The following is a 57,671-nucleotide window of genomic DNA, read 5'->3' on the forward strand; positions in this document are numbered from 1 at the left end:
TTTTTGGCATTTGATGCTGCGGTGAATTAATGGTTATGTATTTCTCTTGTGGTGAAAAAATGAGTCAGGGATGCGGATAGGCTGTGAATAGTAACCTCCCAACACCAGATAACACATACTGTCCTCTTTATAGGACTTCCTCCGCGATATACTTTAACCATGGAACCACCCACCTGGGGTAAAAGAACTATCGACATAAGGAGGAACGCCATGACATCCTACACATACATAGACAACATAGCCACCCAGAACATCACCTTCGCCATCGCCGGCAGCAGCATCAGCTCCAACAAGAAGATCCCGGGCAACCTCTCCGACTACACAGTCATCATCGTGTCAAAAGAGCTAACAGACCAAAGCCACATCAGCGAAGCCGCCGACACCATCCTTACAAGAGGCTGCAAGAACATCGCCTTCTGCGGAGAATCCAGCCAAGAGTGGCGCCCCATCTTTGATGCCAAAGACGCAAGCCTCAACGGCTTCAACGACATCACCGGCTACGACGACTTCGCCGTCATGTGGGGCATCGAATCCATTGACGACCTTCCTCACGAAGTATCCACCAGCTGGAACCAGGCCCTGATCCTTTGCGACAACATGTCAACAGTCAAGGCCTGCCAGGAAGTCCTCAAGGAAGAGCAACCCATATTTGGGTAAAAGAACTATCAACTCCCCACCAGAAAGAGAGGTAGCAACTATGTTTTTTGGAAAAAGAGATAAAGATGTCAGATTAACGGATAAACAGTACAAAGAGCTAACAAGTAACATGTCACGAAAGGAGCGCCGTGACTTCGATCGCAAGCAAGATGAACTTAAGCGAGAACGAGAAGAAGACAGACTCCTCGGCTGGCTTGAGTTTGAAGATGAGCTGGATGATATGTAAGTAGTAAAATGATACATGTTGCGGATGACTAAAAAACGTAAACTGTAGCAATAAATCACGTGATTATTTAATGCGAAAATAAGCTTAAAAAATACAGGTGGTATTTTTAGGACACACACGGGAAAGTGTAGTATTTATCTGGTGTGGTACAATGTACCACACATAAAAATATTAAAAAGCTCTGTTGACAATTTCAACATATATATCTATAATGAAATTACGAACATTGATAAGTGAATATTTTTCTAGTGTCGCCTTTTTCAAGCGTTGAAAAGGCGGTGATTGTATGAAAAGAAGACTATATGAATACTTATCAAAGAGGAGAGAGCATCGCTTTGGTTGGTGGCTCCGTGTATGTATTACATATATAGCCATCAAGAAAGCATCTAAGAACTTCTATGAGGCCATAAGTAAGAAGAAAACTTGGATTCTATTCATGGAACTACTTAAGCTTATTGGAGCATCAGTGTTAAGCTATCTCATAGCCAAAGGCTTAGACATCTTCTTGAGCATCTGGTAATTATTCAAGGTATTCCAGTATTCCCTTTTTAGGGAATACTGTGAGATTGCCTTAAATAGTATGATTCGTAAAATCACCGGGAGGCGAAGAACGCCTGCGTTGCCGAACACAAGATGGCTGGGGGATACAGTCATTAGCTCAAATCATTAAATTATTTGTGTATCAACTTAACGCAGCAAGATGATTTGCTCAGGGCAATCATCAAAGAGCCTCGGTAACTGTTGATGGATTCAAATGCTATCAATTCAAGCATTGGAAAGGTGGTGAAGATGTCTAACCTAGAGATGGCCTCAGACGATGGGTCATCAGTAACACTACGAATAGATGATCAGTTTTCACTGTACCGCACTTATTGGTGGGAGAGTATTAACTGAGGCGGCACTTGGAAAATGCGGTAACATATTAAGGAAAATATGGGAAGAAAACCAAAAAATTATGAAGATATTGCAGGATGCAGTATTTACAAACTTATGCGAATAGCACGAAACATTAGCGCTAAGGATCTAGCGGAAAAACTCGATGTTACTACTGCCTATATCTATGCTATAGAAGCTGGAGAACGACAACCCTCTGACGAGGTAAAAGAAAAATGTCTTAAAGCTCTAGATGTAGATGAAGAGGTAGTAGATTTGTTCGCGAAGCGCTCAAAGAAATGTAATAGCTTTGAAGAACTACTATTATGTATTCTCAAGATAATAGTAAAGTCTGCTCCAGAGCCTTGACCTAGCCAAGGTTGTATTGAGCCCTTATAGATGACAATCGGATATTCTGTCTGATTGTTAACTATAAGGGCTCAATTTATTGATTAAACATCTTTAGTTTCGAAAAGATCTCTGGTAATACTATTTCTCTATGAATTATATTTAACTAACAATAATTATGAAAAGGATCCAGGTGAAACAATAATTAAGGATTCTTTAAATCATGCTACTTATGATTCTTTTGAAGTGTATTGGACAGCACATAGATGGTGATTTGCATATAATACATAAGGTATGGAGGGAAGGCGGATTTTCCGCCTCCTTCTTTTTTGTAGTATACTTATTATAGTCGTTAATTTCGTTGTGGACTGGAGCAATCATATGGTAAATACAGAAATTGCAAAAGAAAACCTCTACGTCATAACTAATCGTAAATTTCCTAGTGACAATTATGGAAATGCTGATTATCTAAGCAATTGGCCTATGCTATATATTCTAGAAAATGGCAATAAGGTCTATATTGGTGAGTCCACCAATGTTACTGAAAGAATGAAGCAGCATTACAACAATCAGGAAAAGCGTGAATTCAATCAGGTTCACTTCATTTATTCTGAAAGATTCAATCAATCTGTAACTTTTGATTATGAGTCCAAACTCATCCAGTTTGTTTCTGCAGATGGTAAGTTCACAATAACAAATAAGAACGACGGAATTGCTAACAAGAATTACTATAAGAAAGTAGATTATGACGATACTTTCGAAGAACTATGGAATGAGTTAAGAGCCTATAAGCTCGCAGATCATACACTTGAATATATTAAGAACAGTGAGTTCTATAAATACTCCCCGTTTAAAGAATTGAATAAAGACCAAAAGAAACTTGCTGATGACATTATTTATGAAATAAGAGTTGGCAAGAAACTTCCTATAGTTGTCGAAGGCAGGCCTGGTACAGGAAAGACTATAGTAGCAGTCTATCTTATGAAATATCTTAGAGACTATGAGGATGAGAAGACACACGAATTCCCATTCCGTAGCAAAAAGATGGGACTTATTGTTCCACAGACATCTTTAAGATCCACGTTAAAGAGCCTGTTTAAGAAAATTGAAGGGCTAGCTGCGAAAGATGTCCTGGGTGCATCAGAAGCTGTTAAGGAAGGAACATGGGATATCCTCTTTGTGGATGAAGCTCAGAAACTACAAGTAAGACGTAGCATAGTAGGCTATCAATCTTACGACAATAATAATAAAAAACTTGGTCTTCCTAGCGATGCTACAGAACTGGACTGGATACTTAAGATTGCCAACACTCCTGTGTTCTTCTTTGATCCTGATCAGCTGTCAGGCCCTTCAGGAACAACTATAGAGATTTTTGATGATAAGATAAAATTTGAGCTTGAGAGAAGAAATCGTATTGGTGCTTATGCGGCACATTTCCTCAAGATGCAGATGAGAGTAAAGGGTGGAGAAGAGTATATCAATTACGTGAATGATATTCTTCATGATGTTAATGTTCCAAAGAAAACTTTTGCAGATTATGATTTTAAAATCTTCGATAGCTTTGAATCCTTTAACAGAGAGCTCTATGCCAAAGAAAGAGATATGGAATTGTGTCGTATGCTTGCCGGATATGCTTGGGAATGGAAAACCAAGAATGACAAGAATGCATATGACATAGTGATTGAAGGCGTAAGTAAAAGATGGAATCACTGCCTGAGCAACTGGATAAACAGTGATGGAGCCATAGATGAAGTTGGATGTATACACACAAGTGCTGGATATGATCTGAACTATGCCTTTGTAATCTTAGGAAATGATATTAAGTACGATGAGAATACACATAAGATTATCGTAGACAAATCAAATTATTATGATAAGAGAGGAAAACAATCTGCAACAGATGCAGAGCTTGATCTGTATATAAGAAATATTTATTACGTGCTTATGACCAGGGGAATTCGTGGAACATATTTGTATGTCTGCGATGATGGTCTTAGGAATTATTTGAAGAAATATGTAGAAAGGTTTTGATGGGGATGGATTTTAAAGAGGTGAAAAAAGAGGTTGTAAAGTTTACGGCTGACAGGAACTGGGATCAGTTTCACACGCCAGAAAATCTGGCTAAAAGTATATCTATTGAGGCAGCAGAACTTCTGGAGTGTTTTCAATGGAGCCCAGAGTATGACAAACAAGCTGCGAAGGAAGAGCTTGCTGATATTATGAATTATTGCATTCTGATGGCAGATAAGATGGGGATTGATGTTGAGGAAGCAATAATGGAAAAAATCAGGAAAAATGCTGAGAAATATCCTGTAGATAAAAGCTATGGAAATAGCAAAAAGTACACAGAACTATAATTTGGAGAACATCTTTAATGAGTATTGATAAGATATCTGAATTGAAGCATGGCTTTGAATCTGCATTTATTGATTCACGAGTTCAATCCAATTTGGCATACAAGCCACAATTTTTGTATAACGATCGTCACGAAGGAAAGAAGGTATTGGTTTCTATCGAGGACGAGTTATTGTCGTGCGATTCATTTAGTATAAGCGTAGCTTTTATTACTATGAGTGGCATAACTCCACTTTTACAGACTTTAAAAGAGCTAGAAAGAAAAGGTATTCGTGGAAAAATCCTTACAACAAACTATTTGAATTTCAGTGAGCCCAAGGCTCTTGAGAAATTAGCGGGATTATCAAATATTACTCTCAAGATGTACGATGTTGAAAGGGCGGAAGAAGGCTTTCACACTAAAGGATATATTTTTAAGCAGAGTGAGATATATAGAATTATTATTGGAAGCTCTAATATCACAAGTTCAGCGCTTACTAGTAATCATGAGTGGAATACTAGAATTGTATCTACAGACCAAGGCGAAGTGGCAGAAGAGATACTTAAACAGTTCAGAATTTTGTGGGGATCCCGATTCTCTTTAGATTATGAGGAATTTATTGAGGATTATAAAACAAGATATGACATAGTAAGAAAACAGCGCCAGATCGCTTCGCGAGAAGAAATAGTATCTGTTGAGAAATATAAACTTCAGCCTAATTCAATGCAGGTTGGTTTTATAAATAATCTTAAAAAGATTGTGACTGAAGGAGAAGATAGAGCACTTCTTATATCTGCTACAGGAACTGGAAAGACATATGCATCTGCATTTGCTATGAGAGAATTGGGATACAAGAAGGTCTTATTTGTTGTGCATAGAGGACAGTTGGCTAGACAGACTAAGAAGTCATATGAAAAAGTGTTTAGCAAAAGTGTTTCTATGGGCTTGTTGGGGGCAGGATATGATGATGGAAAATGTGATTATGTATTTGCAACGATCCAGACTCTGAATCGCGATGATCATCTTCATGAATATAGCCCCACAGAATTTGATTGTATTATTCTTGATGAAGCACATCATTCGGCTGCCAATACATATCAGAAAATCATGAACTATTTCAAGCCTAGACTATGGCTTGGTATGACAGCTACTCCTGATAAGAGGGATGATAATATTGAAGGTCGAAACATTTATGAAATCTTCAACTATCAGATAGCTTATGAGATTCGATTGCAGCAGGCAATGGAAGAAAATATGCTATGTCCATTTCATTATTTTGGAATCAATGACATATCTCTAGAGTACGAAAATGAGATAAAGAGTAAAGATATAGGAAAAAGGGATTTTCGCCTTCTCACAAGCGATGAAAGAGTTAAGCATATCGTTGAACAGGTTACATACTATGGCCATAGTGGAGATAGGGTAAAAGGGTTAGTATTCTGCAGCAGAATAGATGAATCAAAAGAGTTGTCTGATAAGTTTAATAATACGATAAATCCTGCAACGGGGAGAATGTTTAGAACAGTGTCGCTTAATGGAGATGCTCCTGAAGATTATAGGCAGGAAGTTTTCGAAAGACTTGCTATAGACGATGATGATCCGAAGGTTTTGAATGGAGAAGTTAGCCCATTGGATTACATTTTTTCAGTGGAAATACTTAACGAAGGTGTTGATATTGTAGAAGTAAACCAAGTAATTATGCTTCGCCCGACTCAATCTCCGATTGTTTTCATTCAGCAATTGGGAAGAGGATTGAGAAAGGCGGATAACAAAGAATATGTAGTTATTCTTGATTTTATTGGTAATTATGAGAATAACTTTATGATACCAATAGCGCTTTCAGGGGATCGTTCATACAATAAAGACAATGTTAGAAGATACCTGATGGAAGGCGATAGAGTTATTCCTGGGGCTTCGACTGTTCATTTTGACGAGGTAAGTAAAAAGAAAATATTCTCGGCTATCGATAACGCCAATTTCAGTGATATTAAGCTTATCAAAGAAAACTATACTAATCTAAAAAACAAACTTGGAAGAATACCGAACCTCAAAGATTTTGATGATCACGGAGAAATGGATGTTGTCAGAATTTTTGATAATAATAGTTTGGGCTCATACTATAAGTTTCTTGTGAAGTATGAGAAAGAATATACTATTAGGCTTTCGGAAGATGAAGAAAAGGTAATTGAATTTGTTTCTAAAAAGCTGGCATCTGGTAAGAGGGTTCAAGAACTTCAATTATTTAGAAGAATCTTGGCTTATTCAAGAGGCTTTTCACAAATGGGACTGATGGAGCAGCTCTCGCAGGATTTGAAAAACGATTATGGAAAGTCACTTAGCCTTTTGCAAAAGGAAAATGTAGCAAATGTAATGACAAATGAGTTTCCATCTGGATCAGGCAAAGGTACGTATCAGCAGTGTGTTTTCATTGAGAAGGAAAGTAACGATTATAAGATAAAAACCTCATTCATGGAGATGCTTAGAAATCAGGATTTCTACAATATATTGTGCGAGCTGATTGATTTTGGAATAAGTAGATATGAAAGAGATTTTAGCAACACTTATGATAATACAGATTTAGTGCTTTATCAGAAATACACCTATGAAGATGTATGCAGATTGCTTAACTGGGAAAACAATGAGGTTCCATTAAATATTGGTGGATATAAGTTTGATAAGAAAACGAAAACTTTTCCTGTATTCATCAACTACGAAAAAAGTGAAGATATAAGCGATACTACAAAGTACGAAGATCATTTTACAAGTAATAAGTCGCTTATAGCTATTTCAAAGTCTGGGCGAAGCGTTGATTCTGATGATGTACAAAATTTCTTACATGCAAAAGAAAGAGGAATAAGCGTTGAGTTGTTTGTAAGAAAGAATAAAGACGATAAGGTATCTAAAGAGTTTTATTATCTGGGACATATGTATGCAACAGGAGCTTACAAAGAATTTGTGATGGCTAATACTGACAAAACAGCTGTGGAAATAGAATGGAATCTTGACGTTCCTGTTAGAGAAGATATTTATGAGTACATAGTTAATGCTTAAGAGGGGAGTAACGTATGAAAACAGTAAGAGTTGTGGCAGCAATAATAAAGACTATTAACAAAGACGGGGACAACATCATCTTTGCTACTCAGCGTGGATATGGAGACTTCAAAGATGGATGGGAATTTCCAGGTGGAAAGATTGAGGAAGGTGAAACTCCTCAGGATGCACTGAAGCGTGAGATAAAGGAAGAGCTTGATACAGAAATAGAAGTTGGCCAGCTTGTAGATACTATAGAGTATGATTATCCCACATTTCATTTATCTATGGATTGCTTTATGTGCGGAATAATAAAAGGCGATTTAGTATTAAAAGAACATGAGTCTGCAAGATGGCTTAAGAAGTCTGAACTGGCAGATGTGGATTGGTTACCAGCGGATGTGACTATAGTGGATAAAATAGCAGCACTGATCTAAAGGAAAATGGACGAAACGTTGTTTTCACAAAAAGTAGGATTTGAATTACATATTGATGACAAGTACCATAACGCATTGGATATTGAAGGGTTTTCACTAATGATGAAAGATCCTTCCTACTGCTATAAGTTCTATTGGCTTGAGGCAATAGTTAAGCTGATATCAGAAGGGGTAAGAGAAACCACTTTTGATGAAGTAATAAATGAGATGATATCCAACGCTTGGTATTCTGTGCGCGAATTTTATATCCACTTAAGTGGCATTCAATTAGATGGCCAAGTTAGAGATGGCCTGGAAAGAGCAGTTAACAAACTGTCGGATCTTAGTGGATTGCCATCGAATGTTTCTAAAGTTGAGATAAAAAATGCAATTAAGGAACATGATAAGGCGCTTAAAGAAGTCAAAGAACAGCTTACGAACATGGTGCCATATCGTGCGCTGGCAGGATTCTTTTCAAGATCAGATGAAGCAGCAGATTGGGGAAGCATTAAAAGGTTGACTGCGTACATAGAAAGAATAAGTCATGACGTAGTTCTTCTTCCATATACACTTGGCCCTTCAAGTAAGCTGAAGAAAGAAATATATTTTGAACCAGCGTGGATCACGATGATTCAAGATAACGCCGTTGCAATACTCGGATGGATTCAATATGAGAAAGTAAAGTGGCTTCAGAATAATAACCCAGAGGTACCAGGGCTTGTGTATAAGCTTGCTCCTATGGATGAGAAAATGCGAAAGCTTAACAATGTGCATAAACTGTGGGATGGAATTCTGGAATTGAATGAAGTTCGAGATGTGTTTACTGGCGATCCGATTTGTTCCAAGAAATATGATGTAGATCACTTTATTCCATGGTCATTTGTTATGAATGATGAGCTGTGGAATTTGATGCCAATGGATTCTTCCCTGAATTCTTCCAAGAATAATAAGCTCCCTAAATGGGATCCGTTCTTTAGCAAGTTTGCTCAGAACCAGTACCTCTTATACACAGTGATTTTTGAGAATGATGTAATTCACAAGTTGTATGAAGCATGTATACGAGATAACTTGCATTCCATTTGGGCTGGACAAGAGCTGTATCGAAAAGGAAATACAAAAGAAGAGTTCTATGGAATTCTAGAGAAAAACATGCATCCAGTATATGATTCTGCAAAGCGCCAAGGATACGAGATTTGGAATAGATAGAGGAATTATATGAAGAAGGTACGAATCACAGTTAAGAGGATAACTCGCTATGAAGATCTAATGGCAGAGTATGAGAATCCAATTGAACACGCTTGCGCTATGGAACTTGGGCAGACGTTTATCTGTAATGGATGGGAGAGACCTGAAGGGTTCTGTGAAAGTGCATGGGAGACGGTATCTTCTTTTGTAATGACATTGGCTCATGGCGGCGAGAACTTTTATGATGGCTGGATGAAGAATCCAAAGTCAGCCATGATATCTTGTAATGATGGCTTTAGGCCGGTGAGCTTTTTAATTGAGACGATGGATGAGGATAGTGAATAAGAGTATGTACGATGTTATAGACGAGATCAGAAAATTAGAAGAGAAATACGGAGAAGATTTTAACTGGGGAACAGATTTTAAAAATGAATTCTTTGAGAGTGAGTTAAGGAAAGAGTTGGCTCTGGAACCTAGTTTCAATGTTAAGGCAATAGCTAGAAGCTATTCTAATGATGATGTTCTTTTTGAGTATGATGACAAGGTTTTCCGCATATATCATCTTACATATTCTGGTGGCGAGCCTAGATATCAGGAGTTTACTGATGGCAGAGCTGTGGTGGATTATATTGAGAGGCAGTTTGTTGAGGAGTATTGCGAAGAGGGGTAACGTGAGGTAGTGATGAAAGTAGTATACAAGGGACAATCCTTAAGATATGTTGAAGACTTCCATGGAGAAGAAGTGTTGTGGATTACATCACCGGATCAGATAAACATGGAGCACATGGAGTTTGTAGGGGGATATCCAAACGAGTATTGTATCTATCTAAAGGATTTGCCTGCAGAAGAAATCGAAGATATTAGGAGACAGATCTTTTAACAGAATAAATAATGGGGATTGAAGATGGGGAAGGTAGAAGCTGAGGAGAGCCATATTAAGAAACATATTCAGTATTGGATTGACTATGACGGTAAGGGAGAACGCTATAGGCGAGAGAATGATCTGGACTGTATTCTGACGGGTGGAAATTTGTTTGCGGATGCGCTTATTTCTTTATGGAGTCCGCTAAAATATGTGCTGGAATATGAGAATAACAGATGTTGGCAGGAATTTGATCCAAAGGACAGGAGTAAGAATAATAACAAGTTTCTGGAAAAGATAAAGGACAATGTGGAAAACTTCATCCCGGATGAGGATCTGCGTGGAAAACTGGAGAGATTATTTGAGCTTGGAAGGACTAGAGCTAATGTAATCATATTGCCATATAGGAAGTGGAACACGCTAAGGGGAGGGAATCCATACTACGACTACATGCCGTATTTTTTGTATGATATCTTAAATGTTAATGCCGATGAGGAGTTTGCCGAGTTTGGAGAGGCAGTTCAGAATTGGATCCGCAGGGAGCATTTGGAGATGTTCTTTGACGGAAATGTGATTAAGCGTGAGAACATTAAGGATTTGTGCGGTATTGGGACTGTTACTCCTAGATGGATGAATAAGAAGGAAAGCTTTGATATAAGATTGCTATTGGAGAATTACATAGAGATTTTGGAAGAGAGAAGTGAATTCTATCCATGAGATGATGGGATGACTAGAAAGGAACAAGCAGGCCATAAATGTAATGGCCTGCTTGTTTATATGTCATCGTAGAATTATTGATAGATACTCTCCTTCGAAATAGTCTCCCCATCCGTGCCTTTGATCAAAGGATGAAAAACGAATTTGATCAATTGGTGGTAAGTCTATGTGTTCCTTAGCAAGAATCGCTGTCATCTTTTCAACAATATTTAGACATTCATCACCATTGCCTGGAATGTTGGTGTATGCATAAATGTCCTGGATTTGATGTAAGCACAAAAGCATATAGTTTACAGGATCGGATATATCTTCTGTAGAGCCGTCGGTGATTCCATTGTAGAGAGATACAAATTGATGATATTCATCTTCGGAAATAAACTCAAATCCAGCCTCTTGATAGTTGTTAAATTCAAATAGATATTTTGGAATGACTTCCATAAAACGCTCGTCCCATTCATCCCAAGGCATATTTGTTGCTGCCCACATTTTTTTTGCTAATAGCGACCAGTCGCGATCTGAATACTTTGATAATAGATAATTCTCAATACACATAATGCTATATGCCATTCTACCGTTCATGGAAATATTAGATAATTGTTCTTTGATCATTTATGTTTCTCCTTTTTGTGCCAACCAGTATTATTGTGTTTAATCTTCTTTTTAAATGCATATGTACAGTTTTCACATGCTTCTTTTGGATTACCCATGCTCTTGGATTCAGTATGTATAGTCGTGATATGTAAATCTTTAAGCTTTGCACCATCATTTAATGCTTTATTGATAGCATGTACTTCTGCACAATTTCCTACGGAATAGTTGTTCAAAGACTTTTCTGGCAATATGCCTTTTGTATGATCATCCCCGAAAAGAATGGGGTTTTTATTAGCATTATCTAGTTGAATTCCTCTATTCATTCCATAATAATACTTTTGAGTTGATTCGTCATATACTACAGCTGCAGTATTAAACTTGTCTCGTTGCCTTTTGGATTTTTTTTCGAGCTCAGATGCCTTATCTTTCGCCCAATTATTTACTTTGGAATGCATTGTTCTAGCATGAGGACCTGTTCCCGCTTTGGCTCCAGTCGTTCCTGAATACCTTTTTCCTTTACCGCTTCCCATCTTTGCACCTCCTTGATACATAGTCTTGGTACTGAATGAAGCGAGTGTCCTTTAAAAACTCACCAAATACGGAGTCTGGCATTGGCCCATATACCAGAACAACTTGTGGTTCTAACTCTTTAAGCATCGAATATAGCCCATTCTTGAAATGCATTTTGTTGTCTGGTCCTTGAATACACCCATAGGTTGAAACCATTACTATGCTATGTTTTGGTGCACCTAGAAAAGCTGCCTTTTCTGAAAATATCGACTTTGTATAAGTTCTTTCATCTCCCCATCGAATTTGCGGAATTACATATATTCCCTTGGACTGGAAGAAATAACCAATCGCCCTATTTCTATAGATATTCATTAATTGGGTGGATAAGGGCTGGTCCCTATACATAGATGGATCAGGGCTTATTACTATAGGGAATTTTGCTATAGTATCAAGATGATCTTCAGGATGCCTTATGACATCTGCAAAGACAATATCCATATCGTTAAAGCACAATGCAGTATTATTAGTTACTTCTCCTTTAGCATGGCTAAAAGGAACAATGGAATCTGGTATTACAATATGAGCAGGCTTTTCAATTACAGGAATTTCTAAAAACCCATCAAATCTGGCTCCTTGAACTATTTCGGGTCTAAACCCATCGTCCATTTCAAAACGTCTCTTTTTCATCCCTTATTACCTCCTTATTGTTGTTTTGTTCTACAGTTCTAGACTAAAATAGTAGGGTGAAAATGTAATTGACACGTTTTTGCACTGTTTTTGCATTGTTTTTTCAAGGGGGATTTTTACGATGGATTTATCTATATCGTTTTATTTAGAGGCTGTTCACAATAGGCTAAAAGGTATTAACACTCGTTTTGAAGAAGGAGGAATATTATTTCGTCCTTTCAATGAAGAGTTTAATTTGGATATTGACTTTAGTGATACCTACTTTTCAAGACTAAGAAACAAGGTAAAGGATGTTGATGGCGCAATCAGAGATGCTATACAGCGACAAGAGGTTATAGAATCTTTTGAAAAGCATTTTCGCAAAGAAATAGTACCACTACTTAATCCACATACCGGACTGGATTTTCCTAAGGAACTCTATGAGGCTATAAGAAGCTCAGCAAGTATCAGTGAGCGTCAAAAGCAGAACTATCTTAATCTCTATGAATCAGATGAAATAGCATTGTTCCTTGCACATTCATTTATGTACTGCTTATCGACAGATAATCGTCCTAGAGCAGATTCCACGATCAGCAATGCAGACAGACAGTACCTGGATTTGAAAGGGGAGTTTTCAACATTAAAGTCTCTCATTCAAAAAGAACAAATGAATTGTCCTACTGGTATTTCTTTGGAAATGAATGATAAATACAACATTAGCTTAACTGCTAAAAATCCAAAAGATGCTTTTAGGATACGCATCAAGGTGGCAAAATGTTCACTTCTAGAAGAGTATCCGGATTTTAAATCTCTTTTGAATCAGTTGGCTTTTTCGGGAGAACAAATTGATTTTCAAATCTGTAGTTTTGATGTGATAGATTCAAATAACAGATATATTAAACATGTAGAAAACAGCCTTTATACAGGCGAAACATATACTTTACCAGACTTTTTTGTAATGAAATATGATGATTCTGAAGTGACGTCATGTCCTGGAAAGCTGATTATAAAGGTTGATGGTAACAATATACCTTTGCAACTGAAAAACGAATATGATGAAATACTACTTCCAACGTATAACTATCGAATTGAAAGAAGGAAAAGTGGTAATGAAGTTATAGCTAGCTTCATATCTGATGATGATGAGCATTTGGCAATCAGCCTTACACTTACAATTGCAGATGGCAAAATAACAGAAAAGTCCGTAAGAACTGACTTCGCAATTTCTGTTAAAAATGAGAAGTCAGTTCTGGATAGAATTCAATATTATATGCTTCTTTCTAGGATGAAGGAGGCAAAAACATTGACTTTCTACAAGCATAGCGAACAAGGAACGAGCTTGTTTATTTCCACAAATGGATTTTTTGATGACAATAAAAAACAGTTTGAAACTATAGAAAATCAGTTAGAACTACTAAAAAGAATAAGAAGACTTGAATTATATTTTAACGTTTCTTTTGATATTAGTGAGCCTACAATCGGAGATGAGTACTGCGTTGAAGTATTGACTAATCTTATCGACAAAGGTATTGCTATCATTAATAATCAAACTGTAAATACAAGGTTCGAGTCAGAAGAAGACGTTTTGCAACTCAAGGAACAAGCAAAAAGCAATCCGGTGATTAAACATTATTCCAATTTTTGCGATATTGATCTGTTCCAAACAAAAATTACATTTGAAGACAGATATAATATAATCTGGGTTTCTGAAAAGATAAAATACTATAAAAAGAAAATAGCAGCTTATGCTGATACTGCTGTTATATATGATTCAAATAAACATACTGAAGATGAAGTAAATATAATATTAGAGAAGGCTATATGATTTTCTGATCTTAGGGCATGAATAAAGCTTACCGGGCGCTTTGGCCTAGTGGTGTGATCTATTGCTCTTTTGACAGAATAACAGTAATTGGGAGGAGACGATGACGATGTGGGAAATGGACTATGAATCAGCAGCGAAGCACTGGGTGGAGAAGGATAAGGAATCTGCCCACATGGAGGAGGCTGCTTTGAAGGAGAGGATTGAGGGGTTCATTGCTGGGCACAATACTTGTGCGCTGGCGACGGCTTCTGCGGATATGGTGAGGAATACGCCTATCGAGTACAACTACGTGGATGGGGAGTTTTATTTCTTTTCCGAAGGAGGGCTTAAGTTCAAGGGCCTGAAGGAGAATAAGAATGTGGGGCTTGCGATCTTTGAGCCTTACGGGGGATTTGGGAATCTTAAGAGTCTTCAGGTGGAGGGTGTTGCCAGTATGGTTGAGCCTTTTTCTGAGGAGTATCTGAAGGTTATGGAGTTCAAGAAGATTCCGGTGGAGGCCATGAAGAAGCTTCCGCAGCCTATGAATCTGATTAAGGTTGTGGCCAGGAGCTATGACTATCTGGATTCGGAGCTGAAGAAGGAAGGATTCAGCAGCAGGCAGCATTTGGAGAAGTAACAAAAAGTCCTACGACTTTCGCAAGAGAATTTGCAAAAGTCATAGGACTTTTGTTATAATTATTGCAAAAGTGGCACGACTTTTGGAGGCGCTATGTATAGAGAAATAATAAACGATTTAAAGAAATGGAAAGATAAATCCCGTAGAAAACCGCTACTTCTAACTGGAGTTCGTCAGTGTGGAAAGACGTACATTATCGATGAATTTGCAAAGAAATGCTTTGATAGCTATGTGTATGTGAACTTTGAAAGTTCAGAGAATCTTTTGGCTGTTTTTGAGTATGACTATGATGTTAAAAGGATTGTAACTGAGCTGGAGAGGCATTTTAGGACTAACATTATTCCTGGGAAAACTCTTGTTTTCTTTGATGAAATACAGGAATGTCCAAGAGCTATAACGGCGCTTAAATATTTCTGCGAGAATATGAAGGAACTACATCTTGTCTGTGCAGGCTCTTTACTTGGCGTTGCTCTTAAAGAAAAGAATATCTCTTTTCCTGTGGGTAAAGTTAACAGGCTGCAATTATATCCAATGAGTTTTAAAGAGTTTGTTATAGCAAATGACAGAGAAGATCTTATCGAGGCCTTTAATGACTGGCCAACAGATAGAGTGATACCAGATCTCTATTCGAAGCCGATGGAAAAGTTGTTAAAAGAATACTACGTAGTTGGTGGAATGCCTGAAGTTGTAAAAACTTGGATTGAGACTCACGATTTTGCAGAGGTAGAGGAAGCGCAAAATGAAATACTAAGCGATTACGCTGATGACTTTTCTAAGCATGCTCCGCTAGCAGAAGTTCCCAAGATACGTTGGATTTGGGATTCGGTTCCTGTTCAACTGGCAAAAGAGAATAATAAATTTGTTTTTTCACATGTAAAAGAAGGAAAGCGGTCCGCGGAGCTAGAGGACGCGCTATGCTGGCTTTCCGATGCCGGACTTATTACAAAGACAGAACTAGTAGAAAAACCTGAACTTCCATTATCAGGAGCTGCGGATAAGACATATTTTAAAGTGTATATGTCAGATATTGGACTACTTCGCGCTAAATCAAAGGTTTCTGTTCAGGCTATTATTGATGAGACTGAGGGCTACATCAGGTATAAGGGCGCTTTCGCAGAAAATTATGTGCTTAATGAGTTAAAATCACTTGGAAAAGAGCCATATTTCTGGCGCTCAGGTAATTCCGCGGAAATTGATTTTCTTTTTGAAACAAATGGTGAAATCTTTCCTGTTGAAGTAAAGTCAGCAGATAATACTCAGGCTAAGAGTTACAAGCAGTATTGCAAGAAGTATAAGACACGTAAAGGTTTCAAGCTTTCAAGAAAAAATATAGCATTAAACCTATGTGAAGAGGCGGAAACGCTTAGTTTGCCGCTTTACCTTGGATGGAATATTGATGCATACTTGTAATTGGGGGATTGAGGGGTAACACATTACATATAATAATTTAGAAAACTTTCCGTAACGGAAAGTTTTTCTTTTACGACTAATACAACAAGTGTATTATAGTTAGTGTGAGTTCCATGTAGAATAAAGCCATGAAAACAAGTACAGGGTATAGGAAGCATGCAGATAAAACTTAATGAAAACATCAAAAAATACCGAAAGAGTATGAATCTGACTCAGGAAGAGCTGGCGGAAGCCTTTGGAGTTACGGTTGGAGCCGTATCCAAATGGGAAAGCGGAAGCAATGTACCGGATATTCTGACTCTTATGCAGCTTGCAGATTTCTTTAGCATATCTGTGGATGTGCTTCTGGGATATAGCATGTCCTCCAAGAACGTCAAGGACATATCGGATAGGTTGGAAGCTCTTTTACACGAGGATAAATATGACGAGGTTATTGCCGAGGCAGAAAAGGCTCTTGTGAGATACCCTGGGAACTTCAAGATTCTGACCAGGTGTGCAGGCGTATATCACGTTGTTTCAGGCGTAAAAGATTCTAAGGAGTACCGGAACAAGGCGATAGAACTCTATGAATCCTCACTGCGCTATGTTTCTCAGTCGGATAAGCCGGATCAGGAGAGCTTTAGCATCAGATTCCAGATCGCGACCCTTAATGGCAGGGACAATCCTGCGAAATCCCTGGAGGAGTTTGAAAAGATCAATTATCTTGGAATAGCAGATAACAATATTGCCAATATTCTTAGGATGATGGGAAAACCCGAGGAAGCCATGGAGACGTATACTAAAGTACTGGTCTCCATTCTGGTTAAAACCTCGCAGTTTTCAACAGAGATGTTCATGACGCTGGTTGCCATGGATAATACGAAGGCTTACAAGGAGGCCTGCGAGATCATGGATTGGTACATGACTATCGTAGATGCCACCAGCACAGATAGGAGCAAGAACAGTTATCTTTCTAAGATGAAGATCATGGGGCTTGTCCTTAAATCACTGGTTCTTTCCAGCCTCAAAAAATATGATGAGATGCGAACCTGCATCGACACGGCCTTTGAAATAGCCAAGGAGTACGACAAGAATCCATCAAATGATTTTTCCGGAAAGATTAAATTCTGGCACGGAGGTAAGGACGATCACATATCATTATATGATGAGTTTGGCGTAGGTGCTGTGGCAGGAATTGACAACCTATTTAGCATAGGGCCCAAGTTTTTGCCGCCTAAGGTTATAAAAAAGATGGGAAAAGCGCTTGAATACTGGAATAGCGTTAAACAAGGGGATTGACCTTAAATAGCAATAGACGAAATAAAAAGAATGGGGAAAACAAGATGAAATTACTAATTCATGATCTCTCAACAGAAGAGTGGAGCAAGGTGGCAGACAAGTATGAAGGATGGGAGGTTATTTCTGACGACGGCACTATTAAGCCTTGCACAGGCTGCTTCGCATGCTGGGTAAAAGAGCCTGAAGTATGCGCTATAAAAGATGGCTACGAGAGGATGGGCGCGCTGATCCACGAAGCAGACGAGGTGCTTGTGATCAGCAAGTATACCTATGGCGGATTTAGCTCTTTTGTCAAAAATGTATTCGACCGCAGTATAGCTTATATTCTGCCTTATCTCACAATCAGTCATGGTGAGATGCATCATAGAAGGAGATATCACGAGAGCAAAAAGTTCTCTTTTATCTTCAGAGGTAATAACCTGACAGATGCGGAGAAAGAGGCTGCCAGAACATACGTCATCGCGTTCTGCAAGAACTTCTACGCAACCATCAAGGGTATTAGTTTCGAGGAAATGGAAAAAGATAATGTGGCAGTTGGAACTGAAAAGGCTGAGGAAAATAGCGGCAAAGTGGTTCTGTTAAACTGCAGTATGAGAGGCGACAATTCCAATTCTAGAAACCTTCTGAGAAGACTGGACAAGAGCATTGAAGGAGAAACAGAGACCGTAAATCTGGTGTCATACATTGGTAAATATGATGAGCTAGTGGAGCTCCTGTCATCCTGTCAAAAGATAATTCTCGGAATGCCTTTATATGCTGATGGAGCACCATCTTCTGTTCTGAGACTTATGGAGAAGATGGAAAAAATGGAGAAGCAGAGTGGGGCTATCAAGAAGCAGATCTATGTTGTGGCTAATATGGGCTTCTATGAAAGCAGACAGATCAAGAATTTGCTAGGCATGGTAAAAGCATGGTCTGAGAAATGCGGCTACGAGTACTGCGGCGGAGTGGCTGTCGGTGCAGGTGAGATGCTTGGCAAAATGATTCAGATCCCTGATGCCTCCAAGACTTATGCCAGGGATGTAGCGCTTGCCCTTGAGAAATTGGGAGGAGCAATCTCAGCTTCAGAGGCAGTAGCGGATATATATGCAGATGCGTATAAGTTCTCTCGCTTTTTATATCTTGTTTATGGCAACCACGGCTGGACTAAGACTGCTAAGAGAAATGGGTTGAGTAAGAGAGAGGTGTTGAAGAGAGGGTGAGAGATAGAAGCTATGCGCAAGAGTTAATTCTGAGCTAAGATCCACGATGTGGACACTGCCAATAGATTTTAGCTAGAAGTGTACATCATCAATCAGTATCAAGGCTATCTCTGAACACGATGAATCTATCATAGAGATACTCGGTGCTTAGATTGATGATCATGTTAATTCCGGTCACAAGGTATTCGTTCCAGTGAAGGGTTTCTACGAGATAGTTTCCTCCGATTGTTGTAACTGGTGTAAAGACTGCGTAGAACAGTGCTACTTTCATCATGGCTATTGGTACGTTGTTGGCGCTTTGGAATGTGAATTTGCGATTTAGCGTGAAGTTCCATAAAACTGATAATATCAATGCTGTCAGATAACATGGCCAGTATGGTAATGGGGTGAGTTCTGTAAGCAGCGAAAAGCTAACTATTTCTATTATTCCAGCGGAGATTGAAAAGAAGATAAACTTGATGACTCTTATAATCTCTTTTTTCTTTTCTTCTTCCACGACTAACCCTCCTCGAATAAATCTCCGATATTCTTAAATAAAGCTCAAATAAGCTCAAATAAAATGACTCAGATATTGTATCACAACGAGGGGGACTTTTGGGACACCTAATCGAGTAGGATAGTTTTAGCAAGTGATTTCTGTTTTTTGATTTAGGAGGATTAGGATTATGTCACGGATAGACAAAGATATAAAGCGAATAAAGGCATTACTCAAGAATAAGAAAGTGATATGGGGAATAGTAGGTGCGGCTATAGTTCTCATATGGCTGGTTTCTCGCTTTAGTAAGGAAGCTTTCTACAACGATTTTGATAAGGCGAGGGAAGAAAGCAGGGAAGAGATGGACGCGTCTTTGATGTATGAGATGAAGGATGGCGACCACGTTAATTCTTTTAATGTGAAAGTTCTTTTTGATGATGATGAATACAGTAGTATGTCTTTTCACACGAACTATGATCTTGTGGAGTTCAAGATGGATGCGACATTTGATATGTTGTCTCTGAAGGAGCGCTGCAGGATTTGCAACGAGATCATGGAGGAGGTAACGCCTAAGCTACGAGAGTACTTCAAGAATACCAGGTACAGTAAGATATTCGAGGCTAATTGTTCCTATTCTAAAACTATGAAGTATAGAGGTAAGTACTTGGAGGTGAGCCATGATTATGAGTTCAAATTCTATGATGCTACGAATACCTATACTTTTCCAAAATACAACAGCATGACTGTTACGCTAACTGGCACTAGTGCCAATACATATTATGTGTTTAGTTACAAGGATGGGAAGATAAGCGACTTCGGAAATAGGTATGCTCCCACTAGTGGTGGTGGATCTAGTAAGACTCAGTCTTCGGGAACTTCTGGCAAGACGAAGACATCTTCTGGCTCCTCAGGTAAGAAGAAAACTACCTATGATCCTTACGATGGCGATAAGTACAAATCAGGCCAGGACTTTGCTGATGACAAGTACGAAGAGTTCGAGGATTATGAGGACGACTACGATGATGAGGACGAGGCCTATGATGCGGCTGAGGACTATTGGGATGATAATTATTGAGTAAACAAAGAGCGGCCTCGCGGTCGCTCTTTTTGCTGGTTTTTTGATGTGCGATAGCTCTTTTTAGTGGTATCATCGATGGTAGAAGTTAGAGATAGCTCTTTTAACATAATATGAAGATATGGGGGATATGGATAGTAGAATGGGTAAGTCAGAGATTGAGAGGTTGAAGGAGATTGTTGAGGCGCTAAGGAGCGAGGATGGGTGCTCGTGGGACAGGGCGCAGACGCATGAGAGTTTGAAGGCGCCTTGCATTGAGGAGGCGGCTGAGGTGGTTTGCGGAATCAATATTCTTAAGGAGACGGGGGATCCGGAGAATCTGAAGGAGGAGCTGGGGGATTTGCTGCTTCAGGTGATGTTTCATTCGGTGATCGCGGAGGAGGAAGGGTATTTCACTTTTGATGACGTGGCGAAGTGCGTTTCTGAGAAGATGGTGAGGAGGCATCCGCATGTTTTTGCCGGGGTGACTTGTGCTTCGGAGGAGGAGCTTCACGAGGCCTGGGCCAAGATCAAGAAGGAAGAGAAGGCGGGGAAGGAATGGCACGAGGATTATCTGCCTGGGGCTTTTGATGAGGCGATGGGGCTGATTGATAGGGCAAAGGAGAGGAAAGGGTTTAAATGAAACATTACATCATTGCCAAGTTTAAGGATAAGGAAGATACGGAGAGGTTGTTTCCAGAGGTTAGACAGCTCTTTTGCGATGCGGAAGTGATTCCTGGGGTGGAGAAGGTGTTGGTTCATAAGTCCAACAGTGACAGGGACAACAGCGATATTTGATTGTGATTGAGTGGTACTGGAGGAGTTTGAGTAATGTTTTTTATCATGGGAATTTCGGATGGTAGGAAGGAGCTTGAGTTTAATCAGCTTGTGACGTGCGCCATCTGTGGGAAATATGGAAGGTTCAATGTGTTCATGACGTACACGGTGCTGTCGCTGTTCTTTATTCCGGTGTTTAAGTGGAATAGGCGTTACTATGTGCAGACGAGTTGTTGCGGAACGGTTTATGAGCTTGATGCTGAGGTTGGAAAGGCTATTGCGCGAGGCGAAGAGGTGGAGATCCAGCAGGAGCAGCTGACTAGGGTTATGAGTGGCAGAGGATTTATGGCTGGGTACAAGAAGTGTAGGCAGTGCGGATATGAGACTGCGGAGGATTTCGAGTTCTGCCCGAAGTGTGGGACGAGGTTTTGAGGAATCTATATTATATATTGGGAAATAAAAATGGCTAGCACTATTGTGGTGCTAGCCGTTTGGATTGTTACCGCAAACAGGTTGAATTTGCATAAGTCAAAGAGAACCGTCCCCAATGACTTATTAAGGAGCAACGGTTGCAATGAATCCGAAGGTGAAGCTTTCGCCGGCTGCAAGGTCGTTCTTCCAGGATGGGTGGCCAAATGTATATGTGCCATTTTCTGAAGAGAGAACATCTGCGCACCAGAGCTGGTCGATTGTTCCGTCGAAGTTTAATGTTGCATCCCAGTTACTGATGGTCTCGTCAGAGGTGTTGGTTACAGTTACGTTTATAAGTACCTGGTTGTTCCAGCTGTTAACCACCTGAGCGTTTACTTCAAGGCCAGGAGCTGGGTCTGGAGTTGGTTCTGGATCAGGAGTTGGGTCTGGTTCTGGGTCTGGCTCAGGAGAAGCAATTTCTTCAAAGTTTGCTGTCAGGACGATGTTCTCGCCTGTGAGTTCAGCAAATGCGATGCTGTCGCCAGGGTTATAGACAGCGCCTGTTTCTTCCAGGGTCCAGCCAACGAAGTTAAATCCTTCCTTTTCAGGTACAAGATCAGAAACAGTGATGGAGTCTGCAGATTCAATGGTGTAGACTGTTTCGTCAGTTGGCACGTTTGTTGCATCAGCGGCGTTGTAGGTTACAGTATAGTTGTTGAGTTCATATTTGAGAGTCAGCTGTGTTCCCTTTGTGTGGGCTGCAGATTGTGAAAGGTCTGAGTTTCCGCTTGCTGCTGTGTAGTGGAAGTATGTGGAATAATTGATTTCGCCTGAAGTTTTATCTGTGTACTGCTTAAGGAAGAAGTAGTCGATACCTACGTAGTTGGAGTAGCCTTTCTTGTAGTCGGCTTTGGCCAGATGATAACCTGGATAGGTTGGGGCTAGCTCTTTTACGTAAACTGGGCCTTCTGTGGATAGCTCAAATGTCAATTCGTCTGAAGAACCCAGTGTAACGGTCTTGCCGCCTACTGTAGCAGTAGCCACGAGCTTGTTGACGGTGAAAGATTTGGTGATGACTTCCTGTGCCTCCTCTGCGAAGGAAGTGAAAGATGTGAAGGAAACCAGCGATGATACGCTGAGAATACCTGCTACTGAGTAAGCAAGTATTTTCTTGAAAAGATTGTTTTTCATTATATACCCCCGATTGTTGATGCCTCGCTAAACTTCCCATGCTTAGCGGGGTTAGTTAATGTAACAATATTATATTAGGGATATCTGGGGGCCGCAGCAATTCATTTTCGTGAGTATTGTGTGCAAAAAAGACCAATGGGGATGGGAAGAAGTCAAAGAGAACCGTCCCCAATGACTTTTTAATAGAAAGATAATAGCTCTTTTATCCATAGTTAACGTTTGACTGATACAATGATGATGAGATGATATGGAAAGGATTATGGAGGATTATGTGTATGAGAAGGAGATTGGTTAGTCTGCTGATGGCCTGCGTTATGGTGAGTGTTACTGGTTGCGCGGGGGATGTGAAGGGGGATGGAGAAGCTGCTAGTAGTGGTAGTAGTGAGATTGCTCCGGCTACTGAAGATTCGGTTGCGGGGGATGGAGATAGCTCTTTTGACAGTACTGAGGAAAGTGCGGCGGAAGAGAGTAGCGTGGGAGTAGAAGATGATAAGGTTGTTGGTGTTGAGGGTGGATACGACTGCACATATCTTGTGGAGGCAGATGGGGTCTACGCTTACAGGCTGACGGACGAGGAGCTTATCGCTGAGTACAATGAGCTTTATGCGGCGGCGTTTGAGGAGACGATTGCTTCACTGGAGGATGTGAAGAGTTGGATGGACCAGAGTTATTCTGGGGATGCTGGGGTTGTGACCAGCGATCTGGTGAGCAGGGATTATGGGAAAGAAGAGTTTGTGAAGACTGGCTCTTTTTATGAGATGGATTTTGATATGGATCTTGAGAATGTGGGGTTCAGTTATGTGGATCTGAACAGCGACGGGATCTTCGAGTTGGTATTTGGTGTGCTTCGTAATGTTGATGATGAGTGGGGCCCATGGAACTGTGTTGAGAGGGCGTACACGCTGATTGATGGCGAGGCGGTTAAGTTCTACGAGGGCGGCAGCAGGATGCTGTTCTGGCTTGGAAATGATGGCGCGATCTACCAGGATATGAGTGGAGGCGCGGCTTATGGTGGTACTTCCAGGATGCATTTTGATCCTTCGACTTTTTCTGTTGATGAGGATCCTTGGGGTGGACTGGGCTTGGTTCAAGACGAGTTTGTAGGATATTGGGAAGGGCCAGTGCATGTAGTTGGGCCGATTGAAGATATGGACGAGGCCGCGAAGCTTCCTGAGAACCAGATCACAGATGATGAGCTGGGTGCTTTGATGGATGAGTGGAGTGAGCGGATGGTCGAGATAGAGTGGCTAAAGTTTACGGAGTATTTTGGCGATAAGTAGTTGGTAGTATTGTTTGGAGTTGATGGGACTTGTTCCTGGTGACTCTGGTCTCATGGATGAGAGGAGATGTTGAAATGGAATTCTTATCAAAAGTAATGTATGTGATTATTGCAGTGTTGGTATCAGTGTGCGTGTTTATGCTTCTGTGCGAGAAGAATCCGGGGCTGTCGGCGCCGCTGAAGTCTATGGTGTCGGAGTATGCTGCGCAGCATGCGACGGTGGAAGTTGAAGTGGATGAGTGAAGAGAGGGCTATGGCGAGTTGCCATAGCTCTTTTTATGGGCTTTGATTCTGTATAGAAACGGAGATGTATGGTATTATCTATAGTAGAGGAGTAGAGGCGATTTGCGGAAACTCTGATTTGAGATTGAGAGAGATAGCTCTTTTTACAATAGGATAATATGGAGGGCGCGATGCTAGATTTTATCGAGGTTTTGACGCACAGTAGCATAAGGATCAAGGGCGAGGTTGGTACGATTTACGTGGATCCGTTCAATATTAAGGACGAGTTGAATGATGCTGACTTTGTGTTTGTGACGCATCCGCATTATGATCATTTTTCGATAAAGGATCTCAGGAAGGTGATTAAGCCTGAGACTATTATGGTGGTTCCAGCGAGGATGGAAGATGATGCGTTGGAACTGGAGCGCGAGGTTAAGGAGGTTATGGCGGTTAAGCCAGGTGGTTCGCATGAGGCGGGCGGTCTTAAGTTTGAGACTGTGGCTGCATACAATACAATCAAGCCTTTTCATCCACGCCGCGCGGAGTGGGTTGGATATATTCTTGTTGTTGATGGAAAGCGCATCTATATTGCAGGAGATACAGGGGCTACCAAGGAGGCGAAGGCTGTTAAGTGTGATGTAGCTCTTTTGCCAGTTGGTGGAACGTACACGCTGGATGCTAAGAGGGCTGCGGAGCTTGTAAATACTATCAAGCCGGAGTATGCTATTCCTACACACTATGGCACTATCGCTGGCAGAAAGACTGACGGCAAGACGTTTGCGGATCTTGTGAAGGAGCCGGTGAAGGTGGTAGAGAAGATACAATATTTTAAGTTAGATTAGGAGTTGATGTAAGGATGCGTAAGGCAAGATCAGAGAAGGAAGCTGCGATCAGGGAGAAGATGATTGCGGAGTTGTATTCTAATGAGTACAACAAGTTTATTGGATTTGAGATTCTGGAGCTGAGCCCGACTTATAGTAAGTCTAGGATTAAGGCGGATTCAAGGCTTCATAATACATATGGAAGTATTCATGGCGGTGCGCTTTTGTCATTTGTTGATGCGATGGCGGGGGCTACGGGAAGTATGAGTGGTTACTATGTTACAACGGTTTCTGCAAATCTTAATTTCCTGTTGCCGGCGGTGAATACGGAGTATATCTATTGCGAGTGTATGAAGCTCAAGACTGGTAAGCATATTCTGGTGTTTGATATCAGGGTTACGGATGACGAGGGGAATTTGCTTGATAGTGGCGAATTCTCTTTCTTTGCGAGTAAGGTGCCGGTGTTGGGGGATAATTTGAGGTTTTGAGAATTTACGGTAACTGGGCCGGATGGAGATGATTTTACCGTAGTTGTCCTTGGCGGGTCTTGGATGGCTACGGTAATTTTTTATATTTGTGGATGGGTTACCGTAGGAGCGGGTGATCGGGTTGGAAATTGACTAAGGGAAATCACTAGGATTCTAGGTGTATTTACCGTATACTAGTAAGATAGAACATGAGATAGATAATCAAGACGGAGCTAAAGACAGCTATATTAGATAAAGCCAGGAACATGGCTGCAAATGATTAGAGAATGTGAGATTAAGATTTGATGGATATTCTAGTTAAGCACTTTGACGAGCTCAGTACCCGTGAGCTTTACGAGATATTAAAAACAAGATTTGAGATCTTTGTTACGGAGCAGGAGTGCATCTATCAGGATCTGGATGACAAGGATCAGGATGCATACCATGTGTTCTGCTGGAATGAGGCGGGGCGCGTGGCTGGGTGCTTGAGGGTGTTCTGGAAGGATTATGACGAGACAGCAGGCGTGGCGCAGATAGGACGAGTTGTGACTCTGGAGCATGGTAGGGGCATCGGTGGAGTGCTGCTTCACAAGGGTGTTGAGGTGGCGACTAAGGTGCTTGGAGCTAAGAGGATGTATCTGGAGGCTCAGGAGTATGCGATTGGATACTATGCTAAGGAGGGTTTTAGCGTGGTGTCGGATGTGTTTATGGAGGATGGGATTCCTCACGTTAAGATGGAGAGGGATGCTTGAGACGGAGACTAGAGTTTCGGATTGAGAGAGACAGAGACTAGAGTTTCAGTACGTTTGAGATAGAGGAAGAGAAATATGAACATACAAATATTTGGAACTAAGAAGTGTAATGATACTAAGAAGGCGGAGCGCTTCTTTAAGGAGCGTGGGATCAAGTTTCAGTTTATTGATATGAAGGAAAAGGGAATGAGCAAAGGGGAGCTGACATCTGTGGCCAGCGCCAATGGAGGCATCATGAATATGGTGGATCCTGGGGCGAAGGACAAGGATGCGGTAGCTCTTTTACAATATATTGCTGATGAGGACAAGCTGGAGAAACTTCTTGAGAATCAGCAGATCATTAAGACACCAGTTGTGCGAAACGGGAAACAGTCTACGCTGGGCTATCAGCCAGATGTGTGGAAGAAGTGGGAGTAAGCTGGTGGCCGGTGTTGTGGAGCTGATGATGTGACTGGTCAGTGATGGAACAAGATTAGAGTATAGATGGAGGGAATGAAAATGGTTAAGCATGTAATTTTATGGACACTTAAGGATGAGCTTTCTGCAGAGGAGAAGGAGAGCGTTAAGAAGGGAATCAAAGAAGGGCTTGAGGCTCTTAAGGGAAAGGTTCCTGGAATTGTGGAGATCAAGGTTAATATCAATGGGCTTGCTTCTTCAAATGCAGATCTGATGCTGGATTCAACTTTTGAAAGTGAAGAGGCGCTTAAGGGATATGCTACACATCCTGAGCATGTGGCTGTTGCGGATGGTAAGGTTAGACCTTACACCAAGATTAGAAGCTGCCTGGACTTTGAGGTGTGATGGGCTGCGATGCGGTCTGCAGCGGGCGTGAATGCTAGAATCTGAATTGAATGTTGAGGGTATTGATTTGGAACTCATAGATTTATATGACAAGAATGGAGAGCTGGTAAGGCGCGCAGTGCCTAAGGGTGAGAAGAAGCATGCTGGGGAGTATGCAAAGCATGTGCTTATCATCATGAAGACCAGTGATAGTCCAGCGCCTGGAGAAGACGAGGGACAGTATGTTGTGCAGCAGAGGTCTCTGAAGGCTAAGTATTATGCTGGCAAGTGGGACATGACCGGAGGCGGCGTGAAATCTGGCGAGGAGCCTGTAGATGCTGCTTGCCGCGAGGTGCGAGAGGAGCTGGGAATAGCTCTTAAGCCTGAGGATATGGAGCTTGCGTTTAAGCATGCTGTGACTTGGGACGATGGCACAGGGCTACTTGTATACGTGTTCATGTGCAGGGTTCAGGTGCCTGAGGGCGGCTTTGAGTTTGATAGGTATGAAGTTAATGATGTGAAGGTTATGCCTTTTCATGAGTTCTTGGAGCATGTGATGGATCACAATAGCGAGGAATTCGGGGAAGGACTGAAGGAAATAGAGAGAAGGCTGTAGTATGGATAATCGCGTGGAATGGGCCAGGAGCCATGATGAGGTGGTGAAGGCTGTTAGGGAGCTTGGTTTTCCTGAGGCTTTGGGAGATCAGGTGGCGAGGCAGCTTGGAAGCCCTAAGGCTATGGAGAGGATGCTTGCTTATCTTTATAATGTGAAGCCGCGGAGTGCAGAGCTGATCGTGGATGAGATGCTGGCGATCTGTAGTGATATAGATAGGTGGAGAGATAAGAAGGCTAGTGAAGAGGCCAATGCAAGGTATAATGAGATTTTGAATTATGGGCTCGGAACGGAGGAGTAGTGAGCCCGGAGTGCTGGTGAGCGCAGGAGTTATGCGCTTGTCGAGATAGTAGTGAGGAGAAGTTATGGGATCAATTCTAATTAAGGATACAACTAGAGAAGAAAGAGAGCGGATTGTGGCTGAGTCTATCGGGAACATCAGCGGTTCTTGCGATGGCTGTATGTCTGGGTTTGCGGAGATGTACCAGGACTACATTGATGGCAAGAAGGAGATTCGCGAGATTAACATGGAGTTCCGCGCTAACTATGAGTCGGGCGTGGAAGGGCCACAGAAGGCGGATTGCGGATATAAGATGTGAGATTTTCTGTATGGAATCAGGCTGGAAAAGTACTGAGGAGCCCAAAACACAGAAAAATAAGGGGTGAGATTGCTTTTTCTGTATGGCTTGAATTTTTGATTTGGCTAAAACACAGAAAGTGAGGAGGTAGCGCTTGTTTTTCTGTACCAGATAATTTGATTGCAAGCAATGAGATACAGAAAAAAGGGGAGTTTGCTCTATATTCTGTATTTCTAGCTGGTTTAAACAATATCGGAATTGATATAATACAGAAGATGAGAGTTTTTTCTTCATTTTCTGTATTTTTCTTAATTTGAAATTTAGAGGCCTACAGAAAAATCAAAGGAACATGCTGCTTTTCTGTGTTTTGTGGAAAAATAATTGAGTTATGTCGGGAACAGGCTACAGGGAGTACAGAAAAAATGCAAGTATATGCGATTTTTCTGTAAACCTGACACAATCAGAGTAGATCAGGGACCAGATAGAACATAAATCAAGCAAATCAAGTGCTGAATAAATTTCAAAGAAGCACAAGGGGTAGACTGCTATGGGAAACGAGAATGGAACCTGGATCATGTACGGTGTTGATTGGGATGACCCGGAATGCCTGCATACTGTCCAGGATGCGATAGACTATATCAATGAAGTTGGGTTCCTACCTTTGTTCAAGAATGATGTGCCGGGGTTCTCGTTGGAGGAACGTACGGTGCCAGGCTACTGGTGGTGCGGAGATCCGGAGGTTGATCCTTGGGAGTGGCGTGAGCTGATAGCTAGAAGTGGCGAGGTAGCTTACGGCAAGTTCTTTGAGAAGAAGGCAGGTTTTATCTCGAAGGAGTGGCTGCCTTACTTTGCAAATTACAGGCGCGATGGCTACGACTTCGATGCTTTGTGGGATGACGAGAAGGCTTCCCGGCGCCAGAAGAAAATCATGGATTTGTTTGAAGTTGATGATGAGATCTACTCTAATGAAATTAAGCAAAGGGCTGGCTTTGGAAAGGGCGGAGAGAAGGGCTTTGACGGGACCATGACGGATCTTCAGATGAAGACCTATCTTTGTGTCAGGGATTTCAGGCAGCGCAAGAATAAGAAGGGCGAGCTCTACGGCTGGCCTATAGCAATCTATGCAAAGCCAGAGTCTATCTGGGGGTATGATGTTGTGACTGCAAGATACACTGAGACAGCGGATGATTCTGGGAAAGCAATTGCGGAGCACATCAAGGAAATTTACCCGATTGCGACAGATGCGCAGATAAAGAGGCTTGTGGGCAAGAAGTAAATAATAGTTAGTTGGAGGAAACATCACAACATGCAGTTATACAAAGGAAGACCAGAGAACACAGACAATAGGCTGGAAAGGGAGATTCGCGTGTATGATTTCCTGGACGAGCTTGGAATAGAGTATGAGCGTGTGGATCACGAGCCTGCCATGACAATGGAGGCTTGCGAAGCAGTTGATGAGGCGCTTGGGACACTTATGTGCAAGAACTTGTTTTTGTGCAATAGGCAGAAAACGGCATTCTACCTGCTTTTGATGCCTGGTGATAAGAAGTTCAAAACCAAGGAGCTTTCAAGTCAGATAAATTCTGCCAGGCTTTCTTTTGCGGAAGCAGAGGACATGCTTAAATACCTGGATATTCAGCCTGGGGCAGTGAGTGTCATGGGGCTTATGAATGACAAGGAGCATGGCGTAAGGCTTCTGGTGGACGAGGACGTGAAGGCTGGTGAGTTCATTGGTTGCCATCCTTGCGTGAATACGTCCAGTCTCAAGATTAAGACTTCTGATATATTCGAGAAGTTCCTGCCAGCTGTGGGGCACGCGGCTGAGATCGTGCACCTGGTGGGCGAAGACTGAGGGCTGAAAACTTAAGACTTAAGACTAGAGATTAAAGACTAGAGACTGAATACTACAGTGTTTTGGGGCGAGAGTGGTGAGGGTTCACTATTGATGCTTGATTATTTCTGGAAACAACAGGATGACATACCTGCAGGAATGGGCTATCCCTTGTTTGGGATGACCCATCTGATTAGTGTGGCTGTGACGCTGGTGCTGGTGGCAATGCTGGTGGCAATGCTGGTGCGGGCACTACTGGTTGCGAGACGTGATGGCGGTTTTGAGTCGGAGAAGAATCGTGACAAGGAACATAGTAGTCGTAGTCAGAATCAACATGCCAGCCGTAGACACTACATTCTCAAGGTCATCCCAGTCATCATGTTTCTCATGGAAATTTTCAAGGACGCGTTCCTTATCAGGGTCCATCGCTTCGGCCCATATTATCTTCCGCTGCACATCTGCAGTTTCGGAATCTTCGTATTTCTTTTGCGCGAGTGGCTACCCTGGAAGTGGGCCAAAGACTTCTTCGGAGAAATCGCGTTCATCGTCATCATGCCTGCCTCAGTGGCCGCGCTGATTTTTGCGGATTGGACGATCTATTACCCGGTGCTGAACTTCATGAACCTCTACAGCTACGCGTGGCACGGGCTTTTGGTGGCATATCCGCTCACTATCTATTTGTCAAAAGAGCTATCTCCTTCAATTAAACATATTCACTACAATCTACTGTTTCTGGGCGTTGTGACGCCGTTTGTGTACGTCTTTGATAAGAAGTATGATTGTAATTTCTTCTTTATAAACTGGCCGCTGCCTGGAACACCACTTGGCTGGCTTGCAGGATTCATGGGCAATCCTGGGTATCTGGTGGGATATGCGGTGCTTGTGGTTGTAGTGATATTGCTGATGTACGCTGGAGTTGCGGTGACTGGTGATAGACGCTGTGGGGAGAGATGACTGCACGGTATAATGGCTTGCGGATAAGATACATAGAAATGGGCTTTTTATCCGCACAGGAGATGAATTGATAAAAAATACTTGATAAAAACAAAAGATGTGATACAATCATATTGCGCTCAATGCAATATAATTATTCGTGGCACTAGAGATTACCCATAACAGCAATAGCTATTCACTTCGAGAAGGCTATAGTTTAGAGAACATAATGAATTCAGCGACTAATCCAGTTCCACAGCGAGGTATCACCATGAGCAAATCATCAAATAAAGTGGCTAGATCAGCCAGAATATTATTATCATCAAATCAAAAGAAACTAAGCATCTTACTCAAGGTCATCGTAATAGTATCCGCGTTTGTGGGCACAGCGATCAGTGCTTTTGGCGACGGAAACTTTTTCATGGGCGGATCGAGAGCCTTCATGTATTTCACGATTCAGTCCAACATTGCAGTAGCCATCATAAGTGCGATAGGTCTTTTCCTCATGAGAGGAGACAGGGCGGTTAGCAGAGCGTGGTTCGTGGTCAAGTTCGTAGGCGCGGTGGCTATAACTTTGACGGGAGTTGTGTTCTGCTTCGTGCTGGCGCCAACGCTTGGCAGCAAAGCATGGAACGTTCATAACGTGCTAACCCACGTGGTTGTGCCGATTGCGGCAGTGGCTGATTTCTTTATCGTTGCGCCTAAGGCCAGGATTAGCAAGAAGAATGTGCCTTTCGTCCTGATTCCACCGATCCTTTACGCGATCTATGCAGGCATCGGCTATGTACAGGGCTGGGAGTTCTACGAGGGCGGCTATAACTATCCTTACTTCTTCCTGAACTGGGGAAGTCCAGCGGGAGCCTTCGGTTTCACTGACGAGCTGCCTTTCATGGGTACAGGCTGGTGGATACTTTTGCTGTTTATTTTCCTGCTTGCGGTGGGCACTTGCTACCTCAAGATTGCGGAGATTATAGATAAGAAGAATAAATAAGGTTAAATACATTCAAAGGGGGCATTAATTATGAGTAACGCAGTAATCATCTACGCTTCAACACATCACGGCAACACCAAGAAGGTTGTTGACGCAATTGCCAAGGAGTTCGACGTTGAGCTTGTTGACGCAACACAGGTTCAGGAAAAAGATCTATCGGGTTACGATCTGATCGGTTTTGCCAGCGGAATTTATGCGGCGCAGTTCCATCAGCAGGTTAAGAACTTCGCACAGGTTAACCTTCCTCAGAATAAGAAGATCTTTTACATCATGACAAGTGCCATGAACAAAGACTTCTCCAAGTCTATGGCTGAGTCCATCAAGGGCAAGAACGCTGAGGTTGTGGGCAAGTTCACATGTCACGGTTACAACACTTTCGGACCTTTCAAGCTTGTGGGCGGAACCAGCAAGGGACATCCTGATGAGAACGACCTCACTGATGCAGTTGAGTTCTTCAGAAAGCTCATCAGAGTAGGCGAGGCGTGAGAAGAAATTCAAATTGATGATTGTTATAGAGCCATGTACTAATTACAAAGTACATGGCTTTTTTGTGATATATGAAATTTCTCCGAAATTCCTATATCATAAAAAACGCTCCGTTATGGATGCGCACTACTGTGTATGACATTTCATTAGGCTCGAAAAAACCTCGCCAAGTGATCTGCACATCGCGCGATAGGTAAATGTTGCATAAATGCAACCGCGCTCGGCGCGAGCATGTTGCAAGCAACATGCTTTCTTATATGCCAAAATGAAAAAGAAAAGGTTGACATTCACGCAATGCGTAATATAATAAGTATATACGCATTGCGTTACTATGTGAGGTGTCTTATGAGTGCCGAATATAATGTAGATATCGAGGGACTAAATCTAACCATTGAATGTGAAGAAGATGGTTCGGAGCAAAGAGGTAAGAGATTAACTGCATATTGTGTCAGAGCTGTTAGGAATCTTACAGGTATGAATCGCAGGGAATTTGCTGATTGGTTAGGAATTCCATATAGAACTATTACTGATTGGGAACTTGAGCAGAGGCAGATGCCGGATTATGTACTTAGATTGATAGCCTATAAGGTGCGAATGGAATATGCCGATAAAACAGGTGAGAGAAATTAAAAGCTTTCCTTATTACTAAATTGTCAATTGAAGTGACTTTGTTGGTATAATGAGTGTGATGATAAGTCTTTTTTCTCTTCCTTGTTTTTATTAAATGATAATAAGGAAGGAGAGATGCCTATGATAGGAGGACTAGATATGGCTGGAAGGGTTACATACACTTTGACAGACATTCCTGGTGAACTTGGAACTAAGATAATCGATCAGATTCGCGAATCAGATAAACCTTCTCGTAAAGAGATGGAAGAAAAAGTTCAAGCTATGAAACGTCGTATCTTGGCAGCGGAAAAGCGTGAAAAAGAGTAGTGTTGTAAACCATAATGAAGTGTTTTATTGCGAGCATTTGGTTTTGACTAGAAAGACCATGCAGGATATAGACGATTTTCGGGTTACCAATTCGGAAGGAAAAGGTCTTCTGGAGTATTTACAGAATAATGCATATCATGATGAGAAATTGGGGGCACAGCGAATTTATCTGGTTAGAGATATGATAACAGATGAGTTGGTGGCCTTTTTTGGTTTAAAGACTGGAATGGTTTCTCAGAATGAAAGAGCTGTTAAGATTGATAATGAAGAAAGAATTGTATTTGATATGATATCGGGGATAGAATTGGCAGAGCTGGCAGTAAATGATATTTATATACGCCATAATCCAGCGAGTAAAGGGTGTGGTCTGATTATATTTAATGATTTCATATTGCCAATATGCGAGCAAGCTAAACAACTTGTTGGGTGTGAGATATTATATGGTTTTTCAGTGGATGAAAAAGGAAAACTTCTTGATAGATATTTAAATGAATACAATTTTGCTAGATTAGATCCAGAAAGTGAGGCAAAAGTTCAGGATCGACTTCGACCATATTTTGATAAGGGGTGTGTATTTATTTACCAGAAAATCTGACCCCAACTTAGCAAGAATTGGCATAATTCCGGCAATAATGCTTTAGAGAACACAGGGCCTGATATGTTACATTTAGAACATGTAATGTATCGGGCTTTTTATTTTCACGGATTGCGATCTGGAAGAATTCGGATCACGCAATTGTCAGCAAATTGAATCGCTTTGCAACAACTAGTTTTGGGGAGGTAGCATATGGCACAGAATGCAAAGATTACAGTACATCCAGCCTACAAGATTGGGGAGATCTCAGATAGACTTTTTTCTGCGTTCCTTGAGCCCATTGGCACGATGGTGAATGGAACGATGTTTAACCCTAAGCATCCAACAGCTGATGAACAGGGCTTTCGCGGAGATTTCATAGAGGCAATCAAGAATACACACCTGCCTGCGGTAAGGCTTCCAGGCGGTAACTTCGTGTCTGCGTGGCAGTGGAAGAATTCCATTGGCCCTATGGCGCAGAGGAAGGGCGTGCTGGATCCTGCTTGGCATCAGTACTACACCAACGAAGTGGGGCACGATGAGTATCTGCAGTGGGCAGCCAAGGTTGGCACAGAAGCCCTCTACACAGTGAACATGGGCACTGGCACAATCCAGGATGCCATGGATCTTGTGGAGTACACTAATCACGAGGGCGGCACCTACTGGTCTGACCTTAGAAAGAGCTATGGCCACGAGGATCCTTACAATGTGAAGATGTGGTATCTGGGCAACGAGATGGATGGCCCATGGCAGCTAGGTTCCTGGAGTGCAGATCCAGAGGGCTACGGCGTCAAGGTTCTCGAGACTTCCAAGGCCATCAAGTGGATCGACGAAACAATAGAAACAGCGGTGTGCGGCTCCAGCGCTCCTTTCATGGAGGGATTTCCAGCTTGGGATGAGTCCGCACTTAACAAGTGTTACGACGTGGTGGACTATGTCAGCGTTCATCACTATCACAGCGCACCTCCCGGAGACATCAAAGCTCTCCTTGGCGGCGCACTGTACTACGAGGACTTCATCAACACTGAGGTTGCCATGATCGACTACGTGGCTTCCAAACACAGATCTCCTAAGCAGGTCAATATTTCTTTTGACGAATATGGAGCAATGATCAGGCCTCTGGAGGCATTGCATCCGGGCTATGGTCGCTACAACATGGCCAGGAACCACTACAGGTTCGACCCAGACAGGCACTATGTTCGCCACGATCCTGACAACATGCCTGAGCGTCAGTTCCCAGGCGGCGACATGCTTCATGCTCTTTCAATGGCATCAATTCAGCTTGCGCTCTTACGTCACGCCGACAGAGTTAAGATTGGCTGCATGACAGGTGGACTTCCAGCCCTTGCTGCATCCAACCACGATCATGTGTGGAAGTCAGCTTCCCATCACGTTTTCATGGACCTTATCAAGTTTGCCAAGGGCACAGCCCTGGACACCAAGGTGGAGAGCGAGACCTATGACATGCCTGGCTACGCCATCGAGGACACATCACAGTACACCGGCAAGGAGGGCGTCAACTTCATCGACTCAGCCAGCGCTTGGGATCAGGAGCATCAGCGCGTTACTGTCTTTGTCATCAACAGAAACGAGGACGCAGAGTATCCACTCACCGTGGACTTGAAGGGCTTCGAGGGCTACAAGGTCGCATCCGTCCACAGCATGCAGACTGATGATCTTGATAAAAAGAACTCTTATGAGGATGAGACAGTGATTGTTCCTGAGGAGAGAAGTGATTACGAGCTTGTGGATGGTGAATTTAAGATGTATGTTAAACCACTGTCTTGGAATGTGCTTGTGTTTGAGAAATAAGAGAGTTAGAAAATGAAAAATGGCAATCGCACTGAATATCAGCGTGGATGCTTAGATTGAAATTGCGGGTAAGGAGTATTGAATCAGTACATCTTATCCGCAAATTTAGTTTTTGAGTTTTGGTTTCGAGAAAGTGATTTGCGAAAAATACAGAAAAATCGCCCTTTTTTCAAATTTTGCCGTAGTGGTTTCCTTGTTTCTTTCTAGAATGAATGTCTTGTAGATAATACTCGTTCGCTTTTTTGTAGATAGGGACACCTTCTCTATTCTCCGTTAACCATTAAATGCTATCCCATATATCAGTACAGAAAAAATGGACTTTTTTCTTATTTTACCGTAATTTCCCTTGGAAACTATTTTTCTCCAGAAAAAACTTGCGGATAGGGGGTGTTGAATCACCACATCTTATCCGCCCAGCCTCACACAATTTCCAACCACAACTATTGCGATATTCCGTACACTTCTGCTACAATAGGAAACGGAAAAACGTTTTCTTTTCTCAAAATGAGGTGGGTTATGGGAATAAAGAAACTTGGCGAAATCAAGCTGGCGCAAAGGGGTCTTGCACTGGCTCTTACTGCTGTGCTCGTGGCAGCACCACTATGTGTTGGACTTTGGAGACAAAGCCTTAGCGAGAAACAAAATCTTTCTGAAAATCAGAATCTTACTGAAGAGCAGCTTGAAATTCTGAGTATAATCGATGATCTCCCTAGAATACACAATCTTGCAGACGATGCGTATCTTTCTTTTGTTGACTTTAACAAAGAGTCTAGCCTTATTTCCGAGGTGGAGATCAAAACCCTGAAACAATATATTGATGAGGCTAAAGAGGTGTGTTCTTCATACCTAAGAGATGCCTATGACAATTATGGAAATCTTATCACTAATAAGGAAAAGCTTGATACTAGCTTGGAGATTGTTGATAAGAGTCTGACTGATGCATATTCATATATGGAGGAAGCTGAAAAATTATCAGGACGTGAGCATGATATATTGATGAAAAAGGCATCCCATAAAATACTACTTGCAGAGAATGTTTTCATGATTTCTAGAGAATACTATGAAATAGAAAATACTAACCTCAACCTTTTTATGCTTAATTGTGATAAGTGTAGAACTGCGCTTAGCAGAAGTTATGATAAGATTGAGGTTTTCAGAAAAAAACTTAAAAGACCAGAAAATGCAGACAAAGCAAAAGATATCCTGTCAGATATTGTAAGACTGGATCAAGAGGTTACAAAGAAAGTAGAGGCAGGAGAGGATTATACAGAAGATGCAAATGAGCTGGTAACAAAGCTGATGGCATGGAGAGTTTATGAGAATTGTTTAAATTATAGAGAAGATGCCACATTAATAGAGTATAAGAATGGTTCTATCACAACTGATACAACACTAACTGTAATAGATGAAAATGGCAGAGGATTGGAAAAACGTTCAGAAGTAGAATATAAGTGTGTGATAGTAACAATTAAATTTGAAGGTGACAGGCACCCATACGATTCAAAAGTCAAATATGATTTTAGAGTTTGTGAGGACGGGAATGTACAGATTTGGGATCCTACTAATACTTATTCAAAAACAATATTGTACGAATCCAAAGCGGAAGTAGAAAGAATATCTGCATTTTTTGATGCAGATGATGGGACCATAGCTGCTGAAAGTAGATTAGGAGAAGTAAGTGAGAATAGCGGTCATGCGTATATGAACGGATCAGCCCGTTTAATGGGAAATCTCAGTGAGATAGAATTGGCTACGTTTTTTGGCGATGATGTTCCAGATTACTATGTTAAGATGCAGGAATATGATAACCAAATAGCCCAGGCAAAAGCAGCAGCTCAGATGGAGAATCCTCTACTAAAGTCCATTACCAAAGACACCGTCCCTCTTTCATCCGGTGCAAGTCTTCCAGGAAACAAATACATATTACTTCTAGTATTGATTGGAGCAGTTGTTTTGGCAACAGTAGTTGGCCTGAGGTTGTTGGTGAATCCTAAGAAGTCATGAGGTGCATTATGGAAAAAAAGAAATTTAGCATCGATACCCATTGGAAGCAGATTCTGGCTTTGTTTATGTGCGTCATTTTAGTGGCCACAGTTGGTGTGGCGTCATTTAGCACCAAAGGGAAGAGTTTTGGCAGGCTCCAGGCCCGCGATGAGATGCAGGGCGAAATTGTTGAGACCATGGAGTATTATCAGGAGCTCTATGATCTTGCGGAAGTGGTTATTGCAGAGTATTCCAAATTAGATGAGATCTCTGACATCGTTTATCCATCAGATGTGGAAGCAATGAAACACGATCTGAACTGGATAGAAGAGGAATGCAATAAAGACTTGCGCACTGCCTATGACAAATACACAGAATACCTGGATGAGCAAAAAGAGCTATCTGATAAGTTTGCCCTCATAAGGAAGAACGTACAGGAAGCAGATGAGCTGATGGAGAAGGCAAGTACTTCCAATAATCCGGATAAATATATAAATAAAGCGCAGAAAAAGCTTTTGGCTTCAGATGAAATTTATACAAGCGCCGAAGGCCTTGTTGGAGATGTTAGTAAAACAAAAACAGCAGTTTTTGATGAAATGGCAAATGCCATTATAAAGTTGAATAGCTATGGTGCTGGCTTTATGTTTTGGGATAAGCCTGTACGATATGGAGTGAATGAAAGTACAAGGGAGTTCTATGAAGATATTTTGAAACTGTATGCGAAGGTTAATGATCAAACTCTATCAAGGGACGATCATACGCAAGCTGTAGAGGAGCTTGTCCAGAAGTTGGTGGCTTCTAGTGCCTTCATTAGGTATTGCAGAAATACTTCTGATGGCTCAGCTTGTACACTCGAAAGCTATAAGTATTGTTCATCATATGATAAGTACGTTGGCTATAAAGAAGATGAAAATGGTAATTATGGGCCAGTGTATGAGACGATAGAGCAAAATAACATGGAAGTGGCGGTTGGGTTTGCCTCTTTTGGGGTAGGTACAATACATTACTTTTACCAGTATGTAGAGGAGGATGATGGAAGAATAAAAATCTGGGATCCAGTAAACGACTGTGCTGATAGACCGGCATATTTATTCTATGCAGATGAAGAAATTGCCAAGATTAATTCATTTTTAAATCCGGATGAAAAGGCCATAGAAGCAGAAAATGCACAAATAGAGACCGTAAAGACGGCGTCTAACGCTTGTGCAATGGTATTTAGAGATTTATATATCAACATCGGGTCTCCTTTAGTAAACTTTAGAGATACCACTCTCACTTACGACTCCGACCTCCAGGATCTCTCCACCCTCCTCAACCAGGCCAAGATCCGCGCAGGCCTTGAGCCATCCGATTCCACCGATGACATCCTGAACATTGTTGCCAACAATTCTCCAGCAGTGGTGGCTGACAATGTTGAAGCCGATAGTAATATCCAGACCCTTGAAGATTCCCAGATTCCGATGGCTTCAACAGCCAGAAGTTCTGGTAGTGATTATGCCCTGTTCTATTTAATGCTTACAGCCTTTGCTGTAGTGGCCGTTGTCGGCGTTGTTCTTAACCTGTCGGAAAAGAAATATGAACAAAATCCTAGATAAGATTCTAAACTTCTACAAAAAAGAAACGGAACTGGACATTATCTTTTTCAAGCTCCTGGGAACAGCTGGCGCCATCATCTCTCTTGTTGGCGCCATTCAGTCTGTTTTTACGATCACAGATTTATCCGGCTTCGCAATCAACATGGCGGCGGCCCTGGGCAGCATCGCACTGATCTACTTCGTAGACCGCACCGGCCATTACCTGCTTGGATACCTCATCACCTCCGTGGTGATATTCATGGGGCTTTTTGGCATGCTCTTTTTTGAGATGGGCGGCCTCTACGGCTCCATGCCCTATTTCTTTTCCTTCGGAATTCTGTTCACCCTGCTGATGTACAGGGACAAGCTCCTGATATTCATGGAGATCCTCCAGGTGTCCTTCTACGTGGCAATCGCCCACGTGGCCCACATGCACCCTGAGCTGGTGAAGCCCTTCGACACACCGGCCAACCAGTTCTTCGACCAGATCTCCGGAATCGTCATCTCCAGCATCGGCATCGGCGTCATCTTCATGCTGTACATCTTGGAATACCGCAAGCAGCAGCGCCTGGCCCAGGAATCCAGTAACGCCAAAAGCGTGCTCCTTGCCAATATCAGCCACGAGATCCGAACTCCCATCAACATGCTCCTTGGCATGAACGAGATGATACTCCGGGAAGCCGAGAACAAGCAGATCGTGGAATATTCCCAGAACGTTGATGCCGCAGGTAGACAGCTCCTTTTCATGGTCAATCAGTTCCTGGACCTGTCCCGAATCGACATGGGCAAGGAGGAGCTCTTCGAAGAGAAGTTCAATTTAAAAGACCTGATCGATATCCTCCAGGGCTACTACAAGAAGGAGGCTGACAGTAGGCGCCTTGAATTCGTACTGGACACAGACAAAAACCTGCCTAAGTTCCTGATTGGCGACGCCCGTAAAATCACCCAGATACTGATGAATCTTTTATCCAACGCCTTTAAATACACCAAGGAAGGTATCATCGTCTTCAGCGTCTTAAAGCAAGCCGAGGACGACGACACCGTCACCCTGCACTTCGAAGTTTCCGACACCGGTATTGGAATCAAGAAGGAGGACCAGGACAGGATTTTCCAAAGCTTCGAAAGATCCGACATTGTCCGTAACCGCGGCATCGAGGGCACCGGCCTTGGCCTTGCCATCTCCGGCAACCTTGCTAAACTCCTGGGCACCCAGATCCAGGTAAAGAGTAAATACGGCGAGGGCAGCCTTTTCTGGTTCGACCTAAAACTTAAGAAAACCACCGGCATAGAGGGCGAGCGCTCTTCCGACGATACCTTCATCGCTCCCGACGCCCAGATCCTTGCCGTTGACGATAACAACATGAACCTGACGGTTCTTAAGTCCCTGTTAAAGCGCACCATGGTCAAGATTGACACCGCTCAGTCCGCCCAGGAGTGTTACGACCTCTTTGGTAAAAGAGCTTACGACCTTGTCCTCATGGACTACATGATGCCTGACATTGACGGAATAGAGGCTATGGAGCACCTTCGCGCCATGGATGAAGCAAAGGGTAAGAAGACCCCAATCATCGTCCTTACCGCCGACGCCACTCCCGATCGCCGCAAACTCTTCATGGAGAAGGGCTTTGATGACTACCTTCTTAAGCCTGTGGATGTGTCACTTCTTGAGAACGCCCTCATCAGGCACCTTCCGGAATCTATCGTCACCATCGTGGAGAAGGCCGACCAGCTCCAGGTTCCCGAGGAACTTATTGAAGAATTTACCAGCGACCTTGCTGAATACGATATTTCTTTTGACATGGCTATGAAGCACCTAAGCGGCGACATCATGCAGTTCGTCAGGATCGCCCAGGTCTTCGTGGACCGCACCGATACCAGTATCGATGAGTTAAAAGAGCTAATTCAAAAGAAAGACTACGAAAAAGCCGCGCTGATCATACACTCCGTGAAGGGCAACTCCGGAAACGTAGGCGCAGAGGACCTTTACTACAATGCAAGGCGTCTTGAGAGGCGCGCTAAAGATAACGACGGCGATTACGTGGAGGCGGCTTCAAAGCTCTTTTTCATGGAATGGGAGAGGGCGAAGGAGGGGCTGACTACCTTCCTTACTGAGTTTGAGAAGATCAGGCCAACTCTGGAGTCGGAGGATCAGGAGAATCTGAAGGCTCTTGATGAGAGCATGCTGGTGGATCGGCTCATAGAGGCCATCAGTAACGGCAACCAGGCTCCGGCCCTTAAGTACATCGACGAGCTGGCGGCCAAATCCTGCGACAGCGCTGAGATCGGCGCCATCAGGGATGCGGTAAAAGACATTGATTTTGACAGGGCGGAGGAACTGGCCCGGTCGTTAAAGAGGTAACCAAAGGATACTTTTTTATTGAGGGTAGACTACTATGATGGAAGTGAAGAAACCTGTAAAACGCGATAATTTGGATTCAAATTCGGAGGCGTGGATGGAAGGCTACCGAATTCTCTGTGTTGATGACGATATCAATATGCTAAACACCATAGAGGACATACTGATCAATACCGGTTATAGTGTAAGCCTTGCCAAATCAGGGAAGCAGGCCCTTGACTTCATCAGAAAGGGCATTGGCTATCAGCTGGTTCTTCTTGACGTGGACATGCCAGACATGGACGGCTATGAGACCTTCAGGGAGATCCGAAGCCTTGAGCAGGGCAGAGGTGTGCCCATCATCTTCCTGACAGCTATGGATGGAGCGGACTTTGAGATAAAGGGCTTTGAATACGGCGCTGCAGACTACATCACCAAGCCCTTCGTTAAGAGCGTGTTCCTGGCGAGGGTCAAGAACCGCATTTCTACGCCCCTTCGGCAAAAAGATATACAGACTGACAACTACCGTAAGCTGGCAGGAAAGCTCACAGACCTTGAGCTGAAGGTTTCCGAGTACATCGCAGAGGGCCTCTCCAACCAGGAGATTGCCGAGAAGACCAACTACTCCTACGGCTACATCAAGCGCGTGGTTTCTGGAATCCTTGAGAAGACGGAGATGGAGAAGAGATCCGATATCAGGCAGTTCCTGAAGGGCGAGTAAATAATAGTCATTGAATCGTGGATATAGATGAGATGATTCTATATGGTTTACGTATATTTATAAATAATTGAAACTCATGGAGATAGTTCTTTTAACAGGCTAAAAGAACTATCTCTTTTTTAGTTGGGGATGAAAAGAGGTAACCAAAAGATACTTATTTTTATACGGCAAATTGTTAAGATAGACAGTGGGTACGAAACGTTTTTTATGAGAGGCGGTAAAAAATATGAAAAAGAGGTTCTTGACTAAGTTGCTTGCCATAGTGATGAGTGTCGGACTGGTACTTCATCCAGTGGCTGTTTATGCAGAGGATCCGGTAGAGGGAGACGTGCCTGCTACCATTCTTGACGTGGACCAGAACGAAGAATCTGGCGATGAGTCCGGCGGCTCAGGCGATGGAGCTGGCGTAGAGGATCCAGATCAGGATCCTGACTACGTGCCAGAACAGAATCCAGAAGATAATCCTGATTATGTGCCTCCAGTAGACAATAACCAGGATCCTAACGCTGCGCCTTCAAATAACCCAGAGGAATTAGTGGGTGATGAAGATGACGATGATGATGAGTCTGACGCGGCAGCAGAGCAGGATTCAGCAGAGGGCGAAGAGGACGCTGAGGAAGAAGAGGAAGCTCTTTTAACACTTGGTGCAACTAGAGGGTTTCTCGTAAATATCAGTAACATGAGAATAGAGGGCGATTATATTCTATGGGACGAAGTAGGTGGCGCTGGGTACTATAAGCTTGAAGTTGCTGGACATTCATCAGTTGGCTTGGATCGCTTGATTAATTTGAGATCTAAGTGCGAATATTGGAATCTTGATTATGGTACATATGATGTCACAGTTACTGCTCTGGCGCAGAGTGGTGAAAAGGTTTCAAGACCATGTACGGTTAGCTATACCTATGCTCCAGAAAAAGAAACACTTCCAGAGCTTCAGAATGTACGCATCGAGGGAGACTACTTATACTGGGATCTTTTAGATGGCGCAGATATGTACACTGTCACAATAGGTGGGCAAGGTGATAATTGCAATAATTCGCCTTTGAATCTTTATGATGAGTGTAGTCATCTTAATATGCAACCAGGAACTTATGAGGTAAAAATCGTTGCAATCAATATTGACATGGAGGACCTGTCAGAAGAGGTTGTTGCAGGAGAGTATACCTATAGTGAAAAAGCTGAGAAAACTCTGATAAAGACCGTAACTGTACAGACTGATGCAAGTAGTATTGCAAAAGAAGATGGTGAGACTTCTACTGTACAGATAATAAGCGTTGATAGACCGGAAGTGATTGTAGAATTCAATTCGTGGGTTAAAATTACTGATGATGGAAAAGATCAATTGGATTTCGGAAATACATTTATTACAGGTAAGTACAGAATAGATCTTTCGGTTAGTCTTAAACCAGAGTATTCAGATTCATTTGAAATAGATGAAGACTTACTACTTGTAATTGATGGCGTAGCTTGTAAATGTTACATCATCTATGACTGGAATGGAGAAATAGAATACTGTTTCAGATCTGAGCCATATATAGTTGGAGACATTCCGACTCCAACTCCTCCTCCAGAACTTCAGAATGTTCGTATAGAAGGAGATTACTTATACTGGGATCTTTATGATGGTGCGAATAGCTATTATATAACTATAGGTAATGACATTAGAGTTACTACCTCTGGTTCGTCTTATGATCTTTATGAGGAGTGTGCGCACAAATATGCAGACCCTGGGACTTATGAAATAACAATCGTTGCAAAGAGTGGAGACGAGTATATTACAGAAACTGCTGCTGCAGGAGAATTTATCTATAGCGGAAATCCTACAGTGCATGTTGAGGGAGATGTTGCATACTGGAAGGCATCTTCTGATGCTGTGACATTCTATCTTGAAATTATAGGTCATTATGGAAGCGTAAATCTCGACAGCAGGTCTTATAATCTTGCAGATTTTTGTTACGAGGCTAAATTGGAAGCAGGAATCTATAAGATGCGTCTCAGTGCTTACAATTCTTCAGGTAGTACTTATGGATCATGTGAGTTTGATTATACTTATGTACCTAGGAAAACTTGGGTTAAAAGCATATCTGTACGTTCTAATGCAAGAAGTATTATGAGAACGAATGGTCAGACTGACGGTGTACAGATAACAAATAATGATATACCGGAAATAGTTGTAGAGTTTTCTGGGTGGGTTAAAGTTCAAGATGATGGAACAGAGCAACACTATAATGGTTCTACATTTACTCCAGGTAAGTACAAAATGAATCTTACAGCTTCTTTTGATAAGGAGAAGTATGGGGATTTAATTGAAATAGATGAATATCACATACAGCTTTTTGTTGATGGTGTAGCTTGTTCTAATGAAGGTAGAGAAGTATCTTATGGAACAAAGTATAAATACTTTTTTAAATCTGCAGAATATACGGTTAATGATGCTACAACTATACTTCCAAAGCTTCAGAACGTTCGTATAGAGGAGGATTACTTATACTGGGATCTTTTAGATGGCGCAGATTTATACAATGTGTCTATAGGTGATGTGAGTGATAACTACACAAAATCACCAGTGAATCTTTCTGATGCATGTGAAAACTTAGGTATAAAACCAGGGACTTATGAAGTCAGAATTGTTGCAATTAATGGCGACATGGATGACGTATCAGAGGAGGCTGTTGCAGGAGAGTATGCCTATAGCTATAAAGAAAAGATTGAGATAACAAGCGGATCAGCTACTAGCAATATTGCTGATATTCTTGTGGCTCGTCAAAATGTTGCTTATCCTACTTTTAGTAGCGATGATCATTTGAAAGTAACTCCGTATTATTGGCAATATCTAAAAGATGGTAATTGGAAGGATTATGATAGTGAGATTTTTAGGGCGGGAAAATATAGATTGATGGTTTCTGTATTGCCAGATAGTGGTGATTATGAAATCAATGGAGAAATACAGTTTAATGTTAATGGAATAGGATGGACATATTTTGGAAACGTAGTTGATTCTAAAGCGAAAGTTATAGGTAATTATTTCTTATCACCTGAGTTTACGGTTGAAAAATCAACTACACTTGTTGAGCTTCAGAATGTTAGCTTACAGGGAAAATATATATATTGGGATGAAATTCCTGATGAAATTGCAGATGTCTTCAGGTATGAAATAAGTGTTGCTGGTAGGACTTGGTGGACATTCCATTCTCCATTTAATATCAGGGAGATGTTAGATGAAATAAAGAATGTAGAAGACCCTGATCTTGAATATGGAACCTATACCGTCAGCATTGCTGCAGTGGATTATGATTATATACCAGTTTCAGAAGCATATGATTTAGAGTACACATATAAAGAAAATACACTTCCTAATCTTCAGAATGTCCGCATAGAGGGAAATTACTTATACTGGGATTCTCTGGATGGTGCAGAGATATATAAAGTTTCTGTAGGTACTAAGAGTGATAACTTTGGAAGCTCACCTGTGAATCTTTCTAGTGCCTGTGAAGATTGGCGTATGGTACCAGGGAGTTATGAAGTTAAAATCGTTGCAATTACAAGTGACATGAATGACGATTTGTCACAAGTGGCTGTTGCAGGTGAGTATATCTATAACTATAAAGAAAGGATCGAGATAACAAGCGGATCAGCAACTCACGATATTGCTGATGTTCTTAAGGTCGGCCAAGATGTTTCTTATCCTACTTTTAGTAGTGATGATCATTTAAAAGTAACTCCAAATTATTGGTTATATTATGATGGCATTAGATGGTACCAATATACTGATGCGACATTTAGGGCAGGAACATATAAATTGAGGGTTACTGTAGTACCAGATAATGATGATTATGTAATCAATAAAGAAATAGATTTTTATACAAATGGAGAGAGATGGACATATGAAGGAAAAGTATCTGGTTTTGTGTCGAAATTAGGAGGTAATTTTTTATTATCGCCTGAGTTTACGATTGATAATACTACAACTACACTTCCTAAGCTTCAGAATGTCCGCATAGAGGGAGACTACTTATACTGGGATCTTTTAGATGGCGCAGATATGTATAATGTTGCCATAGGTGATGTGACGGATAACTATATAACATCACCTGTGAATCTTAATGAGATGTGTAAATCCTTGGGCATACAACCAGGGACTTATGAGGTCAAGATTGTTGCAATCGATGGTGACATGGATGACCTGTCAGAGAAGTCTGTTGCAGGAGAGTATACCTATAGTGAAAAAGCTAAACAAGTCCTGGACCTTAGTACTGTGCACGTTGAGGGAAATCTTTTATATTGGGAGACTTCCCAAGAATCATTAGGATACAGGCTTGATATTGGTGATGACCTGAAAGCGATTTTTGTCGATGGCATGCCTTTTGACCTTGCAGATTGCTGCCATGATAAGGGGCTGGAGGCAGGAGCCTATAAGATGAGGTTCTATGCGCTTGATACTAACCACAAGTATACAGAAGCATATGAGTTCGAATTTAATTATGTTCCTAAGAAAACCCTGATTAAGAGTGTATCTGTAAAGACTAATGCAAGCGACATTGCGAAATTAGATGGTAAGAGAACAGATGCACAGGTAACAAATAGCGAAACACCAGAAGTAACTGTAGGATTCTATAGGTGGCTTAAAGTTAAAGATGATGGAACAGATCAATCCTATTACGGAACTACATTTACTCCAGGCAAGTACAGAATAGAGCTTACAGCTTATCTTGATCCAGACTACGCAGATTCATTTGAAATTGATAAAGGCTTACAGCTTGTAATTGATGGAGTAGCTTGTGACTATTACACAGTTATTGTTTGGAATGGATCAAGAAATGTTTACTACTTCAAATCTGGTGAATATACAGTTGAAGATACTACAACTCCTCTTCCAGAGCTTCAGAATGTTCGCATTGAGGGAGATTACTTATATTGGGATTCTATAGATGGCGTAAATAATTACATTGTTTCTATAGATGGTGTGCGTAGTAACTATGGACAAGCACCTGTGAATCTTTATAATGCATGTAAAAACTATGGCTTTGAGCCAGGAACTTATGAAGTCAAAGTTGTTGCAATTGGTGGCAACTTGGAAAGCTTATCAAAAGAGGCTGTTGCAGGTCAGTATATCTATGGTCCAAAAGGAGTTACTGAGATAACAAGTGCAGATGGCACTCACGATATTAATGATATTCTTTTGATTGGCCAGAATACTGTCTTTCCTACCTTTACTAGTAGCACTCACTTACAAATAAATTCACTTCAGTGGCAAATATTAGAAGATGACAGTTGGAAAACATATGGAAAATCAACTTTTGTGCCAGGAACATATAGATTATTGGTTTCTGTATTGCCAGAAAGTGATGACTACAAAATTGAAAGAGCAATAAAGTTTGTAGCTAACGGAGTGAGCTGGGAATATGCCGGAAATGTGGTTGATACCGACGCTTCAGTCATAGGTAATTATTTCTATTCACCTGCGTTTACAGCTATGGATCCTTCAATTACGCTTACAGAACTTCAGAATGTCCGCATAGATGGAGATATGCTCCGTTGGGACGCAGTTGAAGGAGCCTCAATGTATCGAATTGTTGCTGTTGAAAGAACTGAGTGGGCAACGGGAACTGAGTTTAATGTTAGAACCATGTTTGATGCTATAAAGAGCAGTGACCCTGATCTTGGATATGGAACCTATATTGTCAAAATTACTGCAGTGAATAGTGATAAAACACCACTTTCAGAAACGTATGAGATTAGTTATACATATACCTACATACCTGGAAAGACTGAGATAACAAGCGGAACAGCAACTCACAACATTGATGAAATTCTCAAGGATGGCCAAACTGTAGCTCTTCCTACGTTTAGTAGTGATGATCATTTAAAGGTAACTCCATTCTATTGGCAGTATCAAGATAACTATATGTGGAGCCAGTATAATGAGGCGACTTTCAAACCAGGAACATATAGAATAATGGTTTCTGTATTGCCAGATAGTGATGATTACGCAATCACTGATGAAATAGAGTTTTATGCTAATGGAGAGCAATGGACATTTAATGGAGTCATAGTTGGTACTGATACGAAAGTTATAGGAAATTATTTCGTATCACCTGAGTTTACGATTGGAAATACTGATCCAGAGCCAGAAAAGACAGTTATTTCCGAGATTAACGCAACAAGTGACATTTCTGATTTTATGGTGGATGGAGGACAGCTTAAGATACCATCATTCACATCAGATATGGATGAATATGTTACATTCTCAGGCTTCTTCTGGGAGGTTAAGGACGGCGATAACTGGAAGATGGTTGGAAACAGCGGACCAGTTTCAGAGGGAATCTATAGATATACTACGTATGTATATATTAAAAGTAGTGCCTCTAAGACGCACAGATTCAGTACAGATCTAGCTCTTTTTGTTGACAATCAGGAATGGACCTGCTCTGGCATGGTCGATAATAACGGCGACTTGCCTGTAATGGCTTCATTCACCTCTCCTGAGATTGAGGTAAAGGGCAGCTCAACACCTGATCCAGAGCCAGAAAAACAGGCCCTTACATCTGTTACTGCAGCCAGCGATTATTTATCATTGGCAAAGTATGGCGGAACAGTGCAGGATCCAAGCTTTGATATCGCTGAAATTAAGGCATCAGAGTCTGATGTCAGCGGAGCAGCACCTATTACAATTTCAGGCCGCTGGTACAGAAAAGAAGGAAATGCCTGGGCTGAGCAGCTAGATGGAACATTCACAGCTGGCACATGGCGCTACGAAGTAGATGCAATTATCAATAGTGATGCTATTGAGTCATATGAATTTGACTCATCATTTAAGCTCACAGTTAACTCAGAGCAGTGGCAGGAGATCTTTGGATTTGGTGGCCAGTCTGCAACTGAGAGAACCTTTATTTCAAAAGAGATAGAGATTAAGGAAGACACACCAGAACCAGTGCCAACTGAGATTTCAACAGTAAACGCTACAAGTAATATGACAGATCTTTTTGCAGATGGTAAAACAATTGACTCTGGCGTGAAATACACTGTTGATGGCGGATATGCGTCAATTACAGGTATGTATTGGCAGAAATACGTTGAAGGCAATTGGGAAATTGCTCAAAGATATGGTAACGAGTTTAATCCTGGAACATACAGAATACAGGTAATCGTAACTGTAAATGATGCTGATTACTATCTGGCAGAGGATGTTGGGCTTGTAGTAGATGGCGTGAATTATGTATTCCAGCAGGCTGGAATTCGCAATGGATCATACCTTATGAATGCATACTTCGCTTCTCCAGAGATGGTGATCAAGGACAGCTCATCAACTGGTGGCGATGACAACAACGGTGGCAACAACGACAACGGTGGCGGAAACCAGTCTAACCCAAGCAGTAACCAGGGCGGCGGCCAGTCATCAGGCGGATCTTCAGGCGGATCATCTGATGGTGAGATCCCAGCCGATGCAGTAACAATCACAACAACAGCAAGTGCTCCTACAGGAACAGATGCAGCAGGTCCTGCAGTCCTTGGTGCTAGCCGTAATAACAACGCAGCTTCAAGAACAGTTAAGATCAAGAAGGGCAAGCTCACAGACGCTCAGTTCAAGAGAATCATCATCGAGAATATCATGAAGACTCCAGATGGCGGAACTCTTAGAATTGAGACAGAGTGGATCGCATGCTTCGACAGAGAGATCCTGCAGGCCTTCGCGAAGAAAGCAACCATCAACCTGGAAGTTGTATTCCCATACAAGAAGTCCAAGATGACGGTTCTTATCCCAGCAGGCTTCGATATCAACAAACTTCTTGATAAGAATGGCTACTGCGGATTCCTTCGCCTTGCATCAATCATTCCTGCTAAGACAGAGGATAAATTTGAAGGATAAATAAAATGACAATGGGGACGGTTCTCTTTGACTCATTTCGATGGGCAAAGGGAGCGTCCCCATGCTGCTTTTTTAGTAGTACTGATGGGAGATTTATATGAGGATTTTGGTTAAAAGAATTATCACAATCATGCTGACTGCTCTGATGGTAGGATCCATGGTGGTTGCCTGCCTTAAGGAGGATGCTGTGGAGACCCCGGCTGATGTCATAGATGTTTTTCCAAACTATGACAAGCTGACCATGGATATGGAGGATGCTGATGCCAAGATCTATCAGGTCTATGCGGCATTGATGGAGGTAAGCAATGAGGTAGGGGCTCATCCGGAGTGGCGCAAATATAATGATGGTGCTGAGGATATCATGGATGTGGCCACTTACGTGGAGCCGTATAATGGAGGGCTGACCACGGCTCAGATTGACGTGCATTCTGCAGGCTGCAGTAAGGAGCGCTATGTGGAGGGTGAACAGGAGCTGTATCGCGGTCTTAAGAAGTTTGATGTGAAGATGGATTATATCAGCAAGCGCTTTGACCAGGCTAATGAGGCAGTTCTTTTACCTCAGATACCAATGTTCCTGGGAAAGATGCGTATCAACAGCGCCAATCAGGACAGCCAGAGGCTCTACGACTACTTCCTGGGAATGCAGCAGAAGAAAACTGAACATGACGACTACCTGAATAAAGTTATCCGGAGTACCAGCGAGACCATGGCCTCTCTGAACTATCTGGATGGATGGACAAAGGGCTACATTGAGGACATAAAGGAGCCCAATGAGTTTGAGCTTCGTAAGGAAATCGTGAGGCTTAATGAGCAGCTTCAGAATGATATTGCTACGGGTGGGAACACTGATGAGTGTGTTGAGGAACTGGCTTACGATCTGGTTGCTCTTAATCTCTGCACATACCTTCGAGAAAAAAGGGGAGTGGATGTGTTTACTTTGGATGAGGTTCCACCGCCACCAAAGGTAATTACAGGCTATGAGACGGATGAGAATGGTAATTATAGTCAGGATGAAAATGGTTATCCCATTCCGATTTATTCATACTTAGGCACTGTCAATAGTTGCCAGGTAATTGGAGAGCATTCAAGCGGTAGTAATACTGAGTATCCAGCTAGTTATACATACAAATATGAGCTTTATCCTGATGGCAATCTGATTATTTATACAGCAACCATGAAGAATCAATATGGCTACATCACTTTTCCTTTTGTTCCCACAAATCGTGATAGGGATTATGAAGCAAGAATTGGTTTTTTTCCATCGCGCTATAATACACTTGCAAGATATGTCGCCTCAGTGGTTGCCAGTGACGTAGAGCTGTTAATGGAGTCAAAAGATGTAATTCCTGACATTGAGGAAGAAGTGTACTGTTACACCGCATATATGGATTCCGTGCTGGGTCTGCAGTCCAGGGTAACTGAAGCCATGGATGCTGTTAATGGGGTCAGGGATGGCGTTGATGGACTTAAGAAGGACATGGAAGATCTCTATGAGCAGGACAAAGCCGCTCTAGATGGGGCCTATGGAAGACTCACTGAGCTCAAGGCGGCAGCAGGCATGAAGGCTGACCTGCAGGAGGATCAGGACGAGGATAAGATAAATGTGAATAATGTGGCTGCTGGGAATGTTGGTGGGCAGCAGGATGCGAGCAATGTGGAGATTGAAGAAGACGCAGTGCCGCTGATTGCAAGCCCGAGGCTGTCTGGAAGTAATCTCTTTATGCTGCAGATTATAATCGGTGCGGCTGCGCTGGCTATTGGAGTGGGTGTTGGAGCGTACTTTACGGGGAAGAGGTGAAGAATTGAGAGTTTTATGCCTCAGGAGAAGATTTTTTTGCTCCTGAGGCATACATTTTGCGGATGATGGAGTGTCTGATCAAGAATTGTATGCCTCAGACGGAAGATTTCTTGCTCCTTAGGCAAATATCTTGCAACTGGAATTTTTTCTGATCAAATATAATTCAATATAAAAGAATATAATTCAATATAATTGACTATAATCCAATATAATTCACTATAATTGACTATAAAAGGAACTATCTAGCTCTGTTCAAGGGGTTATGTGGGTTATAGCATACTATGTATCAAATTTGAAAAGCTTTACTTTGAGGGGGAATAATATGAGCGAAATCAAATATCATGTTGGGGATATTACAAGGTTGCAGGTGGATGCTATTGTGAATGCGGCTAAGATAGCTCTTTTAACAGTTAAGGAATGGATCGGGGAGCATGCGGACTACGAGATGGAAGTGACGATCGTGTGCTTCAGCGAGGGTGTTCATCAAAGTTATCGCAAGCTATAAGCTTCATGTATTGGAAATGGGGCGCGGGGCGAGGTACTATGATTACAACATAAAAAAACCCAAACAAATAAATCTAAAACATTTCAAGTATTACCAAATCTTACGAAAGGAAGGCATGGACATGAACAACATCAGAAATCGCAAATTCGAAAATATGTGTTGTCGAATGACAAAAACCCGGGCATCATATATGGCTGGCGTGTTGTCACATCGATGTTCACGCCTGGACGCGTAAGAAGTAACTGTAAACAAAGCGTATGCCATATGGCCCGGAGACTCATTCGTCTTCGGGCTATTTCTATGTAATAGGAAAATCCTATTACATAGAACGCTCCGCTGTGGATGTGCACTCGCGCGTAATGAAAATGTTGCATAGAATGCAACCGCGCTCGGCACAAGAATGTCGCAAGCGACATTCTATCACGAAGCAATGTTTGGCAATTTTAAATAAGGGAGGGAAAGGATTATGGAAATCAATATTTTGGAAATTGGCGCATTACTAACAACGATTGTACTATTTGGAATTTTGTTTTTTCTTAAGAAGAAACATGTGGGCTTCGGGATCAGAACCCTGGTGGCAACTGCCTTCGGAGTGGCGGTAGGTTTGATATTCAAGGAGAACTTCAGGTTGGTTGCGGCTTTTGGAACTGTATATGTGAATGCACTTCAGGCATTTGTGATTCCGTTGTTGCTGTTCAGCGTGATCTCAAGTATCACAAATCTCGGAAATCAGGTGAGGCTTCACAAGGTGGGACTTAAGTCAGTACTTTTCCTGCTTCTGAATACGCTTACTGCAAGTGTTCTTACTTTGATCGCAGCGCTTTCACTGGGACTGGGCAAGGGCTTTGAGTATGCGGTTGAGGCCACAGAGGCAAAGGAAGTTCCAACTGCTGTGGAGGCTATTGTAGCTCTTTTTCCTAAGAACATTGTGAATGAGTGGGGCAGCAATACGGTTGTGCCAATCCTGATATTCGGCTTGGTTGTTGCACTTGCGTACAATAAGGTTGCTAGAAAAGATGAAACTGTTAAGCCATTTAAGGCGTTTGTGGACGCCGCAAATAAAGTACTCGGCAGGGCTGTCAGCTTCGTTGTTTCTTTTACACCTTATGCAGTTACAGCGCTGATCGCAAGGGCTGTTGGACGCAGCAAGGTTGAGGATCTTTTACCACTTCTTTCTGTGCTGATCGTGGCTTATGTGCTGAGCGCAATTCAGATCTTTGGCGTAGAGAGCTTGCTGATAGGGCTTGTTGGAAGGCTCAATCCGCTTACTTTCCTTAAGAAGATCGCACCTGCAGGAATTGTGGCTTTCACTTCTCAGAGCAGTGTTGGCACGCTTCCAGTTACAGTTAGCAAGTTAAAAGAGAATATTGGCGTGGATGGTGATGTGGCTGCTTTCACAGCTGGACTTGGCGCAAATCTTGGAATGCCTGGATGCGCAGGTATTTGGCCAGTGCTTCTTGCAGTGTTCACTATTCATCAGCAGGGAATTAGCTATTCTGCTGGGCAGTACGCTTTACTGATCGCACTTACACTTCTTATTTCTATCGGAACTGTGGGAGTTCCAGGAACTGCAACTATTACTGCTACTGCTTTGTTCACAGCGGCTGGGCTTCCGGTGGAGCTCATCGTTCTGTTCTCACCTATATCTGCAATTGTAGATATGGCAAGGACTGCAACTAATGTGGTTGGCGCTGCTACAGCGACAGTGCTTACTGCCAAGACTGAGGGGCTCTTGGATGTGGAAAAGTACAATGCGAAGGTTGTGGAGGTTGCTGGTGAAGAGGTTGAGGTGACTGGCGAGACTGCTGGTCGCGAGGGGGCTGGCGTTGGTGCTGGTTCGGAGACAGCGGCTTGAGGGGGCTGTGTAGTATTAGAGGAGACTGAAAAAATCGGAATGGATATGTGTCTGCGGAATTTGCGGATAGGGCAGAGTGAATCAATGTTTTTATCCGCAAACTAAATATTTGAAGAGGGGCTTTTAGGAGGCTTGCGGATAAGATGTGTTGATTCAATACATTTTATCCGCAAGTTTTATGTTTAAAAATGGGGTTTTCAAAAGACTTGCGGATAAGGGTTAATGATTCAATACATTTTATCCGCAAGTTTAACTAGATGCTGAAAGCATGAGATTAAGATTTGCGGATAAGATTTAATGAATCAACACTCTTTATCCGTATGGTCTACGAAAAGCTGATTTAAAAACTGGGAAAGTTGCGGATAAAAATATGAGCAAATCAAATCTTATCCGTACATGATAAGATTTAAGATCGGAGTAGAAGAGCCAGGTCGTAAAAACTTATATTTTTCGATAACTGTTGAACCCATCGCAGTTAATCAGTAATATAAGAAAAAGGGGATTTCTAGAGTATTCAATAGTAACTAATTTCAAATGCAAACAGATGTGGAAAGGACAAATCTATGTGGCAGATCATCTTAATTCCATTCATCGGTACAACTCTAGGTGCAGCCAGCGTTTTCCTTCTTAGGAAAGGGATTGGCGAGAAGATGCAGCGCGCGTTATCTGGCTTTGCATCAGGCGTAATGGTGGCGGCATCCTTCTTTAGCTTGCTGTTGCCGGCTTTAGACCAGACTGCAGAGGAGGGCATGGGAAAGCTGGGATTCATCCCTGTTTCCATCGGCTTTGGCATTGGAATGCTGTTTCTGCTTGTGTTGGACGTGTTGACGCCCCACATGCACATGGATAATCATGAAGAAGGTCTCAAGAGCGGCCTCAAAAGGACAACTAAGCTGGTTCTTGCAGTGACACTTCACAACCTGCCTGAAGGAATGGCGGTTGGTATCGTCTGCGCAGGCTGGATGTACGGAAACACAGCGATTACCTTCACAGGCGCACTGGCACTGGCTCTTGGTATCGCGATTCAGAACTTCCCTGAGGGCGCAATTGTTTCTATGCCGCTGCTTGGAGAAGGTGTGCCAAAGGGTAAAACATTTCTTTATGGCATGCTGTCTGGAATAGTGGAGCCTATCGGATCACTGCTTGTGATCGCAGCTTCAAGCTTGTTGATTCCTACAATGCCGTATCTACTTAGCTTTGCGGCAGGCGCCATGATATATGTTGTTGTAGAAGAGCTCATCCCGGAGATGTCCGAGGGCGAGCATTCAAATATAGGAACCATCGCATTTGCGGTGGGATTCATCCTGATGATGGCTCTGGATGTGGGCCTCGGGTGATAGATAGGAGGTTTCAAAATGGCAAAAGTACTGATACTTAACGGAAGCCCTCATGCAAACGGCTGCACAGCCACTGCACTTGACGAGATGATCAAGGTTTTTGAGCAGGAGGGGATTGAGACTGAGCTTATTCAGGTGGGCAACAAGGATATTCGCGGTTGCGTAGCCTGTGGTTACTGCTCTAAGAATGGCAAGTGCGTGGTAAATGACCTGGTTAACGAAGTTGCGCCAAAGTTCGAAGAGGCAGATGGCCTCGTGGTGGGAAGCCCAGTGTACTATGCTTCTCCAAACGGCACCATTCTTGCTTTCATGGACAGGCTCTTTTACAGTACCTCTTTTAGCAAGCAGTTCAAGGTGGGCGCGGCAGTGGTCAGCGCTCGAAGGGGCGGAAACACTGCGACTTTCGATGTTCTCAACAAGTATTTCACCATCAGCGGCATGCCTGTGGCCTCCAGCACTTACTGGAACCAGGTTCACGGCTTCACTTCTGGAGATGTGCAAAAAGATCTTGAGGGACTTCAGACAATGCGCAATCTGGCCAGGAACATGTCCTTCATGATCAAGGCTTTTGCTGATGCCAAGGAGAAGTATGGCCTGCCAGAGGTTGAAAGAGGCGCATTTACAAGTTTTCCAGACGGAAAGTGAGTAATTCCGCGGAAGATTGTGGATAAGGCTAGCAGATTAGCGATGATTTGTGGATAAAGCAGACAGTGAGGAGGCAGCATGAGCATTGCGGATAAATTGGAAGTTCTTTTAACAAAAGCAAAGGCGGACGAGGCGCTGAAGGAGAGACTCCTGGCGACTAGAGATGCGAAGGAACCGCTGGCGGAGTTCTGCAAGATCGCGCAGGAGTGCGGCGTTGATGTGACTGTCATGGACATCGTCAATCAAGGCGAGGAGTTCTACGCTGAGATCAAGCGCAGTACCAACGGTGGCGGCGAGAACTCACCAGACCTGGAGTTCCAGAATGATGAGTACTCTATTTTCATGATGCGACTTGGGGAGTGATTCTATGAAGACTGTGAACGTGGTGCCGGCGGATCGGGAGCTGGTGGAAGAGATCAAGGAGAGTATGCGAGATTGAAAAAATTGTTTCTTGCCATAAGGCATGGGGATTTGGAGCAGGTAAAGGCGCTGATTGAGAAGAAGCCTGAGCTTGTGAACTGCGTTGCGAAGCAGCCGCCCAAGAAGGATGACGGGCAGTCGCCTTTGATGGTTGCTTTGAAGATAGAGCAGCATGAAATTGCGAACTACCTGATAGATGCGGGGGCGGACTTGAATTTCATGGAGTCTGAGCCTTGCTGCGGTGTGTTGAGGCAGCCGGTTTTGTTTGATGCCATCTGCAACGCGGTTATGTGTTCCAGGTGGAATACCTATCATCATGCGTGTGGGCTGGAGGTGCGTTCCACTAAGGAAAACTTCGATGCTGCCTATGCTCTTTTGGAGAGGATGCTGAAAAACGGGGCGGATATTCATGCGGTGGATTCATACGGTTTTTCGGCAATTTGGCATTTTGCTTCGGATGCAAATGAGATTTTGCCGGGGTATGAAGATGCGGAGAAGCGCATCTACGATGACACCAGGAAGTTCACGGATGAGGTTCGCGAGGATCTGACGAAGGTCTACAAGCTGCTGGTTGAGTACGGCGTGGATGTGGATTATGTTAGCCCTACGCTGCACACCACGGTTCGAAAGTTCCACCATGGGCCGGTGCTGGAGATACTAAATGCTGAATGAGATAATCAGCTCATTGTTGGCAGAGTCGTGGTGAATAATTGGAACATAATACAAAGAGAAAAAGGAGCAATTATGGAAACTTGGTACTATGTAGTTGAGAGTATTGACGGAGATTACGCTAATCTTCGAAGAACTGATATCGAGTCATCAGATCTTAAGCTGGTTGCGAGAGCTCTTTTACCAGAGGGAATCGCAGAGGGCACACAGCTTAAGTACGAGCTGATGCAGT

General features: G+C 42.4%; 59 protein-coding genes (1 of these 59 running past the window's edge). 54 read left to right on the plus strand and 5 right to left on the minus strand.

Annotated elements, in window-relative coordinates:
* Positions 1 to 210: 210 nt before the first annotated feature.
* The 13 genes from T541_RS0116460 to T541_RS0116520 all read left to right on the plus strand — a co-directional run bounded on the left by T541_RS0116460 (position 211) and on the right by T541_RS0116520 (position 10,649).
* Positions 211 to 657, plus strand: coding sequence for a hypothetical protein (locus T541_RS0116460; protein WP_026653672.1), 447 nt, complete (start codon positions 211 to 213; stop codon positions 655 to 657).
* Between the two features lie 40 nt (positions 658 to 697).
* Positions 698 to 883 carry a hypothetical protein gene (locus T541_RS0116465; protein WP_155839561.1) on the plus strand — a complete coding sequence of 62 codons (186 nt, stop codon included), beginning with the start codon at positions 698 to 700 and terminating at the stop codon, positions 881 to 883.
* Positions 884 to 1,169: 286 nt separating this feature from the next.
* The gene (locus T541_RS0116470) at positions 1,170 to 1,403 is read left to right on the plus strand and encodes a hypothetical protein (RefSeq protein WP_026653674.1); all 234 of its coding nucleotides are present in this window, start codon (positions 1,170 to 1,172) and stop codon (positions 1,401 to 1,403) included.
* 413 nt (positions 1,404 to 1,816) lie between these two features.
* Positions 1,817 to 2,125 (plus strand): helix-turn-helix transcriptional regulator, encoded by a 309-nt coding sequence (locus T541_RS20110; RefSeq protein ID WP_034467757.1) that lies wholly within the window; start codon positions 1,817 to 1,819, stop codon positions 2,123 to 2,125.
* A gap of 360 nt (positions 2,126 to 2,485) precedes the next feature.
* A complete protein-coding gene (locus tag T541_RS0116480; protein ID WP_034467759.1) occupies positions 2,486 to 4,135 on the plus strand; it encodes a DUF2075 domain-containing protein in 1,650 nt (549 codons plus the stop codon).
* Positions 4,135 to 4,461: a nucleotide pyrophosphohydrolase gene (locus T541_RS0116485; RefSeq protein WP_242840796.1), complete on the plus strand. Its 327-nt coding sequence runs from the start codon at positions 4,135 to 4,137 to the stop codon at positions 4,459 to 4,461. The genes T541_RS0116480 and T541_RS0116485 overlap by 1 nt, the downstream gene beginning before the upstream one ends.
* A 17-nt stretch (positions 4,462 to 4,478) precedes the next feature.
* Entirely contained in the window at positions 4,479 to 7,490 is a 3,012-nt protein-coding gene (locus T541_RS0116490; RefSeq protein WP_026653677.1) for a DUF3427 domain-containing protein, read from the plus strand.
* A 14-nt stretch (positions 7,491 to 7,504) separates the two neighbouring features.
* On the plus strand, positions 7,505 to 7,906 hold the full coding sequence (locus T541_RS0116495; RefSeq protein ID WP_026653678.1) for a (deoxy)nucleoside triphosphate pyrophosphohydrolase: 402 nt from the start codon (positions 7,505 to 7,507) through the stop codon (positions 7,904 to 7,906).
* A 6-nt stretch (positions 7,907 to 7,912) separates the two neighbouring features.
* The gene (locus tag T541_RS21720; RefSeq protein WP_026653679.1) at positions 7,913 to 9,091 is read left to right on the plus strand and encodes an HNH endonuclease domain-containing protein; all 1,179 of its coding nucleotides are present in this window, start codon (positions 7,913 to 7,915) and stop codon (positions 9,089 to 9,091) included.
* 9 nt (positions 9,092 to 9,100) lie between these two features.
* Positions 9,101 to 9,415, plus strand: coding sequence for a TIGR04076 family protein (locus T541_RS0116505; RefSeq protein ID WP_026653680.1), 315 nt, complete (start codon positions 9,101 to 9,103; stop codon positions 9,413 to 9,415).
* Entirely contained in the window at positions 9,408 to 9,740 is a 333-nt protein-coding gene (locus T541_RS0116510; protein ID WP_242840797.1) for a hypothetical protein, read from the plus strand. The genes T541_RS0116505 and T541_RS0116510 overlap by 8 nt, the downstream gene beginning before the upstream one ends.
* A 12-nt stretch (positions 9,741 to 9,752) precedes the next feature.
* On the plus strand, positions 9,753 to 9,950 hold the full coding sequence (locus tag T541_RS0116515; protein ID WP_026653682.1) for a hypothetical protein: 198 nt from the start codon (positions 9,753 to 9,755) through the stop codon (positions 9,948 to 9,950).
* A 24-nt stretch (positions 9,951 to 9,974) separates the two neighbouring features.
* Positions 9,975 to 10,649 carry a hypothetical protein gene (locus T541_RS0116520; protein WP_026653683.1) on the plus strand — a complete coding sequence of 225 codons (675 nt, stop codon included), beginning with the start codon at positions 9,975 to 9,977 and terminating at the stop codon, positions 10,647 to 10,649.
* A 63-nt stretch (positions 10,650 to 10,712) separates the two neighbouring features.
* On the opposite strand, the gene T541_RS0116525 is transcribed toward T541_RS0116520, so the two are convergent.
* Genes T541_RS0116525 through T541_RS0116535 form a run of 3 tightly spaced genes read right to left on the minus strand, consistent with a single transcriptional unit; the run spans position 10,713 to position 12,437 of the window.
* A complete protein-coding gene (locus T541_RS0116525; protein ID WP_026653684.1) occupies positions 10,713 to 11,258 on the minus strand; it encodes a hypothetical protein in 546 nt (181 codons plus the stop codon).
* Positions 11,255 to 11,770 (minus strand): hypothetical protein, encoded by a 516-nt coding sequence (locus T541_RS20120; RefSeq protein WP_034467762.1) that lies wholly within the window; start codon positions 11,768 to 11,770, stop codon positions 11,255 to 11,257. Before T541_RS20120 ends, T541_RS0116525 begins: the two co-directional genes overlap by 4 nt.
* Complete coding sequence (locus T541_RS0116535) at positions 11,757 to 12,437, minus strand: DUF4417 domain-containing protein (RefSeq protein ID WP_026653685.1); 681 nt, start codon at positions 12,435 to 12,437, stop codon at positions 11,757 to 11,759. Before T541_RS0116535 ends, T541_RS20120 begins: the two co-directional genes overlap by 14 nt.
* Positions 12,438 to 12,558: 121 nt before the next feature.
* Between T541_RS0116535 and T541_RS0116540 the strand changes: the two genes are divergently transcribed.
* The 5 genes from T541_RS0116540 to T541_RS21510 all read left to right on the plus strand — a co-directional run bounded on the left by T541_RS0116540 (position 12,559) and on the right by T541_RS21510 (position 18,747).
* Complete coding sequence (locus T541_RS0116540; protein WP_026653686.1) at positions 12,559 to 14,241, plus strand: hypothetical protein; 1,683 nt, start codon at positions 12,559 to 12,561, stop codon at positions 14,239 to 14,241.
* A gap of 100 nt (positions 14,242 to 14,341) precedes the next feature.
* On the plus strand, positions 14,342 to 14,857 hold the full coding sequence (locus T541_RS0116545; RefSeq protein WP_034467765.1) for a pyridoxamine 5'-phosphate oxidase family protein: 516 nt from the start codon (positions 14,342 to 14,344) through the stop codon (positions 14,855 to 14,857).
* Positions 14,858 to 14,950: 93 nt separating this feature from the next.
* The gene (locus T541_RS0116550) at positions 14,951 to 16,267 is read left to right on the plus strand and encodes an ATP-binding protein (RefSeq protein ID WP_026653688.1); all 1,317 of its coding nucleotides are present in this window, start codon (positions 14,951 to 14,953) and stop codon (positions 16,265 to 16,267) included.
* A gap of 156 nt (positions 16,268 to 16,423) precedes the next feature.
* The gene (locus tag T541_RS20905) at positions 16,424 to 17,545 is read left to right on the plus strand and encodes a helix-turn-helix domain-containing protein (RefSeq protein ID WP_051538318.1); all 1,122 of its coding nucleotides are present in this window, start codon (positions 16,424 to 16,426) and stop codon (positions 17,543 to 17,545) included.
* Positions 17,546 to 17,589: 44 nt separating this feature from the next.
* A complete protein-coding gene (locus T541_RS21510) occupies positions 17,590 to 18,747 on the plus strand; it encodes a flavodoxin family protein (RefSeq protein WP_051538319.1) in 1,158 nt (385 codons plus the stop codon).
* Between the two features lie 88 nt (positions 18,748 to 18,835).
* On the opposite strand, the gene T541_RS0116565 is transcribed toward T541_RS21510, so the two are convergent.
* The gene (locus tag T541_RS0116565) at positions 18,836 to 19,243 is read right to left on the minus strand and encodes a GtrA family protein (protein ID WP_026653689.1); all 408 of its coding nucleotides are present in this window, start codon (positions 19,241 to 19,243) and stop codon (positions 18,836 to 18,838) included.
* 169 nt (positions 19,244 to 19,412) lie between these two features.
* Between T541_RS0116565 and T541_RS0116570 the strand changes: the two genes are divergently transcribed.
* The 4 genes from T541_RS0116570 to T541_RS0116585 all read left to right on the plus strand — a co-directional run bounded on the left by T541_RS0116570 (position 19,413) and on the right by T541_RS0116585 (position 21,485).
* Positions 19,413 to 20,297, plus strand: a complete 885-nt coding sequence (locus tag T541_RS0116570; protein WP_026653690.1) for a hypothetical protein — start codon at positions 19,413 to 19,415, stop codon at positions 20,295 to 20,297.
* A 142-nt stretch (positions 20,298 to 20,439) separates the two neighbouring features.
* Entirely contained in the window at positions 20,440 to 20,919 is a 480-nt protein-coding gene (locus T541_RS0116575) for a MazG nucleotide pyrophosphohydrolase domain-containing protein (protein ID WP_034467767.1), read from the plus strand.
* Positions 20,916 to 21,074: a hypothetical protein gene (locus T541_RS21515; protein ID WP_155839563.1), complete on the plus strand. Its 159-nt coding sequence runs from the start codon at positions 20,916 to 20,918 to the stop codon at positions 21,072 to 21,074. The genes T541_RS0116575 and T541_RS21515 overlap by 4 nt, the downstream gene beginning before the upstream one ends.
* A gap of 33 nt (positions 21,075 to 21,107) precedes the next feature.
* Positions 21,108 to 21,485, plus strand: coding sequence for a zinc ribbon domain-containing protein (locus T541_RS0116585; RefSeq protein WP_026653692.1), 378 nt, complete (start codon positions 21,108 to 21,110; stop codon positions 21,483 to 21,485).
* 123 nt (positions 21,486 to 21,608) lie between these two features.
* On the opposite strand, the gene T541_RS0116590 is transcribed toward T541_RS0116585, so the two are convergent.
* On the minus strand, positions 21,609 to 22,655 hold the full coding sequence (locus T541_RS0116590) for a cellulose binding domain-containing protein (RefSeq protein ID WP_026653693.1): 1,047 nt from the start codon (positions 22,653 to 22,655) through the stop codon (positions 21,609 to 21,611).
* Positions 22,656 to 22,930: 275 nt separating this feature from the next.
* On the opposite strand from T541_RS0116590, the gene T541_RS0116595 reads away from it, so the two are divergent.
* The 32 genes from T541_RS0116595 to T541_RS0116755 all read left to right on the plus strand — a co-directional run.
* Entirely contained in the window at positions 22,931 to 23,935 is a 1,005-nt protein-coding gene (locus T541_RS0116595) for a hypothetical protein (RefSeq protein ID WP_026653694.1), read from the plus strand.
* A 74-nt stretch (positions 23,936 to 24,009) separates the two neighbouring features.
* Positions 24,010 to 24,177, plus strand: coding sequence for a hypothetical protein (locus T541_RS21520; protein ID WP_155839564.1), 168 nt, complete (start codon positions 24,010 to 24,012; stop codon positions 24,175 to 24,177).
* 170 nt (positions 24,178 to 24,347) lie between these two features.
* On the plus strand, positions 24,348 to 24,998 hold the full coding sequence (locus T541_RS0116605; protein ID WP_026653695.1) for an MBL fold metallo-hydrolase: 651 nt from the start codon (positions 24,348 to 24,350) through the stop codon (positions 24,996 to 24,998).
* Between the two features lie 14 nt (positions 24,999 to 25,012).
* Complete coding sequence (locus T541_RS0116610) at positions 25,013 to 25,465, plus strand: PaaI family thioesterase (protein WP_026653696.1); 453 nt, start codon at positions 25,013 to 25,015, stop codon at positions 25,463 to 25,465.
* Between the two features lie 284 nt (positions 25,466 to 25,749).
* A complete protein-coding gene (locus T541_RS0116615; RefSeq protein ID WP_026653697.1) occupies positions 25,750 to 26,196 on the plus strand; it encodes a GNAT family N-acetyltransferase in 447 nt (148 codons plus the stop codon).
* A 75-nt stretch (positions 26,197 to 26,271) separates the two neighbouring features.
* A complete protein-coding gene (locus tag T541_RS0116620) occupies positions 26,272 to 26,613 on the plus strand; it encodes an arsenate reductase family protein (RefSeq protein ID WP_026653698.1) in 342 nt (113 codons plus the stop codon).
* Between the two features lie 81 nt (positions 26,614 to 26,694).
* Positions 26,695 to 26,997 carry a Dabb family protein gene (locus T541_RS0116625; protein ID WP_026653699.1) on the plus strand — a complete coding sequence of 101 codons (303 nt, stop codon included), beginning with the start codon at positions 26,695 to 26,697 and terminating at the stop codon, positions 26,995 to 26,997.
* Positions 26,998 to 27,028: 31 nt separating this feature from the next.
* Positions 27,029 to 27,592 carry an NUDIX domain-containing protein gene (locus T541_RS0116630; RefSeq protein ID WP_026653700.1) on the plus strand — a complete coding sequence of 188 codons (564 nt, stop codon included), beginning with the start codon at positions 27,029 to 27,031 and terminating at the stop codon, positions 27,590 to 27,592.
* A 1-nt stretch (position 27,593) separates the two neighbouring features.
* The gene (locus T541_RS0116635; RefSeq protein ID WP_026653701.1) at positions 27,594 to 27,890 is read left to right on the plus strand and encodes a hypothetical protein; all 297 of its coding nucleotides are present in this window, start codon (positions 27,594 to 27,596) and stop codon (positions 27,888 to 27,890) included.
* A gap of 64 nt (positions 27,891 to 27,954) precedes the next feature.
* The gene (locus T541_RS0116640; protein ID WP_026653702.1) at positions 27,955 to 28,188 is read left to right on the plus strand and encodes a hypothetical protein; all 234 of its coding nucleotides are present in this window, start codon (positions 27,955 to 27,957) and stop codon (positions 28,186 to 28,188) included.
* A gap of 526 nt (positions 28,189 to 28,714) precedes the next feature.
* The gene (locus T541_RS0116650; protein WP_026653703.1) at positions 28,715 to 29,443 is read left to right on the plus strand and encodes a hypothetical protein; all 729 of its coding nucleotides are present in this window, start codon (positions 28,715 to 28,717) and stop codon (positions 29,441 to 29,443) included.
* 30 nt (positions 29,444 to 29,473) lie between these two features.
* Positions 29,474 to 30,019, plus strand: a complete 546-nt coding sequence (locus tag T541_RS0116655) for a prolyl-tRNA synthetase associated domain-containing protein (protein WP_026653704.1) — start codon at positions 29,474 to 29,476, stop codon at positions 30,017 to 30,019.
* A 90-nt stretch (positions 30,020 to 30,109) separates the two neighbouring features.
* Complete coding sequence (locus T541_RS0116660; RefSeq protein WP_155839565.1) at positions 30,110 to 30,952, plus strand: YwaF family protein; 843 nt, start codon at positions 30,110 to 30,112, stop codon at positions 30,950 to 30,952.
* A 250-nt stretch (positions 30,953 to 31,202) separates the two neighbouring features.
* On the plus strand, positions 31,203 to 31,922 hold the full coding sequence (locus tag T541_RS0116665) for a Pr6Pr family membrane protein (protein ID WP_155839566.1): 720 nt from the start codon (positions 31,203 to 31,205) through the stop codon (positions 31,920 to 31,922).
* Positions 31,923 to 31,952: 30 nt separating this feature from the next.
* On the plus strand, positions 31,953 to 32,408 hold the full coding sequence (locus tag T541_RS0116670; protein WP_034467771.1) for a flavodoxin family protein: 456 nt from the start codon (positions 31,953 to 31,955) through the stop codon (positions 32,406 to 32,408).
* A 345-nt stretch (positions 32,409 to 32,753) separates the two neighbouring features.
* On the plus strand, positions 32,754 to 33,038 hold the full coding sequence (locus tag T541_RS21930) for a helix-turn-helix domain-containing protein (RefSeq protein WP_034467775.1): 285 nt from the start codon (positions 32,754 to 32,756) through the stop codon (positions 33,036 to 33,038).
* A 120-nt stretch (positions 33,039 to 33,158) separates the two neighbouring features.
* Positions 33,159 to 33,344 (plus strand): hypothetical protein, encoded by a 186-nt coding sequence (locus tag T541_RS0116680; protein WP_026653709.1) that lies wholly within the window; start codon positions 33,159 to 33,161, stop codon positions 33,342 to 33,344.
* Entirely contained in the window at positions 33,331 to 33,939 is a 609-nt protein-coding gene (locus T541_RS0116685) for a hypothetical protein (RefSeq protein WP_155839567.1), read from the plus strand. Before T541_RS0116680 ends, T541_RS0116685 begins: the two co-directional genes overlap by 14 nt.
* Positions 33,940 to 34,131: 192 nt before the next feature.
* Complete coding sequence (locus tag T541_RS0116690) at positions 34,132 to 35,730, plus strand: alpha-L-arabinofuranosidase C-terminal domain-containing protein (protein WP_026653711.1); 1,599 nt, start codon at positions 34,132 to 34,134, stop codon at positions 35,728 to 35,730.
* Between the two features lie 516 nt (positions 35,731 to 36,246).
* Complete coding sequence (locus tag T541_RS0116695; protein ID WP_026653712.1) at positions 36,247 to 37,734, plus strand: hypothetical protein; 1,488 nt, start codon at positions 36,247 to 36,249, stop codon at positions 37,732 to 37,734.
* A gap of 8 nt (positions 37,735 to 37,742) precedes the next feature.
* Complete coding sequence (locus tag T541_RS0116700) at positions 37,743 to 39,308, plus strand: hypothetical protein (RefSeq protein ID WP_026653713.1); 1,566 nt, start codon at positions 37,743 to 37,745, stop codon at positions 39,306 to 39,308.
* Positions 39,289 to 41,646, plus strand: a complete 2,358-nt coding sequence (locus tag T541_RS20915) for a response regulator (protein WP_026653714.1) — start codon at positions 39,289 to 39,291, stop codon at positions 41,644 to 41,646. Before T541_RS0116700 ends, T541_RS20915 begins: the two co-directional genes overlap by 20 nt.
* 94 nt (positions 41,647 to 41,740) lie before the next feature.
* Positions 41,741 to 42,343, plus strand: coding sequence for a response regulator (locus T541_RS0116710; RefSeq protein ID WP_026653715.1), 603 nt, complete (start codon positions 41,741 to 41,743; stop codon positions 42,341 to 42,343).
* Positions 42,344 to 42,569: 226 nt separating this feature from the next.
* On the plus strand, positions 42,570 to 50,210 hold the full coding sequence (locus T541_RS0116715; RefSeq protein WP_026653716.1) for a hypothetical protein: 7,641 nt from the start codon (positions 42,570 to 42,572) through the stop codon (positions 50,208 to 50,210).
* A 97-nt stretch (positions 50,211 to 50,307) separates the two neighbouring features.
* On the plus strand, positions 50,308 to 52,008 hold the full coding sequence (locus T541_RS0116720) for a hypothetical protein (protein ID WP_026653717.1): 1,701 nt from the start codon (positions 50,308 to 50,310) through the stop codon (positions 52,006 to 52,008).
* Positions 52,009 to 52,330: 322 nt separating this feature from the next.
* A complete protein-coding gene (locus T541_RS0116725; protein ID WP_026653718.1) occupies positions 52,331 to 52,513 on the plus strand; it encodes a hypothetical protein in 183 nt (60 codons plus the stop codon).
* Between the two features lie 466 nt (positions 52,514 to 52,979).
* Complete coding sequence (locus T541_RS20140; protein ID WP_081780007.1) at positions 52,980 to 54,368, plus strand: dicarboxylate/amino acid:cation symporter; 1,389 nt, start codon at positions 52,980 to 52,982, stop codon at positions 54,366 to 54,368.
* Positions 54,369 to 54,931: 563 nt separating this feature from the next.
* The gene (locus T541_RS0116735; protein ID WP_026653719.1) at positions 54,932 to 55,705 is read left to right on the plus strand and encodes a ZIP family metal transporter; all 774 of its coding nucleotides are present in this window, start codon (positions 54,932 to 54,934) and stop codon (positions 55,703 to 55,705) included.
* Positions 55,706 to 55,723: 18 nt separating this feature from the next.
* On the plus strand, positions 55,724 to 56,350 hold the full coding sequence (locus T541_RS0116740) for a flavodoxin family protein (protein ID WP_026653720.1): 627 nt from the start codon (positions 55,724 to 55,726) through the stop codon (positions 56,348 to 56,350).
* A 78-nt stretch (positions 56,351 to 56,428) separates the two neighbouring features.
* Positions 56,429 to 56,713, plus strand: coding sequence for a Nif11-like leader peptide family natural product precursor (locus T541_RS0116745; RefSeq protein ID WP_026653721.1), 285 nt, complete (start codon positions 56,429 to 56,431; stop codon positions 56,711 to 56,713).
* A 72-nt stretch (positions 56,714 to 56,785) separates the two neighbouring features.
* Complete coding sequence (locus T541_RS20145; protein ID WP_051538321.1) at positions 56,786 to 57,442, plus strand: ankyrin repeat domain-containing protein; 657 nt, start codon at positions 56,786 to 56,788, stop codon at positions 57,440 to 57,442.
* A 72-nt stretch (positions 57,443 to 57,514) separates the two neighbouring features.
* Positions 57,515 to 57,671 carry the 5' portion of a hypothetical protein gene (locus T541_RS0116755; protein ID WP_026653722.1) on the plus strand. 20 nt of this gene lie beyond the right edge of the window, so only the first 157 of its 177 coding nucleotides appear in the window; it begins with the start codon at positions 57,515 to 57,517; its stop codon lies off the right edge, out of view.

It is taken from the genome of Butyrivibrio proteoclasticus P6B7 (assembly GCF_000622085.1).
Classification (GTDB): Bacteria; Bacillota; Clostridia; order Lachnospirales; family Lachnospiraceae; genus Butyrivibrio; species Butyrivibrio proteoclasticus_A.

Excerpts from the sequence above, each read along its gene's own strand:
- T541_RS0116460 (WP_026653672.1), top strand. The coding sequence starts at position 211 with ATGACATCCTACACATACATAGACAACATAGCCACCCAGAACATCACC.
- T541_RS0116465 (WP_155839561.1), top strand. The coding sequence starts at position 698 with ATGTTTTTTGGAAAAAGAGATAAAGATGTCAGATTAACGGATAAACAG.
- T541_RS0116470 (WP_026653674.1), top strand. The coding sequence starts at position 1,170 with ATGAAAAGAAGACTATATGAATACTTATCAAAGAGGAGAGAGCATCGC.
- T541_RS20110 (WP_034467757.1), top strand. The coding sequence starts at position 1,817 with ATGGGAAGAAAACCAAAAAATTATGAAGATATTGCAGGATGCAGTATT.
- T541_RS0116480 (WP_034467759.1), top strand. The coding sequence starts at position 2,486 with ATGGTAAATACAGAAATTGCAAAAGAAAACCTCTACGTCATAACTAAT.
- T541_RS0116485 (WP_242840796.1), top strand. The coding sequence starts at position 4,135 with ATGGGGATGGATTTTAAAGAGGTGAAAAAAGAGGTTGTAAAGTTTACG.
- T541_RS0116490 (WP_026653677.1), top strand. The coding sequence starts at position 4,479 with ATGAGTATTGATAAGATATCTGAATTGAAGCATGGCTTTGAATCTGCA.
- T541_RS0116495 (WP_026653678.1), top strand. The coding sequence starts at position 7,505 with ATGAAAACAGTAAGAGTTGTGGCAGCAATAATAAAGACTATTAACAAA.
- T541_RS21720 (WP_026653679.1), top strand. The coding sequence starts at position 7,913 with ATGGACGAAACGTTGTTTTCACAAAAAGTAGGATTTGAATTACATATT.
- T541_RS0116505 (WP_026653680.1), top strand. The coding sequence starts at position 9,101 with ATGAAGAAGGTACGAATCACAGTTAAGAGGATAACTCGCTATGAAGAT.
- T541_RS0116515 (WP_026653682.1), top strand. The coding sequence starts at position 9,753 with ATGAAAGTAGTATACAAGGGACAATCCTTAAGATATGTTGAAGACTTC.
- T541_RS0116520 (WP_026653683.1), top strand. The coding sequence starts at position 9,975 with ATGGGGAAGGTAGAAGCTGAGGAGAGCCATATTAAGAAACATATTCAG.
- T541_RS0116525 (WP_026653684.1), bottom strand. The coding sequence starts at position 11,258 with ATGATCAAAGAACAATTATCTAATATTTCCATGAACGGTAGAATGGCA.
- T541_RS20120 (WP_034467762.1), bottom strand. The coding sequence starts at position 11,770 with ATGGGAAGCGGTAAAGGAAAAAGGTATTCAGGAACGACTGGAGCCAAA.
- T541_RS0116535 (WP_026653685.1), bottom strand. The coding sequence starts at position 12,437 with ATGAAAAAGAGACGTTTTGAAATGGACGATGGGTTTAGACCCGAAATA.
- T541_RS0116540 (WP_026653686.1), top strand. The coding sequence starts at position 12,559 with ATGGATTTATCTATATCGTTTTATTTAGAGGCTGTTCACAATAGGCTA.
- T541_RS0116545 (WP_034467765.1), top strand. The coding sequence starts at position 14,342 with ATGACGATGTGGGAAATGGACTATGAATCAGCAGCGAAGCACTGGGTG.
- T541_RS0116550 (WP_026653688.1), top strand. The coding sequence starts at position 14,951 with ATGTATAGAGAAATAATAAACGATTTAAAGAAATGGAAAGATAAATCC.
- T541_RS20905 (WP_051538318.1), top strand. The coding sequence starts at position 16,424 with ATGCAGATAAAACTTAATGAAAACATCAAAAAATACCGAAAGAGTATG.
- T541_RS21510 (WP_051538319.1), top strand. The coding sequence starts at position 17,590 with ATGAAATTACTAATTCATGATCTCTCAACAGAAGAGTGGAGCAAGGTG.
- T541_RS0116570 (WP_026653690.1), top strand. The coding sequence starts at position 19,413 with ATGTCACGGATAGACAAAGATATAAAGCGAATAAAGGCATTACTCAAG.
- T541_RS0116575 (WP_034467767.1), top strand. The coding sequence starts at position 20,440 with ATGGGTAAGTCAGAGATTGAGAGGTTGAAGGAGATTGTTGAGGCGCTA.
- T541_RS21515 (WP_155839563.1), top strand. The coding sequence starts at position 20,916 with ATGAAACATTACATCATTGCCAAGTTTAAGGATAAGGAAGATACGGAG.
- T541_RS0116585 (WP_026653692.1), top strand. The coding sequence starts at position 21,108 with ATGTTTTTTATCATGGGAATTTCGGATGGTAGGAAGGAGCTTGAGTTT.
- T541_RS0116590 (WP_026653693.1), bottom strand. The coding sequence starts at position 22,655 with ATGAAAAACAATCTTTTCAAGAAAATACTTGCTTACTCAGTAGCAGGT.
- T541_RS0116595 (WP_026653694.1), top strand. The coding sequence starts at position 22,931 with ATGAGAAGGAGATTGGTTAGTCTGCTGATGGCCTGCGTTATGGTGAGT.
- T541_RS21520 (WP_155839564.1), top strand. The coding sequence starts at position 24,010 with ATGGAATTCTTATCAAAAGTAATGTATGTGATTATTGCAGTGTTGGTA.
- T541_RS0116605 (WP_026653695.1), top strand. The coding sequence starts at position 24,348 with ATGCTAGATTTTATCGAGGTTTTGACGCACAGTAGCATAAGGATCAAG.
- T541_RS0116610 (WP_026653696.1), top strand. The coding sequence starts at position 25,013 with ATGCGTAAGGCAAGATCAGAGAAGGAAGCTGCGATCAGGGAGAAGATG.
- T541_RS0116615 (WP_026653697.1), top strand. The coding sequence starts at position 25,750 with ATGGATATTCTAGTTAAGCACTTTGACGAGCTCAGTACCCGTGAGCTT.
- T541_RS0116620 (WP_026653698.1), top strand. The coding sequence starts at position 26,272 with ATGAACATACAAATATTTGGAACTAAGAAGTGTAATGATACTAAGAAG.
- T541_RS0116625 (WP_026653699.1), top strand. The coding sequence starts at position 26,695 with ATGGTTAAGCATGTAATTTTATGGACACTTAAGGATGAGCTTTCTGCA.
- T541_RS0116630 (WP_026653700.1), top strand. The coding sequence starts at position 27,029 with ATGCTAGAATCTGAATTGAATGTTGAGGGTATTGATTTGGAACTCATA.
- T541_RS0116635 (WP_026653701.1), top strand. The coding sequence starts at position 27,594 with ATGGATAATCGCGTGGAATGGGCCAGGAGCCATGATGAGGTGGTGAAG.
- T541_RS0116640 (WP_026653702.1), top strand. The coding sequence starts at position 27,955 with ATGGGATCAATTCTAATTAAGGATACAACTAGAGAAGAAAGAGAGCGG.
- T541_RS0116650 (WP_026653703.1), top strand. The coding sequence starts at position 28,715 with ATGGGAAACGAGAATGGAACCTGGATCATGTACGGTGTTGATTGGGAT.
- T541_RS0116655 (WP_026653704.1), top strand. The coding sequence starts at position 29,474 with ATGCAGTTATACAAAGGAAGACCAGAGAACACAGACAATAGGCTGGAA.
- T541_RS0116665 (WP_155839566.1), top strand. The coding sequence starts at position 31,203 with ATGAGCAAATCATCAAATAAAGTGGCTAGATCAGCCAGAATATTATTA.
- T541_RS0116670 (WP_034467771.1), top strand. The coding sequence starts at position 31,953 with ATGAGTAACGCAGTAATCATCTACGCTTCAACACATCACGGCAACACC.
- T541_RS21930 (WP_034467775.1), top strand. The coding sequence starts at position 32,754 with ATGAGTGCCGAATATAATGTAGATATCGAGGGACTAAATCTAACCATT.
- T541_RS0116680 (WP_026653709.1), top strand. The coding sequence starts at position 33,159 with ATGATAGGAGGACTAGATATGGCTGGAAGGGTTACATACACTTTGACA.
- T541_RS0116690 (WP_026653711.1), top strand. The coding sequence starts at position 34,132 with ATGGCACAGAATGCAAAGATTACAGTACATCCAGCCTACAAGATTGGG.
- T541_RS0116695 (WP_026653712.1), top strand. The coding sequence starts at position 36,247 with ATGGGAATAAAGAAACTTGGCGAAATCAAGCTGGCGCAAAGGGGTCTT.
- T541_RS0116700 (WP_026653713.1), top strand. The coding sequence starts at position 37,743 with ATGGAAAAAAAGAAATTTAGCATCGATACCCATTGGAAGCAGATTCTG.
- T541_RS20915 (WP_026653714.1), top strand. The coding sequence starts at position 39,289 with ATGAACAAAATCCTAGATAAGATTCTAAACTTCTACAAAAAAGAAACG.
- T541_RS0116710 (WP_026653715.1), top strand. The coding sequence starts at position 41,741 with ATGGAAGGCTACCGAATTCTCTGTGTTGATGACGATATCAATATGCTA.
- T541_RS0116715 (WP_026653716.1), top strand. The coding sequence starts at position 42,570 with ATGAAAAAGAGGTTCTTGACTAAGTTGCTTGCCATAGTGATGAGTGTC.
- T541_RS0116720 (WP_026653717.1), top strand. The coding sequence starts at position 50,308 with ATGAGGATTTTGGTTAAAAGAATTATCACAATCATGCTGACTGCTCTG.
- T541_RS0116725 (WP_026653718.1), top strand. The coding sequence starts at position 52,331 with ATGAGCGAAATCAAATATCATGTTGGGGATATTACAAGGTTGCAGGTG.
- T541_RS20140 (WP_081780007.1), top strand. The coding sequence starts at position 52,980 with ATGGAAATCAATATTTTGGAAATTGGCGCATTACTAACAACGATTGTA.
- T541_RS0116735 (WP_026653719.1), top strand. The coding sequence starts at position 54,932 with ATGTGGCAGATCATCTTAATTCCATTCATCGGTACAACTCTAGGTGCA.
- T541_RS0116740 (WP_026653720.1), top strand. The coding sequence starts at position 55,724 with ATGGCAAAAGTACTGATACTTAACGGAAGCCCTCATGCAAACGGCTGC.
- T541_RS0116745 (WP_026653721.1), top strand. The coding sequence starts at position 56,429 with ATGAGCATTGCGGATAAATTGGAAGTTCTTTTAACAAAAGCAAAGGCG.